Source organism: Sphingobacterium sp. SGG-5 (assembly GCF_011043525.1).
In the GTDB taxonomy this organism is placed as follows: domain Bacteria; phylum Bacteroidota; class Bacteroidia; order Sphingobacteriales; family Sphingobacteriaceae; genus Sphingobacterium.
This window is the reverse complement of record NZ_JAAKGO010000004.1, coordinates 403701-461371: the sequence shown is the minus strand read 5'-3', so window position 1 is coordinate 461371 and position 57671 is coordinate 403701. Positions and strand designations below refer to the sequence as shown.

At 44.8% G+C, this 57671-nt stretch carries 54 protein-coding genes (3 of these 54 running past the window's edge); 35 read left to right on the top strand and 19 right to left on the bottom strand.

Annotated elements, in window-relative coordinates:
* The 11 genes from G5B30_RS08455 to G5B30_RS08405 all read left to right on the top strand — a co-directional run.
* Positions 1-759, top strand: the 3' portion of a protein-coding gene (locus G5B30_RS08455) for a Gfo/Idh/MocA family oxidoreductase (RefSeq protein ID WP_165319536.1). 555 nt of this gene lie to the left of the window's left edge; only the last 759 of its 1314 coding nucleotides appear in the window; the start codon falls outside the window, past its left edge; it ends in the stop codon at positions 757-759.
* A gap of 2 nt (positions 760-761) precedes the next feature.
* Positions 762-1778 (top strand): FAD:protein FMN transferase, encoded by a 1017-nt coding sequence (locus G5B30_RS08450; RefSeq protein WP_165319535.1) that lies wholly within the window; start codon positions 762-764, stop codon positions 1776-1778.
* Entirely contained in the window at positions 1775-2686 is a 912-nt protein-coding gene (locus G5B30_RS08445) for a hydroxypyruvate isomerase family protein (protein WP_165319534.1), read from the top strand. Before G5B30_RS08450 ends, G5B30_RS08445 begins: the two co-directional genes overlap by 4 nt.
* Before the next feature lie 34 nt (positions 2687-2720).
* Positions 2721-3962, top strand: coding sequence for a nucleoside permease (locus tag G5B30_RS08440; protein ID WP_165319533.1), 1242 nt, complete (start codon positions 2721-2723; stop codon positions 3960-3962).
* A 31-nt stretch (positions 3963-3993) separates the two neighbouring features.
* On the top strand, positions 3994-5679 hold the full coding sequence (locus G5B30_RS08435) for a GMC oxidoreductase (protein ID WP_165319532.1): 1686 nt from the start codon (positions 3994-3996) through the stop codon (positions 5677-5679).
* A 12-nt stretch (positions 5680-5691) separates the two neighbouring features.
* Positions 5692-7125 (top strand): Gfo/Idh/MocA family protein, encoded by a 1434-nt coding sequence (locus tag G5B30_RS08430; RefSeq protein WP_165319531.1) that lies wholly within the window; start codon positions 5692-5694, stop codon positions 7123-7125.
* A 10-nt stretch (positions 7126-7135) separates the two neighbouring features.
* A complete protein-coding gene (locus tag G5B30_RS08425; RefSeq protein ID WP_165319530.1) occupies positions 7136-7798 on the top strand; it encodes a gluconate 2-dehydrogenase subunit 3 family protein in 663 nt (220 codons plus the stop codon).
* A gap of 72 nt (positions 7799-7870) precedes the next feature.
* Positions 7871-8326, top strand: a complete 456-nt coding sequence (locus tag G5B30_RS08420) for a GreA/GreB family elongation factor (RefSeq protein WP_165319529.1) — start codon at positions 7871-7873, stop codon at positions 8324-8326.
* Positions 8327-8341: 15 nt separating this feature from the next.
* A complete protein-coding gene (locus G5B30_RS08415; protein ID WP_165319528.1) occupies positions 8342-8818 on the top strand; it encodes a hypothetical protein in 477 nt (158 codons plus the stop codon).
* Positions 8819-8908: 90 nt separating this feature from the next.
* The gene (locus G5B30_RS08410) at positions 8909-10030 is read left to right on the top strand and encodes a vWA domain-containing protein (RefSeq protein ID WP_165319527.1); all 1122 of its coding nucleotides are present in this window, start codon (positions 8909-8911) and stop codon (positions 10028-10030) included.
* 26 nt (positions 10031-10056) lie between these two features.
* Complete coding sequence (locus G5B30_RS08405) at positions 10057-11523, top strand: magnesium chelatase (protein WP_165319526.1); 1467 nt, start codon at positions 10057-10059, stop codon at positions 11521-11523.
* Between the two features lies 1 nt (position 11524).
* Here G5B30_RS08405 and G5B30_RS08400 read toward each other — a convergent pair whose 3' ends face one another.
* Complete coding sequence (locus G5B30_RS08400) at positions 11525-12760, bottom strand: DEAD/DEAH box helicase (RefSeq protein WP_206367056.1); 1236 nt, start codon at positions 12758-12760, stop codon at positions 11525-11527.
* A 248-nt stretch (positions 12761-13008) separates the two neighbouring features.
* Between G5B30_RS08400 and G5B30_RS08395 the strand changes: the two genes are divergently transcribed.
* Both G5B30_RS08395 and G5B30_RS08390 read left to right on the top strand, forming a co-directional pair.
* Complete coding sequence (locus G5B30_RS08395) at positions 13009-13218, top strand: DUF2683 family protein (RefSeq protein WP_165319524.1); 210 nt, start codon at positions 13009-13011, stop codon at positions 13216-13218.
* A 4-nt stretch (positions 13219-13222) separates the two neighbouring features.
* Entirely contained in the window at positions 13223-13513 is a 291-nt protein-coding gene (locus G5B30_RS08390; protein ID WP_165319523.1) for a type II toxin-antitoxin system RelE/ParE family toxin, read from the top strand.
* Between the two features lie 272 nt (positions 13514-13785).
* Here G5B30_RS08390 and G5B30_RS08385 read toward each other — a convergent pair whose 3' ends face one another.
* Positions 13786-14115: a hypothetical protein gene (locus G5B30_RS08385; RefSeq protein WP_165319522.1), complete on the bottom strand. Its 330-nt coding sequence runs from the start codon at positions 14113-14115 to the stop codon at positions 13786-13788.
* A gap of 494 nt (positions 14116-14609) precedes the next feature.
* Here G5B30_RS08385 and G5B30_RS08380 point away from each other — a divergent pair, with 494 nt between their 5' ends.
* From G5B30_RS08380 to G5B30_RS08370, 3 genes are read left to right on the top strand one after another with little or no spacing between them, the layout of a single operon-like run.
* Positions 14610-15212, top strand: coding sequence for a TlpA family protein disulfide reductase (locus G5B30_RS08380; RefSeq protein ID WP_165319521.1), 603 nt, complete (start codon positions 14610-14612; stop codon positions 15210-15212).
* Positions 15213-15238: 26 nt separating this feature from the next.
* Positions 15239-18229, top strand: coding sequence for a SusC/RagA family TonB-linked outer membrane protein (locus tag G5B30_RS08375; protein ID WP_206367055.1), 2991 nt, complete (start codon positions 15239-15241; stop codon positions 18227-18229).
* Between the two features lie 3 nt (positions 18230-18232).
* Positions 18233-19609, top strand: a complete 1377-nt coding sequence (locus G5B30_RS08370) for a RagB/SusD family nutrient uptake outer membrane protein (RefSeq protein ID WP_165319519.1) — start codon at positions 18233-18235, stop codon at positions 19607-19609.
* A 70-nt stretch (positions 19610-19679) separates the two neighbouring features.
* Here the strand turns inward: G5B30_RS08370 and G5B30_RS08365 are convergent, their stop codons facing one another.
* Positions 19680-20054, bottom strand: a complete 375-nt coding sequence (locus G5B30_RS08365; protein WP_165319518.1) for a hypothetical protein — start codon at positions 20052-20054, stop codon at positions 19680-19682.
* 877 nt (positions 20055-20931) lie between these two features.
* Between G5B30_RS08365 and G5B30_RS08360 the strand changes: the two genes are divergently transcribed.
* Positions 20932-23145: an NADP-dependent isocitrate dehydrogenase gene (locus G5B30_RS08360; protein ID WP_165319517.1), complete on the top strand. Its 2214-nt coding sequence runs from the start codon at positions 20932-20934 to the stop codon at positions 23143-23145.
* Positions 23146-23236: 91 nt separating this feature from the next.
* Here the strand turns inward: G5B30_RS08360 and G5B30_RS08355 are convergent, their stop codons facing one another.
* Positions 23237-24046, bottom strand: a complete 810-nt coding sequence (locus G5B30_RS08355; protein ID WP_165319516.1) for a universal stress protein — start codon at positions 24044-24046, stop codon at positions 23237-23239.
* Between the two features lie 223 nt (positions 24047-24269).
* Here G5B30_RS08355 and G5B30_RS08350 point away from each other — a divergent pair, with 223 nt between their 5' ends.
* Together G5B30_RS08350 and G5B30_RS08345 are read left to right on the top strand one after the other, a co-directional pair.
* The gene (locus tag G5B30_RS08350; protein ID WP_165319515.1) at positions 24270-24881 is read left to right on the top strand and encodes an RNA polymerase sigma factor; all 612 of its coding nucleotides are present in this window, start codon (positions 24270-24272) and stop codon (positions 24879-24881) included.
* 12 nt (positions 24882-24893) lie between these two features.
* Positions 24894-26216 carry a hypothetical protein gene (locus tag G5B30_RS08345; RefSeq protein ID WP_165319514.1) on the top strand — a complete coding sequence of 441 codons (1323 nt, stop codon included), beginning with the start codon at positions 24894-24896 and terminating at the stop codon, positions 26214-26216.
* Here the strand turns inward: G5B30_RS08345 and G5B30_RS08340 are convergent.
* On the bottom strand, positions 26213-26827 hold the full coding sequence (locus G5B30_RS08340; protein ID WP_240903141.1) for an HAD family hydrolase: 615 nt from the start codon (positions 26825-26827) through the stop codon (positions 26213-26215). The two genes, G5B30_RS08345 and G5B30_RS08340, sit on opposite strands and share 4 nt — an antisense overlap.
* A gap of 25 nt (positions 26828-26852) precedes the next feature.
* Positions 26853-28049 (bottom strand): proline dehydrogenase family protein, encoded by a 1197-nt coding sequence (locus tag G5B30_RS08335; protein ID WP_165319513.1) that lies wholly within the window; start codon positions 28047-28049, stop codon positions 26853-26855.
* A 99-nt stretch (positions 28050-28148) separates the two neighbouring features.
* Between G5B30_RS08335 and G5B30_RS08330 the strand changes: the two genes are divergently transcribed.
* Together G5B30_RS08330 and aroB are read left to right on the top strand one after the other, a co-directional pair.
* The gene (locus G5B30_RS08330) at positions 28149-28355 is read left to right on the top strand and encodes an RNA-binding S4 domain-containing protein (RefSeq protein WP_165319578.1); all 207 of its coding nucleotides are present in this window, start codon (positions 28149-28151) and stop codon (positions 28353-28355) included.
* A 36-nt stretch (positions 28356-28391) separates the two neighbouring features.
* Complete coding sequence (gene aroB / locus G5B30_RS08325; RefSeq protein WP_165319577.1) at positions 28392-29456, top strand: 3-dehydroquinate synthase; 1065 nt, start codon at positions 28392-28394, stop codon at positions 29454-29456.
* Positions 29457-29490: 34 nt separating this feature from the next.
* Here the strand turns inward: aroB and G5B30_RS08320 are convergent, their stop codons facing one another.
* Positions 29491-30333 (bottom strand): ATP cone domain-containing protein, encoded by an 843-nt coding sequence (locus tag G5B30_RS08320; protein WP_165319512.1) that lies wholly within the window; start codon positions 30331-30333, stop codon positions 29491-29493.
* Between the two features lie 134 nt (positions 30334-30467).
* Here G5B30_RS08320 and G5B30_RS08315 point away from each other — a divergent pair, with 134 nt between their 5' ends.
* The 3 genes from G5B30_RS08315 (at position 30468) to G5B30_RS08305 (ending at position 32164) form a co-directional block, all read left to right on the top strand.
* Positions 30468-30764: a DUF2892 domain-containing protein gene (locus G5B30_RS08315; RefSeq protein ID WP_165319511.1), complete on the top strand. Its 297-nt coding sequence runs from the start codon at positions 30468-30470 to the stop codon at positions 30762-30764.
* Positions 30765-31082: 318 nt separating this feature from the next.
* The gene (locus G5B30_RS08310) at positions 31083-31781 is read left to right on the top strand and encodes a CDP-alcohol phosphatidyltransferase family protein (RefSeq protein ID WP_206367054.1); all 699 of its coding nucleotides are present in this window, start codon (positions 31083-31085) and stop codon (positions 31779-31781) included.
* A gap of 119 nt (positions 31782-31900) precedes the next feature.
* The gene (locus G5B30_RS08305) at positions 31901-32164 is read left to right on the top strand and encodes a hypothetical protein (protein WP_206367053.1); all 264 of its coding nucleotides are present in this window, start codon (positions 31901-31903) and stop codon (positions 32162-32164) included.
* Between the two features lie 17 nt (positions 32165-32181).
* On the opposite strand, the gene G5B30_RS08300 is transcribed toward G5B30_RS08305, so the two are convergent.
* Positions 32182-32571 (bottom strand): hypothetical protein, encoded by a 390-nt coding sequence (locus tag G5B30_RS08300; RefSeq protein ID WP_165319509.1) that lies wholly within the window; start codon positions 32569-32571, stop codon positions 32182-32184.
* A 987-nt stretch (positions 32572-33558) separates the two neighbouring features.
* Between G5B30_RS08300 and G5B30_RS08295 the strand changes: the two genes are divergently transcribed.
* The gene (locus tag G5B30_RS08295) at positions 33559-35823 is read left to right on the top strand and encodes an aconitate hydratase (protein ID WP_165319508.1); all 2265 of its coding nucleotides are present in this window, start codon (positions 33559-33561) and stop codon (positions 35821-35823) included.
* A gap of 88 nt (positions 35824-35911) precedes the next feature.
* On the opposite strand, the gene G5B30_RS08290 is transcribed toward G5B30_RS08295, so the two are convergent.
* Positions 35912-36319 (bottom strand): DUF5606 domain-containing protein, encoded by a 408-nt coding sequence (locus tag G5B30_RS08290; RefSeq protein ID WP_165319507.1) that lies wholly within the window; start codon positions 36317-36319, stop codon positions 35912-35914.
* Between the two features lie 13 nt (positions 36320-36332).
* Positions 36333-36791, bottom strand: coding sequence for a peptidylprolyl isomerase (locus tag G5B30_RS08285; protein ID WP_165319506.1), 459 nt, complete (start codon positions 36789-36791; stop codon positions 36333-36335).
* A gap of 141 nt (positions 36792-36932) precedes the next feature.
* Between G5B30_RS08285 and radC the strand changes: the two genes are divergently transcribed.
* Positions 36933-37625 (top strand): RadC family protein, encoded by a 693-nt coding sequence (gene radC, locus G5B30_RS08280; RefSeq protein ID WP_165319505.1) that lies wholly within the window; start codon positions 36933-36935, stop codon positions 37623-37625.
* A gap of 11 nt (positions 37626-37636) precedes the next feature.
* Here radC and smc read toward each other — a convergent pair whose 3' ends face one another.
* Together smc and G5B30_RS08270 are read right to left on the bottom strand one after the other, a co-directional pair.
* Positions 37637-41179 carry a chromosome segregation protein SMC gene (smc, locus tag G5B30_RS08275; RefSeq protein ID WP_165319504.1) on the bottom strand — a complete coding sequence of 1181 codons (3543 nt, stop codon included), beginning with the start codon at positions 41177-41179 and terminating at the stop codon, positions 37637-37639.
* 123 nt (positions 41180-41302) lie between these two features.
* Complete coding sequence (locus G5B30_RS08270) at positions 41303-41728, bottom strand: nuclear transport factor 2 family protein (RefSeq protein WP_240903140.1); 426 nt, start codon at positions 41726-41728, stop codon at positions 41303-41305.
* A gap of 127 nt (positions 41729-41855) precedes the next feature.
* Here G5B30_RS08270 and G5B30_RS08265 point away from each other — a divergent pair, with 127 nt between their 5' ends.
* Complete coding sequence (locus G5B30_RS08265) at positions 41856-43856, top strand: M13 family metallopeptidase (RefSeq protein ID WP_165319502.1); 2001 nt, start codon at positions 41856-41858, stop codon at positions 43854-43856.
* 9 nt (positions 43857-43865) lie between these two features.
* Here the strand turns inward: G5B30_RS08265 and G5B30_RS08260 are convergent, their stop codons facing one another.
* On the bottom strand, positions 43866-44729 hold the full coding sequence (locus G5B30_RS08260) for an AraC family transcriptional regulator (protein WP_165319501.1): 864 nt from the start codon (positions 44727-44729) through the stop codon (positions 43866-43868).
* A gap of 127 nt (positions 44730-44856) precedes the next feature.
* Here G5B30_RS08260 and fucP point away from each other — a divergent pair, with 127 nt between their 5' ends.
* From fucP to G5B30_RS08220, 8 genes are all read left to right on the top strand, one after another.
* Positions 44857-46119 carry an L-fucose:H+ symporter permease gene (gene fucP / locus G5B30_RS08255; protein WP_165319500.1) on the top strand — a complete coding sequence of 421 codons (1263 nt, stop codon included), beginning with the start codon at positions 44857-44859 and terminating at the stop codon, positions 46117-46119.
* Between the two features lie 2 nt (positions 46120-46121).
* Positions 46122-46451: an L-rhamnose mutarotase gene (locus G5B30_RS08250; protein ID WP_165319499.1), complete on the top strand. Its 330-nt coding sequence runs from the start codon at positions 46122-46124 to the stop codon at positions 46449-46451.
* A gap of 4 nt (positions 46452-46455) precedes the next feature.
* Entirely contained in the window at positions 46456-48120 is a 1665-nt protein-coding gene (locus tag G5B30_RS08245) for a UxaA family hydrolase (protein WP_165319575.1), read from the top strand.
* Between the two features lie 108 nt (positions 48121-48228).
* Positions 48229-49530, top strand: coding sequence for an alpha-L-fucosidase (locus G5B30_RS08240; protein WP_165319498.1), 1302 nt, complete (start codon positions 48229-48231; stop codon positions 49528-49530).
* A gap of 4 nt (positions 49531-49534) precedes the next feature.
* On the top strand, positions 49535-50299 hold the full coding sequence (locus G5B30_RS08235; RefSeq protein ID WP_165319497.1) for an SDR family NAD(P)-dependent oxidoreductase: 765 nt from the start codon (positions 49535-49537) through the stop codon (positions 50297-50299).
* A 178-nt stretch (positions 50300-50477) separates the two neighbouring features.
* Positions 50478-51329, top strand: a complete 852-nt coding sequence (locus tag G5B30_RS08230) for a fumarylacetoacetate hydrolase family protein (RefSeq protein WP_165319496.1) — start codon at positions 50478-50480, stop codon at positions 51327-51329.
* Between the two features lie 26 nt (positions 51330-51355).
* Entirely contained in the window at positions 51356-52186 is an 831-nt protein-coding gene (locus G5B30_RS08225) for an amidohydrolase family protein (protein ID WP_165319495.1), read from the top strand.
* A gap of 5 nt (positions 52187-52191) precedes the next feature.
* Positions 52192-52980: an SDR family oxidoreductase gene (locus tag G5B30_RS08220; RefSeq protein WP_165319494.1), complete on the top strand. Its 789-nt coding sequence runs from the start codon at positions 52192-52194 to the stop codon at positions 52978-52980.
* 25 nt (positions 52981-53005) lie between these two features.
* On the opposite strand, the gene G5B30_RS08215 is transcribed toward G5B30_RS08220, so the two are convergent.
* Positions 53006-54061: a patatin-like phospholipase family protein gene (locus G5B30_RS08215; protein WP_165319493.1), complete on the bottom strand. Its 1056-nt coding sequence runs from the start codon at positions 54059-54061 to the stop codon at positions 53006-53008.
* 79 nt (positions 54062-54140) lie between these two features.
* Positions 54141-54920 carry a murein L,D-transpeptidase catalytic domain family protein gene (locus G5B30_RS08210; protein WP_165319492.1) on the bottom strand — a complete coding sequence of 260 codons (780 nt, stop codon included), beginning with the start codon at positions 54918-54920 and terminating at the stop codon, positions 54141-54143.
* A gap of 84 nt (positions 54921-55004) precedes the next feature.
* Complete coding sequence (locus tag G5B30_RS08205; protein ID WP_165319491.1) at positions 55005-56036, bottom strand: L,D-transpeptidase; 1032 nt, start codon at positions 56034-56036, stop codon at positions 55005-55007.
* Positions 56037-56115: 79 nt separating this feature from the next.
* On the bottom strand, positions 56116-56604 hold the full coding sequence (locus tag G5B30_RS08200) for a GDYXXLXY domain-containing protein (RefSeq protein WP_165319490.1): 489 nt from the start codon (positions 56602-56604) through the stop codon (positions 56116-56118).
* A protein-coding gene (locus tag G5B30_RS08195; RefSeq protein WP_165319489.1) for a DUF4401 domain-containing protein crosses the window boundary here: on the bottom strand, positions 56591-57671 show its 3' portion. The gene runs 2 nt beyond the window's last position; only the last 1081 of its 1083 coding nucleotides appear in the window; only part of the start codon is in view: it crosses the right edge, with 1 base visible at position 57671; the stop codon is at positions 56591-56593. The genes G5B30_RS08200 and G5B30_RS08195 overlap by 14 nt, the downstream gene beginning before the upstream one ends.
* Positions 57663-57671 carry the 3' portion of a DUF2157 domain-containing protein gene (locus G5B30_RS08190; protein WP_240903139.1) on the bottom strand. It continues 948 nt past the right edge of the window, so the window shows 9 of its 957 coding nt (coding positions 949-957); its start codon lies beyond the right edge, outside the window — the gene reads right to left on this strand; it ends in the stop codon at positions 57663-57665. The genes G5B30_RS08195 and G5B30_RS08190 overlap by 11 nt, the downstream gene beginning before the upstream one ends.

The following is a 57671-nucleotide window of genomic DNA, read 5'->3' as shown; positions in this document are numbered from 1 at the left end:
CGTATCCATGACGGACAGATCGGTGACGTCGTGTCCGGTCAGGTCTATTGGGAAAGTGGCGGTGTGTGGGTCAGGCCAAGAACGCCTGCGCAGACCGAGATGGAATACCAGATGCGAAACTGGTACTACTTCAACTGGCTGTGTGGCGATCATATTGTCGAACAGCACGTACACAACATTGATGTGGCCAACTGGATCAAAGGTAAATACCCTGTAGTTATACAGGGAACAGGTTCCCGGGCACACCGTACAGGTAAAGAATATGGTGAGATCTATGATAATTTCGCGGTAGAACTCACGTATGACGACGGTTCGGTCGTGTATAGCCAATGCCGTCATTTTGAAGGAATCCATAATCGTGTCGATGAAACATTTCAGGCAACAAAAGGACGTACTTATCTTTCGGCAGGAAATCAAGCTGTTTTATGGGATGCCAACGGCAAGGAAATTTATCGCCATCAGCCGAAAGGTGATCCGAATCCATATGCACAAGAACATGTTGAATTATTTGATGCTATTGCGAAAGGAGAACACCGGTTTCAGGATATTGATTTTGCTGCATATAGTACCCTTACAGGTATCATTGGCCGTATAGCTTGTTATACCGGCAAGGTGATCAAATGGGAGGAAGCGATACCGTCCCCAATCACCTTGTCGCCAGATGTATATGCCTGGGATGCTAATCCGCCTTTGGTACCTGACGAGAATGGTTTGTATCCTGTGGCTAAACCCGGTATCAATACGCAGCTCTATATTTAGCCTTGAACGCATTCATCACCATAGGATTTTTATTTTTTCAGGCGCTCTCCCCAGCGCCGGATACCCCTATACACGAATGGTCTGTTAAAGGCCGGGCACAAGGAACCACCTATTCGTTGAAGTACTATTTTGATAAAGAGATACCGCAGAAGGAAATAGATAGTGTGCTGCATATCATAGACTTGTCTATGTCTGTATATCAGAATAATTCATTGATCAGCAGATTTAACAATGGCTCTGGTTTGGCTATCGATATGGATCCTCATATGAAGAATGTGGTGACCAAGAGTTTTGAGGTGAATAAGTTGTCCAAAGGCTATTTTGATATCACGGTTTTTCCTTTGGTGAGTCTTTGGGGGTTCGGTCCGCACGGTTTTTCAAAAGTTCCTTCACAACAGGCAGTTGATAGCGTATTGCAGTTTGTAGGTATGGACAAGTTATATATGCAGGGTAATACCTTGTATAAGACAGATCCACGGGTACAAATTGATGTAAATGGTATTGCGCAGGGTTATACGGTGGATTGCCTGGCTCAATTTTTATCCAATAAAGGAGTACAAAACTACCTGGTCGAATTAGGCGGCGAGATTCGGGTCAAAGGACGCAAGCCGGATGGATACTTTCAGGTCATGGTTGATGAGCAAAACGATGTGGACAAAGCTTATACTTATCCTATTCTATCCATAGAGAACCGAGCTGTGACGACATCGAGCGTGCGTGAAAAGCAATATAAAGCGGAAGGTAAGATGGTGTCGCACCACATCAACCCCGTTTCGGGCCGACCGATAACAAGCCCTACGATCAGTGTTACAGTTATCGCCGATAACGCCATGCTGGCGGATGCTTTAGATAATTATTTTATGTCTTTAGCGCCTGCGGAAGCCATTCGCATCGCCGAAAAGATGCCGTCGGTCGAACTCTGTCTATATTATGTCGAAAACGAACAAAGAAAAGTTCTGCACACTTCAGGATTTAATAATTATATTTATGGAAAATCAAATAAACCTTACACGGAATGAAGAGATCGGATTTTATTAGGAATACCGGAATGCTCGTCGGCGGCTCTATAGTATCTGCAAATAATTTACCATCGTTGAGTCGTGTGAAAGAAAAGACTTTTAATCTGGATTATGCACCCCATCAAGGTATGTTTAAAGCTTCTGCAGGGGCTAATTTTTTAGATGAAATCCAGTATATGTATGACCTCGGATTCCGCAGTATCGAAGATAATGGAATGCCAGGCAGGGATGTACAAGAACAACAGAAGATCGGCGAGCTTTTAGCCAAATTAGGTATGCGTATGGGGGTATTTGTCGTGCCGAAGGGGGGAAATGGAGCGAATACATTGGCGGCAGGCAAACAAGAACATGTTGACATTTTTTTAAAAGGCTGTAGGGAGTCCGTTGAAATTGCGAAAAGGGTGAATGCCAAGTGGGTGACTGTGGTGCCGGGAGATTATGAGCGGAAGCTACCCATAGGCGTGCAGACCGCAAACGTTATAGAGGGCCTGAAAAGAGGAGCGGAGATCTTTGAACCACATGGTATTAGCATGGTATTAGAACCTTTAAGCGATACGCCAAATCTATTCCTACGGTACAGTGATCAGGCCTATGAAATTTGTAAAGCTGTAAATAGTCCGTCCTGTAAAATTCTATATGATGCTTATCATCAGCAGAAAAACGAAGGTAACCTCATCAATCTGATGAATCAATGTTGGAGCGAGATCGCTTATATTCAGGTAGGCGATAATCCGGGCAGAAAAGAACCTACTACAGGTGAAGTAAATTTTAAAAATATCTTCAAATGGTTATATAACAAAGGCTACAAAGGCGTAGTAGGCATGGAACACGGTATGTCAAAATCCGGGAAAGAAGGTGAACAGGCTCTGGTCAATGCCTATAGGGAAGTTGACAGTTTTTTGAAATAATTTAAATGCTAATCAAATTTTAAACAAAATAAACATGACACCGTCAATCAGATTTAAACTATCGTTTATGATGTTCCTCGAATTTTTTATTTGGGGAGCTTGGTTCGTGACATTAGGAACTTACCTCATTCAGAACCTTCAGGCAGAACCGTTGCAGATTTCGAATGTGTTCTCCACGCAGTCCTTAGGTGCTATCATTGCACCATTTATCATCGGGATGATCGCCGATCGGTATTTCAATGCGGAACGGATTTTAGGGATATTGCATTTAATTGGTGCGTTTCTGATGTTTCAGATGTATAATGCAGCCGATATTTCGGTATTTTACCCCTATGTTTTGGTGTATATGATTCTGTATATGCCGACACTGGCTTTAGTCAATTCGGTGTCTTTCCGGCAGATGACCAATCCGGAAAAGCAGTTTTCCAGTATCCGGATATGGGGTACTATAGGATGGATCGTAGCCGGACTTTCTATCAGCTATCTGTTTAAATGGGATTCTCCAGAAGGAGCAGCAGAGGGTATGTTGAAAAATACGTTTTTGATGACCTCCATTGCTTCCTTGGTGTTGGGCCTATTTTCTTTTATACTTCCTAAAACACCACCGGTCAAATTAAATGCAGAAGAAAAGCCTTCTTTTGCTTCCATTGTCGGTTTGGACGCGGTCAAATTATTGAAAGATAGAAACTTTTTGATATTCTTTATTTCCTCTATACTGATTTGTATTCCTTTGGCGTTTTATTACCAAAATGCGAATCCGTTCCTTACGGAGATTGGACTCAAAGATCCGACGGGAAAGATGACGATAGGACAGATGTCGGAAGTTTTCTTCCTTTTGTTGTTGCCGGTTTTCTTTACAAGATTCGGATTTAAGAAAACGATCCTCGTCGGTATGTTGGCTTGGTGTGTACGGTATCTGTTGTTTGCCTACGGAGATGCAGGAGAGTTGTCTTTTATGTTGATTTTAGGAATCGCCTTACACGGAATTTGTTATGACTTCTTCTTTGTGTCCGGACAGATTTATACGGATAGCAAAGCGGGCGTAAAATATAAAAGTGCTGCCCAAGGTTTGATTACATTAGCAACTTATGGTGTCGGACAGCTTATTGGCTTCTGGGTCGCTGGGTTTATTGGTGAAAAATATTCGGAGATTCATAGTACCAATGTGGCCGATTTCTGGCAACATATCTGGATTGTTCCAGCAGGCATTGCACTCGTAGTAATGTTGATCTTTATGATATTCTTTAAGGATGAAAAAGTATCAAGTGTAAAATAAAAATTGTCTATTATATTAAATAAACTAAAAAATGAGCGAAAATAATGTGTATGATGCAATTGTGATAGGTTCAGGAATCAGTGGCGGATGGGCTGCTAAGGAACTTACGCAAAAGGGGTTGAAAACAATTATGCTCGAAAGAGGGCGAAATGTAGAGCATATCAAGGATTATCATGCGAATGAGAATCTGTGGGATTACCCGCATCGGGGGGGGAGAACAAAACAGATGGAAGAAGATTATCCTGTTTTAAAGAGAGACTACCCCTTGAACGAGAAAAATCTTGACTTTTGGGTGAATGAAAAAGAGAGCCCTTATACCGAAGTTAAACGTTTTGACTGGTATCGGGGTTATCAGGTGGGTGGCCGTTCGTTAATGTGGGGGAGGCAGAGTTATCGCTTTTCCGATCTGGATTTTGAAGCGAACCTGAAGGACGGGCATGGTACTGATTGGCCGATCCGGTATAAAGATATTGCACCATGGTACAGTTATGCTGAAAAGTTTGCCGGAATTCAGGGCCATCGTGACGGATTAGATGTTCTGCCCGATGGGGATTTTATGCCGGCCATTCCGATGAACGTTGTCGAGAAAGATTATGCAGCACGTCTAAAACAGAAGTACGGCGGCCATCGACATATCATTAATTCACGGACGGCAAACATTACGGTACCACATGAGGGCCGTATAAATTGTCAGTTCCAGAACCAATGTTGGTTGGGCTGTAACTTCGGAGCTTACTTCAGTACACAATCCGCTACATTGCCTGCGGCGATGAAAACCGGAAACCTAACATTACGTCCCTTTTCTATCGTCACCCGTATTCTTTACGATAAAGATACGAAGCGTGCAACGGGCGTCGAGGTACTGGATGCAGAAACGAATCAAACGTATGAGTACTATGCAAAGATTATCTTCTTAAACGCCTCCGCTTTTAATTCAACATGGGTACTGATGAATTCAGCTACAGATGTTTGGGAAGGCGGTTTGGGTAGCAGTAGCGGCGAACTGGGTCATAACGCAATGGATCACCATTTCAGATTGGGAGCCGGTGGTCGAGTAGAAGGTTATGAAGATAAATACATTTTCGGCAGACGCCCAGGGGGTGTGTATGTACCTCGGTTTGTGAATATTCCGGGAGACGATAAAAAGCGTGATTACGTTCGTGGATTTGGTTATCAAGGTGGCGCGAGCCGTGGACGTTGGTCGGGATCCGTCGAAGAGATGAGCGTAGGTGGAGACTGGAAAGATGCCATGTTGGAACCAGGCGATTGGCGGATCAGCTTCGGCGCATTCGGTGAGACCCTTCCATACCATGAGAATCGTATATTCCTCGACAAAGACAAAAAAGATAAGTGGGGATTACCCGTTTTGGCGATGGATATGGAAATTAAAGAAAATGAGTGGGCCATGCGACCGGATATGATGAATGAGATGAAGGAAATGCTGGAGAGTATCGGTGTTAAGGATGTTAAAACGTATGACAGAGGTTATGGTTTTGGACAGGGAATTCATGAGATGGGAACTGCCCGTATGGGTACCGATCCGAAGAATTCCGTGTTGAATAAGCATAACCAGGTATGGGACGCTTTGAACGTGTTCGTCACAGACGGTGCATGTATGACTTCTGCATCCTGCGTCAACCCTTCATTGACCTATATGGCGCTTACGGCACGAGCAGTAGATTTTGCTGTAGATGAGCTCAAGAAAGGTAATTTATAATATCCACGTATCATGGAAGAAAACAGTAAAGAAAATAGAAGAGATTTTATAAAAAAGACAGCCGTATTAGCGGCCGGTGTTAGTATAGTTCCGCGACATGTTTTAGGTGGCGCAGGATACCGTGCACCTAGTGATATGTTGCAGGTTGCTTCGATCGGTGTGGGAGGAATGGGTAAATCCGATGTAAACAATTTCCATAAAAGTGGTAAAGCCCATATCGCATACCTGTGTGATGTCGACCGCGCAAGGGCAAAAGACAGTGTCGAGAAATTTCCTAAAGCCAAGTTTTACACTGACTTTAGGGAAATGCTGGACAAAGAGCATAAACATATTGATGCTGTATCGGTTTCGACCCCCGATCACAATCATGCCATACAGGCATTGGCTGCCATGGAGTTAGGTAAACATGTATATGTTCAGAAACCACTCGCCCATGATGTCTGGGAAGCGCGGGCGCTTACACATGCTGCCAAAAAATATAAAGTCGTCACCCAGATGGGGAATCAGGGTGCATCCGGCGACGGAGTAAGACAAATGCGGGAATGGGTAGATGCGGGTCTGATAGGCGACTTGCTTGAGGTGTATGCCTGGACCGATAGGCCGGTATGGCCGCAAGGGATTGCCTGGCCGGCGAAAAAAGCAACTGTACCGTCAACGTTGGACTGGGACAAATGGTTAGGCACCGCCCCATATACGGATTATATCGATAAGCTCGTTCCTTTTAACTGGCGTGGGTGGTGGCCTTACGGTACGGGAGCTTTGGGCGATATGGGATGCCACAATTTAGAAGCGCCTTTTAGTATCTATGGTCTGCAATATGTTAAAGATGTGCAGGCAAGTGTCGGAACGGTCTATGTGGATGAATTCAAGCGCGGTTATTTTCCAGAATCATGCCCGCCATCAAGCTCGGTTACGCTGACTTTTCCCAAAACAGCGAAGACCAAAGGCGATGTCAAGATCCATTGGATGGACGGTGGTATTCAGCCCCCTCGTCCGGATGAACTGGAGCCCGACGAAAAATTCGGAAACGGAGGAAACGGTATTCTGCTTATCGGTAAAAAGGGCAAAATTTTAGCCGACACCTATGCCGCTAATCCCAGATTGTTGCCTACGTCCAAACGTTATAAGGACGTCAAGGAAAAATATGCGCGCGTTCCGGGAGGTGCGTCGGGGCACTGGGCACAGTGGGTTGAAGGATGTCTTGCAGGATATGGTAAGATGGAAATGTCGGCTCCTTTCGAAATATCAGGACCCCTGACAGAAGCCTTATTGATGGCTAATTTAGCTATTAGGGGAGCCGATTTACGTATCGACAATAAATATCCCGGCAGAAGTTTAAAATTGTTGTGGGATAATAACAATATGCGTGTGACCAACTTTGAGGAGGTCAACCAATTTGTGAAGCGGACATACCGTCCGGGTTGGGAAATAGATTATAAATTTTAAAGTAAGTACAATGAACAGAAGAGAAGCTATACAACGGGTTGCCTTTATATTGGGAGGCTCGGTAATTGGAGCAAATCTATTTTTAGAAGGCTGTACACGGCCGGCTTCAAAAAATGTAGAATCTTTATTTGAAAAAAGCAATATTGATTTTTTGAATGAAATAGCAGAAGCGATCCTACCTAAAACAAGTACACCGGGCGCTAAGGATGCTGACGTCGGTTCTTTTATTCCCGTGATGATCCGGGATTGCTATTCTCCGGCAGATCAGAAAGCATTTGTCGAGGGTCTGAATGGTGTGGACGAACGTGCACAAAAGGATTTCGGTAAAAACTTTGTCGAGCTTTCCGCTGAGGAGAAGCTTCAATTTGTGAACACACAGGATAAAGAAGCCAAAGAATTCCAAAAAGAACGTAACAAAGAGCTCAAAAGCATCAAGGAGGAGATAAAAGAAAAAGAGGGCGCAGAGATGACCGATTTCGAATTGGATAATAAGCTGGCGGCCGTGAAAGATGAAAAGCCTAATCATTTCTTCACCATGATGAAGCAGCTCACGCTCACCGGCTTCTTTACTTCCGAAGTAGGCATGACCAAGGCATTACGCTACGTGAAGATTCCCGGTAAATACGATGGTGACTATCCATATAAAAAAGGAGACAGAGCTTTCGCGCTGTAAAAAGACCTCTTTAGTGGAGATTGAAAAAAGCAGGGAGATGAAGTCTTCCTGCTTTTTGTATCTTTACCTCCTATGTCATTTAAATTATCCAAAGAGAAAATACACGATGCCTGTGTCCAATATGTGCGTGAGCGAATGCAAACCGCTTTGCTGGCAATCGCGTCTGCGCAGGCTGCAGGTGAAGAAGACACAAAGAGTAGTGCCGGAGATAAGTATGAGACAGGTCGGGAAATGATGAAACAGGAAATTGAGCGACATCAGCAATTGTTAACACAGGCACAGCAGATGGAGCAGATACTACAGAAGCTCAGTCCCGACCCGCAGAAAACAGTTGGCCTCGGAAGCTTGGTACAAACGGACGGCGGCTTATTTTATCTGTCCATTGGTGTAGGAAAATTGGCGGTAGAAGGGGAGGATGTATTCGTGTTGTCCCCCTCAGCACCTGTCGGCAAATTGCTCATCGGCAAGTGTATAGGAGAAGCTTTCTCATTTCAGACGCGAACGTATAAGATATTAGAAATTTGGTAAAAAGAACGCGCTATTATGAAAAGTTCTACCGTCTCACAACTTAAGAAAGAACTCGGCCAATACTCCACCGATGAACTGATCGCTTTCTGTCTGCGCCTCGCAAAATTCAAAAAAGAAAATAAGGAGTTGCTCACCTATTTACTGTTCGAGGCGGATGACGAAAATGCTTATATAGAAGGCGTCAAACGAGAGATGATCATCCAGTTTGAAACAATCAATAACAAGAATTACTATTGGATGCGAAAAAGCATTCGGAAAATATTAAAAGAGGTAAAGAAGTATATCCGCTATTCACAAAAAAAGGAAACCGAGGTGGAGCTCCTGCTCGCTTTTTGCCTGCAACTTCATACACTGTCACCGTCGATCCGTCGCGATAAAACGCTACAGAACTTGTTGGATAGACAGCTGGCCATGGTTCGTAAAACCATTAACGCGCTACACGAGGACTTACAGTTTGATTTCAATCAACAACTGGAAGCGTTGACCAAGTAATCCTTCCGTTTTCCATTTAAATACACAATCATGATATTGTTGTGATATTTAGGACTGAAAATAACAATTATTATATCGTAATTTTAGCGTATGAACAAGACGGATAGGAATAAAGGATTTGTCTTTAAACAGTACGAGGAACCTTTTCAGACACCTTTTGAAAAATTGTTTGAGATATTCAAGGAGCTTATTACTTATACGTCAGGGGATTTTGATGAAGCTATCGATTGGCTACGACAATTGGACAAAGAGTTTAGATTGACCACTCCAACATATACGGTTGACGATTTTATAGCAGATTTGAAAAACAAGGGCTACATTGTCGAACGTATCGATTTTAACGGAAATGGAGGAGTAGGTCTTAGTTCGAAGATGGAAAAAGCGCTGCGGCAAAATGCGTTGGATCAAATCTTCGGAAAGATGCGCAAAGGCACATCCGGCAATCATAAAACCAAGTATAGCGGCCAGAGTGACGAGAACACCGGAGATTTTAGAAGCTATCAATACGGTGATAGCCTCGACAAGATTTCCGTCACCGAAAGTTTAAAAAATGCACAGGTCAACCATGGAATAGGTGATTTCAGCCTGTCGGAGCATGACCTGGTCGTAGAGGACACGCAATTTAAGTCGCAGATGAGTACGGTGCTGATGATTGATATCAGCCATAGTATGATCTTGTATGGCGAAGACCGTATTACGCCGGCGAAGAAAGTGGCGATGGCATTGTCTGAACTGATACTCACACGGTATCCAAAAGATTCCTTAGACATTATCGTCTTTGGAAACGATGCGTGGACAATTTCAATCAGCGATTTACCTTACCTGCAGGTGGGGCCATTTCATACAAATACTGTTGCGGGCCTGCAGTTAGGTCTGGATATCCTACGGCGAAAACGCCACGCAAATAAGCAGATATTTATGATTACGGATGGTAAGCCAAGCTGCTTGAATATGCCGGACGGCACATATTACAAGAACCCCATGGGTTTAGATCCGCTCATTACCGCTAAATGCTACAGTATGGCGGCACAAGCTCGAAAGTTAGGTATACCGATCACCACATTTATGATCACGTCAGATCCCTATCTTCAGGAGTTTGTCGATGAGTTCACTGCTTCCAATAGGGGCAAAGCTTACTACACCGGATTGGGTAACTTAAGTGAAATGATTTTTGCAGATTACGAGAACAACCGAAAAAAGAGAATTCGATAAACCACAGGTTTAACAAATAACAATACATGGATTACACGACGATCAAAACATTTGGAGAGTTAAAAGGAGCAGGTTATAGTCCGAAAAGTATAAAGGAAGAACTGCGTCAGAATCTGATTCATAAAATACAGCGTGGCGAAACCGCTTTTGAAGGTGTACACGGCTATGAAGATACCGTTATTCCCGAACTCGAAAGGGCCATTCTTTCCAAACATAACATCAATCTGTTGGGGCTTCGTGGCCAGGCAAAGACCCGATTAGCGCGGCTGATGGTCAATCTGTTGGATGAATATATTCCTATAGTCGAGGGGTCAGAAATCAATGACGACCCCTATCAACCTATTTCCCGTTATGCCTTGGAGCTTATAAAAGAAAAAGGCGATAGCACACCGATCAGCTGGCTGCATAGAAACGAACGGTTTGCCGAGAAATTGGCGACACCCGATGTGACCGTGGCGGATCTTATCGGTGATGTAGACCCTATAAAAGCAGCGAACTTAAGATTGAGTTACGCGGATGACCGCGTCATCCATTTCGGAATGATCCCGCGTGCCAACCGCTCTATATTTGTGATCAACGAACTGCCCGACTTACAGGCTAGAATCCAAGTTGCTCTTTTCAATATTCTGCAGGAGGGTGACATACAGATCCGTGGATTTAAACTCCGATTGCCTTTGGATCTCCAGTTTGTCTTTACGGCCAATCCCGAAGATTATACAAACAGAGGAAGTATCGTGACACCGTTGAAGGACCGTATAGGCTCGCAAATTCTCACACATTATCCTACTTCCGTCGCAGTGGCCAAAATAATCACCGAACAGGAAGCTGACCTGGAAGTCGTACAAAAGGAGCAGATTTATGTACCCGAACTGGCGCGCGATATATTGGAACAGATCAGTTTCGAAGCCCGGGATAGCGAATACATCGATGTAAAAAGCGGCGTCAGCGCAAGAATGGGGATTACGGCATTTCAGAATTTACTAAGCACTGCCGAACTACGCATGCTAAAAAATGGAGGTTCGGCCACTGCGGTGCGATTAGGTGATTTTATGGGAATCATTCCGGCGATCACGGGAAAAGTTGAGTTGCTATATGAAGGTGAGCAGGAAGGGGCCGCCGCTGTAGCTATGCAGCTTATAGAAGATGCGATAAAGACCCTATTTCCAACCTTGTTTCCCAAGATAGAAAAACTGGAGAAGGAAAATGAACAATATCCCTACGACGAAATTGTGCAGTGGTTCTTGAGTTCGGACGGTATCCAACTGTCGGACGACTTGGGGGATACAGATTATCAACAGGTATTGGAACAAGTAAATCCCGTCCGGCACTTGATAGCGAAATACCAGCCAGACACCAAAAAAGAAGACATATATTTCCTCAGTGAGTTCGTGTTGTGGGGATTAACCCTGTACAATAAGTTGAGCAAGTACAGGCTCGATAGCGGATTACAGTTTCAGGATAACTTTCAGGGATACTTACGGAATAATATATAGTCTATCGTTTCTTATTCTTCATCGTCATTTTAGCTTTCGTCCCAGCGCCAATGTTGTAGGTTTTGCTATTGCTTGGTTTCTTTTTATGAAAAGCCCCACCTTGGGATTCGTCCACTTCGTTTTTTTCTTTCGGAGTATTGGAGGGACGATAGATGATAAGATCATCCGGAAGAGGTATGACGTGAACTTTCTGCCCCAACGAATGTTCTATTTTTTTGAATTCGGGAAGTTCAATATCCGTCGCAAATGTGATTGCAATAACCTCTTCCGCTGAAGTTTTTACGATACGTTGTAAAAAATCAGTCCTATTTTCCGGGATTTCGAAATGAAAAATAAATGGAATTCCACTTAAGTCAATATCATTCGTGGTGCCTTCATTCGCGACGATGAGTATACGACATTCGGGAATCTGCTTGAAATCGTCGATATCATCAATACCCCATTCGTCATCATGGAATAATGGATGTAATACCGCTACTTCGCCTTTTTTAGTGTGTAGGCTTTGGCCAAGCTTCTGTGCCGTAAGCCGACTATTCACAAATACAACCACCTTCTCAAATACCTCTTCATCACGCATCAACGCGTTTAGCAAATTGATTTTCGTCGTAAAATTCGGAACCTGATACAGCATGAGCTCGTGTGTTTCAGCCCTTTGCTCAGCGAACTCTTCCACCTCAACAACCGTAGCGAAAGGCATAAAATCCTCGATCATGATATGCAACTTTTCATGTTCGACTGTGCTAAACGCCAAATATTGAACCTTCCCACAGCTTTGTGCCAGCTCCCGAACTGTAGTTTGCACGCCCTGCTTCACGATCTCTTCCGCGTCATCGATGATGAACATCTGAATACGATTTAAATTAAGGCCCAATTTGAGGTACACAGCACGAGCACGGTTGGGCGTTGCCACGACGATATCTACCCCACGCACCAGACCTTCGATCTCTTCTTCCATACTTCCGCTGGCTTTCAGCCCCATAATATGGAGGTCCTTATTCTTGCTAATGGTCAGAAATCGGTCCACTATTTCGGCAATTTTCTCTTCATTAGGTGCCAAAACCAGGACTTTGGGAGCCTCATCCAGCGTATATTTAAGCCGCATCAGTACACCGAGAACATAAGTCGTGGTTTTTCCAGCTCCTTCAGGTGCAATGCCAATAATATTATGCCCGCCGATTATCCGGGAAAGTGATTTTAACTGGATTTCTTTTGCCGTAAAATAACCCAATTCTTTCATGGACGCATGAAGACGTTTACTGAGCTTTAATTTATCTAAGGACACTGCGAATGATTAAATGAATACCAAGCTGCGAAGTTAGGCAAAATATATTTTAAAGTGGTGGCCACCACGATTCGACACCATATAACTTAGCTAAGTCGCTATACAACATGAATATAACCCTATAAACCAGGAAGTGAGATGTTCTGTAGTTTTGTAATTATTATTGGAAAATCGTATCTTAGTATTTAATAGATTGTATAAGGATGACGACGTTGACAATACATTTAGACAATGAGAGGTCCGAGCAGGCAATAAAAGCTGTTTTGGATGCCTTAGGGGTGAAGTACGACGAGGTTAATGAGCGGAGTACATTCCCTCCCCATGTTATAGCAGGTGTACGTAAGGCGCAAGAAGATTTGAATTTAGGACGTGTAAAAGATTACAAAGGACTGAACGCTATTTTAGATCGGTAATATTGTGGGGTTGAAAGTTCAATATACCGATACCTTTGAATATACATTCAAGGTTTTAATTGGGTTCATACGAAACAATTGGGGAGATAAAGTAACGGACGATTTTATTAAGGAGACAGACAAGACCATCCTGTTAATCTCAGCCTTTCCGAATATGTACAAGCCAAGTTCTTTTGATGAAAATGTTCGAGTCGCCCAAGTCAAAAAGCTAAGTTCACTTTTTTATGCAGTGAGCAACGATAAACTCACCCTGCTATATATTGTTGATAGCCGTCAAGAGCCATTTTGGCTGTGATCCCTAACCCCTTCATGATATAAATCACTTTGCAACAAGTTTCCCTTATTCCAGAAATTTCTTGTCTAATACAGAAAGTTCTAGTTGATGTAAAAGGAGTGTAATGATGGACACGGGGTGGATGTTGTCATCAATGTTTTACAACAATTGATTGAATGGTCTATACCTGAGGTGCCAAAGAGTTCTAAACAGTTTTGGATAACAACAAGGGGATTGGTTTCTGACATTATTAGATTGATTCACTTTTGCGGGGCATCCTGTTATGGAAAACCTTACTTTTTACCCTCTAAAAGGGTGTTGTACTTCTCTAAAAGCTCGTAATATTTGTTTTTCCAATATTCAACACTACTTATATCATTAGAAATATTTGGATTTCTATTTTTGAAATATTCTTTCATATCTGGAATATCTATACTGAAATCATAATTCAAAGCTTTTCCGTATTTTTCTAAAATATCGAAACTAAGATCGACTTTGTCAATATGTGTGTAATAAGTAGGTCTTTGGTATCCGGCTCTATTTGTTATTACCTTTACAGATATCCCAGATTTGGATACCTTTTCTTGAAGCAACTTTCCTCTATCAATGTTCCGTTTTGACATAATAATATAAAGGACGGTAGAATTGAATAATAAAATAATAACGAAAAAGTATAAAAAATATACAATTTTGTTTGTTATTATATTTTTTTATGTATGTTTGTGTATCATATCAGTTTGCTAAATAAACATATGTGACATATTTATGTCTAATGATTAGACATGATTTTCTTGAAATATTTACAGAGATTATGAACCACAAAAAACAACTTTTTAAAAATCTCATCAGCGCTCCCGAGTAGCTCGGCATGCGTCCCTGTCGGTAAATGCTTCACGACCATATTTTAACCTTAGTATAACACGTATTTTCAGTATTCCGACGACCAATTCGACAATTAATTTGATTAGACCAAAGTCCCGGCATCGGGCTTGACAGGAGGGTTGGTAGCCTACCTAAAGCGTTGCCGGGATCGGAGGTCATACATGCATTAAACCTATAAACCGAGTGAAACGAGCTCTTTCATTCCGTTGAAAAGGTTAATCAAAACCATGAAAAAATGATAAATTTTAACAAGGATGGGACGCCTATGTCCCTCATCGTCCTGATATTTTTTGTTTTCTTGTTGTTTGTTTTGTTTGATGTCCGGGCGCAGTCCCGACAAGAGGTCGGGACTGCCGAAGGGCAGACCCCGCCCCAAGCCCTTATGGTCGGCCAGAAAGTCCCCGAGGAATTCTGGACACACGAACACCTGTTCTACATCAACGGCGATACGGTACGCCGTACGCTGCAGGAGCACCGGGGCAAGATACTCGTGCTGGACTTCTGGATGTCGGGCTGCATGCCCTGCCTGCTGCACCAGAGGGAGATCAACCATTTCAAGTCGGCCTATCCCGACAGGCTGGCGGTGGTCATGGTCAACAGCCGCAGGACGCGGGAAGACTACGGAAAGATAGACCGTTTTGCCCGCAGTGAGCGTTATACGTCGCTGGGACTGGGAGGTCTGGTCTCGGTCATCGAGGACGGATACCTGGAGATGCTGTTTCCCTACGGCAGCTACCCGAGCTACTTCTGGATCAATCGGAGGGGCATCCTGCAGACACACACGTTCCGGAACCTGCTGGACCGGAACTATTCCGCACCTTTTATGGAGAAGAAATGATGAGGATATTTCTATTTATATGCTGCATGTTGGCCGGAGCCACCGTGCAGGCACAGGTAACGGTGAAGGGCATCACCCGGAAACCCGAAAACCGTTCCACCGATACCGTTAAGACCCTGATCATGGAAGAGGTGGAGGTCATCAATACGGGCTACCAGCGTATCCCCAGGAGCAGGGCGACGGGCAGTTTCGAGCATATCGACAGCACGATGCTGTCCCGGAGGATGTCCTCCAACGTGCTGGACCGGCTGGAAAACACGGTGCCGGGGCTACAGTTCGACAGGAGGGACGGCAACGCCACCATCAATGTCCGGGGGCTGAATTCGCTGTCCACGCCCATGCACGGCCCTTTGATCGTCGTGGACAACTTTCCCTTCGACGGTGATATCAATATGATCAATCCCAATGACGTGGAGTCGGTGACCGTGCTCAAGGATGCCGCCGCGGCGAGTATCTGGGGCGCAAGGGCTGGCAATGGCGTGATCGTCATCACGACCAGGACGGGAAAGGAAAACCGGCCGTTGGAACTGGGCTTCAGCTCCAACCATACGCTGACCGATAAGCCCGATATCAAATACGTACCGCGGATGTCGGCCTCGGATTTTATCGATGTGGAGATGATGCTCTACGAAAAAGGTTTTTACGACGGTACACTGGGGAGCGCCAATCTCTGGAATTACGTGACCTCGCCCGTGGTCGATCTGCTGGACGACCACGACAAAGGGCTGATATCGGAAACGGACATGCATGCCGCGATCGACGGCTGGAGGGACCACGACTACCGGGACGAGCTGCTCAGATACCGTTACCGGAAGGCCTACCGCATGCAGAACAGTTTCTCGCTCTCGGGCGGCGGAAAGCGCAGCTCGTATTATTTCGCACTGGGACAGGACAGGGGACTGGGAGACCAGACCGGCAACACCGAGGAGCGCTATACCGTGCGCAGCAACAGTACGTTCAGGCTGCGCAAGGGCCTGGAACTGCGGGCGCAGCTCAGCTATGGGCTCTCGCGCAGGAATGGGCGCCACCTTCCCGGGGAGATCAATCCCTCCGGGGGGAAGACGGCGCTGTACCCCTATGCACAGCTGGTGGACGGACAGGGCGGTTATCCTGCGATCCCCTACGTCTACAACCTCAGGGCGATGGCCGGTCTGCTCGACGACCGCCTGCTGGACTGGACCTACAATCCGCTGAAGGATGCCCAAACCGGAGAGTCCATAAGCCGGACAGGGCATCTACAGGCGGAACTGGGCCTCAGATGGAACCTCTGGAAGGATATCGTGCAGCTGCAGGGTACCTACAGCTATACGGACCAGCGGTCCGACCGGGACACCGAAGACGATATCGACACCTACTCGACCCGCAGCCTGATCAACCGTTATACGATAATCGGGCCGGGCGGGCCGGAATACGGCGTGCCGCCGGGAAGCGTGAAGAGTACCACGCTGCAGCGCACGTCCGGCCACCGGGGCCGGCTGCAGGCGGACTACCGGCAGTCCTGGGGCAGGCACCGTGCGGACCTGCTGGCAGGCTCGGAGATATCCGACAGACAGAGCCTTTCGGACGCCTACCGCCTGTATGGTTTTGACCCGAGGACCTGGGTGCATAAGCCCGTGAACACGGTGGACAGGCTGCCCACCTACGACAATATGTTCAGCAGCCAGATACTGCCGGACTATGGGGGCAAGGACCGTCAGGTAAGGCGCTTCGTGTCCTTCTACCTAAACGGGAGCTACAGTTTTGCCGATCGGTATACGGTTACCTATTCAGCCAGGAAGGATGCCTCCAATGCCTTTGGTGTAAAGGCCAACGACAGGTGGAACCCCCTATGGTCGGCCGGGCTCGCCTGGCACCTGTCGAAGGAAGCCTTTCTGGGGGATATCTCCTGGCTGGATGACCTCAGGCTGCGCCTCACCACCGGACACGGAGGGAATTCCGGCGGGCTGGCCAACAGCCTGCCGCTGATCATCGTACGGAACAGTACGGTGACCTATTCCAACCTGCCCTATGCCATGATCACGGCGCTGCCCAACCCGATGCTGAAATGGGAGGACGTACGTATGGACAACCTCGGCATTGACTTTTCACTCCTGCGCCGCAGGCTGGGCGGCAGCGTGGAATTCTACCGGAAGAAAAGTACGGACCTGATCGCCAGGGATCCCATCGATCCGACCACGGGCGCGCATGATGTAGGGCGCAACGTGGCGGAGCTATCGGGGAAAGGAGTGGATATCAAGCTGCACGGGAACTTTAACATAGGGGCAGTGCAGGTTGCCCTACGGGGAGGCTACAGCCGGAGCACCAACAGGGTGGAGAAGTTTTACGGGACTCTGGCCGCTACCGATACGTACACGGACGACGGGGGAAAGAGCCTGACGCCGATGCAGGACAGATCGCTGTACCCGGTGTTCTCCTACCGCTTTGCAGGGCTGTCGGGCGATGCGGGCAATCCGATGGGTTATCTGGACGGCGAGGTGTCGGACGATTACAGCAGGCTCATCAAGGATTCCCTGCAGCATACGGTGTACCACGGCACGGGGCTGGCACCCACCTACGGTTTCTTTATGCCGGAGGTCCGGTGGAAGGGGTTCAGCATGACGGCTAACCTGACCTATAAGGCCGGGGCCCATTTCCTGAAGGAGACGATCGGTTACCAGGATCTTTTCAACAGCTGGCGGACGCACGGAGATTTCGGCAAGCGGTGGCAGCAACCGGGTGACGAAAGTAGGACGACGGTACCCTCGATGGTATACCCGGCCAACAACGTGCGCGATATGTTTTATGCGCGGTCGGAGGCCAACGTGCGGCGTGCGGACCTGCTCCGGCTGAACGATATCCGTCTGGCTTACAGCTTTGACATCGGACGCGGGGGAAATGTCGGCTGTCAGGTATACGTGACGGTCAACAACGTGGCATTGCTCTGGACGGCCAACAAGGATGGCATCGATCCCGATTACAGCAATATGCCCCCTGCACGGAACTATAACTTAGGCGTTAAACTGAATCTGAAACAATAGGATATGGACACATTAAAAAGAATTTTTGCGATACTATGTATGCTGACCGGTACAGGGATGATGGGCGCCTGTTCGGATTTTCTGGAGGAAAAGCCGGAGATATCGACGAGTATCCCCGAGACCCTTAACGACCTGCGGCTGCTGCTGGACGATGCCACGCACATCAACCAGGCAGCCCCGGGGCTGATCGAGCTGGGCTCGGACGACTACGAGGTGGACTATACGGTGATGACCTCGCGCCCGCTGTTCGAACAGCAGGTGCACCTGTGGGACCCGGCACCTGCGTTCCAGCTGCCAGATGTAACGCTGCATTGGGTCAATCCATACCAGACGGTCCTCATTGCCCACGTGGTGCTGGAAGGCCTCGGGCGGATAAGGGAAGGGACTCCGCAGGAGCGGGACCAGATGCGCGGCGAGGCGCTGTTCATCCGGGCATTTGCCTACTTTATGCTGGCACAGATCTACTGCGACCCCTATGTACCGGGCGGGGAGAATACGGCGCCCGGTATTTTTATCCGGCCAAGCTCGGACTTCAACGAGCCTTCCTTCCGCCCGAGCGTGGCGGAGGTCTACCGGCTGATATCGGATGACCTGAAAGCAGCATATGACCTGCTGCCGGAAACGGTTGTGTATAAGACACGGCCGGGCAGGCAGGCTGCGGCGGCATTACTGGCACGTGTATATCTGGCCATGGAAGCCTACGGGGAGGCGCTGGACTATGCGGAGCTGGCGCTGGGGTATGATAGCGATCTGGTTGATTTTAATACGTTGCCGGTCACCACGTCGAATCCTTTCGCCCCGATGAGCAGGGAGGTGATCTACCACGCCATCTGCGCGAGTGCTTCGCTGATCACGGCAAGCCGCTCGCAGGTCCCTGTGGATCTGTACGATAGCTACATCGAGGGCGATTTGCGGAAGACCGTGTACTTCAAACAGAAGTCGAACGGCAGGCATGTCTTTAAAGGCGGTTATTCCGGGAATACGGTCATCATATTTACGGGATTGGCGATCGACGAACTGTATTTCATCCAAGCGGAATGTCAGGCTCGGCTGGACCGTCCGGGGGATGCCTGTAGTACCATTAATCACCTTTTACGGCTGAGGTGGGAAGATGATACGTACGTTGATTTTTCATCGGAAGATAAACTGGAGGTCTTGGACTTCGTTCTGAAGGAACGTAGAAAAGGGCTGCTGTTCCGGGGACTCCGCTGGTCGGATCTTAGACGGCTGAACCGGGATGCCCGTTTCCGGACCACGTTGGTCCGCCGGTTTGACGACAGTGATGTAACGAGTGAACTGAAGCCGAATGACCCCCGGTATACCTACCTGATCCCGGAGGATATTATCCGGATCACGGGACTGGAGCAGAATAAGCGGTAACTGTCCGCATAATGCAGGAGAGCGGGATATTTTCCCGCTCTCTCAATACAACACGCCTAGGGTTACCCGTCTACTCTTCGCGCAGCGATAGCACTGTTTCGTTGGTATGGGGATTCGCTGCTGCGGCAGCGATCTGCTCACCTACGGTCTGGGAGGGTGAGGTACCCGGAACCGCGGCCGACATCTGCGGTTTCCCCAATGAGTCCGGAGCGGTTATCTGGCAGATGGTCTCTTCGAACGCTCCGCAGGGCTTGTCCTCAACAGGTTCGTCCGAGTAACTGTCCGGATCTTCGGGATTGCCCCCCTGGAAATACCAGGTGCCTTCAGCGGCCACCTTTTTTACGGCCTCGGGTCTGTTCTTGGCCTCGGCATACAGGAACACGCCTGCCGCCAAGGCGATCACGGCTATAAAAGCCACCATTTTATTAAAATTTATCTTTTTCATTTTCTGATTTTTAAAAAGTTATGTATTCTGTTTCGTTCAGGCCATAGCCTACGGCTTGTGCTCGATGGGCCATGGCCACTGTGCCTTGAAATGTGGGCCCACCAGTCCCGGCATAGTCGGGAGGGTATGGCCTCACCCGTGAATACCGCGAATTTGCGGCAGAACCATTTTTGAAACGACATGAAGACGATAATAGTCAAGAGAAAAGCTTTATGATGACCTACTGGATTGCTTCTCCGCCAATCGGCGAATGATTTGATATAGGATGGAATCCTTATAAAGCACGAAAGACACCGCCTTGGCAGGATACGAATGACGTAGCGGGTGATATATCTTTTTATGTTGTTCATAATGGGTTTATTTTACTATACAAAGCTAAAGCAGAATTCAATGGACATACTGATAAAATAGCTACTTGTCTACTGACTGTTTAGCTACCTCATTCCTTGTCTGTTCGCTGGATAAATGTCGAATACCATCGATCAAGGACGACATTCTACACAAAGCTACCACAGGTTATACATAGCGACCTGACAGTTTCCGATCTGCTGATCTAACAGTTTCCGATTTGCTGACCTGATAGTTTCTGCGCAAGGTGATCAAATCATATCCGTTAATTATGTTAAACTGTTTTTTCATAAAATGAGAATTAAAAATTCATACTCCAAAGGAAATAGGATTAGATGTTATTTGACGAAATTAGAGGCGTCTTTTTTCCCAATGTATGCAAATTCGTATCCCAACGTAGTACGGATTGTGGAAAACTTTAAGTTTTATTTTGATTTTCTTATCTTTATGCGGATTTTGAAAATAGGCTACTTTCATTGTCGACATTTGTTTTTTTACACGAAAAATTAAATATATTCAATAGTACACTATGTCATCTAAGATTATTTACACCAAAACAGATGAAGCGCCATTACTGGCAACCTATTCATTCTTACCTGTTGTTCAGGCATTCGCAAAAACTGCGGATATCGATGTGGAATTGAGGGATATCTCATTGGCAGGCCGTATTCTTGCGGTGCTGAATGACTATCTTCCTGCTGAACAAAAGACGAATGATGCCTTGGCCGAGCTTGGACAATTGGCGACAACACCGGATGCAAATATCATTAAGCTACCGAATATTTCTGCTTCTATTCCGCAGTTGAAAGCAGCAATCAGTGAGCTGCAAAAAGCGGGTTACCAAATCCCTAATTATCCGGATGCGCCTGCAAATGCGGAAGAGGAGAAGATCAAGGCGACATATGCCAAAGTATTGGGATCGGCAGTAAACCCGGTATTGCGGGAAGGAAACTCCGATCGTCGTGCGCCTAAGGCGGTGAAAAATTATGCTAAAGCCAATCCGCACCGTATGGGTGCCTGGTCAGCGGATAGCAAGACTGCTGTGACTTCTATGACAGCGGGTGATTTTTACGATACGGAGCAGTCGGTAACAGTAGAGAACGATACGCAATTTAAAATAGAATTCGTTGGTCAGGACGGAAAGGTAACCACGTTACGGGATCTGGCTAATTTAAAAGCAGGGGAGGTACTCGATTCTTCGGTGATGAGTATCGCTAAATTGAAGGCGTTCGTGGCCGAGGCTATTGCCGAAGCAAAGGCATCGGGTGTATTGTTGTCAGCGCACTTGAAGGCGACGATGATGAAGATCTCGGATCCGATCATCTTTGGAGCCATCGTGGAAGTGTATTTTAAAGATGTGTTTGCGAAATATGGCGAACTGTTTGCCGAACTGGGAATCAATAAAAATAACGGTCTTGGTGAGGTCTATGCAAAGATAGCCGGACATGCCCGTGAGGAAGAGGTGAAAGCGGCAATAGCGGCAACGATAGCTAATGGTCCGGACCTGGCGATGGTCAACTCGGATAAAGGGATTACTAACCTGCATGTGCCTTCGGATGTGATTGTGGATGCATCTATGCCGGCAATGATACGTATCGGTGGTAAGATGTGGGATAAGAACGGTGCGGAGCGAGATACGCTGGCGATCATTCCGGATCGCTCGTATGCGGGCGTGTATAGCGCTGTCGTCGCAGATTGTAAGGCAAACGGAGCTTTTGATCCCCGTACGATGGGCTCGGTGCCAAATGTCGGTCTAATGGCCCAGAAGGCAGAAGAATATGGATCGCACGACAAGACTTTCCAAGCGACGGCGGATGGTGTCATCCGCGCAGTGGACAACAATGGCCGTGTGTTCATGGAACAAAAGGTCGAAGCGGGCGATATTTTCCGCATGTGCCAGACGAAAGATGCACCTATTCAGGATTGGGTGAAACTGGCGGTCAACCGTGCGCGCCTATCCGATACACCGGCGGTATTCTGGCTGGATGAAAACCGGGCACATGACCGGGAGATTATCAAAAAAGTAAAGGCATATCTGCCGAACTATGATACAACGGGATTGGATATCCGTATCCTTTCGCCGATAGAGGCTACCAAGTTTTCGATCGAACGGATCCGCAAAGGGGAAGATACGATATCGGTCACCGGGAATGTACTGCGTGACTACTTAACGGATTTATTCCCGATATTGGAACTGGGTACCTCGGCAAAGATGTTGTCGATCGTTCCGTTGATGAATGGTGGTGGATTGTTTGAAACTGGTGCGGGAGGATCTGCACCCAAGCACGTCGAGCAGTTCCTGGAGGAGGGTTACCTGCGCTGGGATTCCTTGGGTGAGTTTTTGGCGTTGCAGGCTTCGTTGGAGCATTTGGCACAAACGCAACAGAATGATAAAGCGCAGGTATTGGCTGACGCATTGGATGAGGCAAATGCCCGTTTCTTGGCAAATGATAAATCGCCGGCACGTAAGGTCGGTCAGATCGATAACCGAGGATCGCATTTCTACTTGGCGCTGTACTGGGCAGAAGCTTTGGCAGCACAAACGAAAAATGCAGAATTGGCAGCCGTGTTCGCACCGTTAGCGAAGGCCTTAGCGGAGAATGAAGCGAAGATCAACGATGAGCTGATCGCTGCTCAGGGTAAGGCACAGCAGATCGGAGGGTATTACTTCCCGGACGGCAAGCTGGCCAGCGCGGCTATGCGGCCTTCTTCGACATGGAATGAAGCGCTTGCTTCGCTGTAAGCTAAATATAGCTATTAAAAAAAGCCCTCAACTTTTCTAAAGTTGAGGGCTTTTTTGCTATATAGGCGATCCCGTTAGCTGTTACGTACGGTTATTCTTCATGAAAAACGAGCACCGGTGTCGTGGTATGAAAGGCCAGTTTATGGCTTACACTCGAGCGGATAAGGCCCTCAAAGAAATTCCGGTTTCGCTTCACAACCGCCAATAAGTCGATTTGGTTTTCGGCGATGAATGCCTGTATTGTCTGCTCGACAGTGCCGGTCTTTTCCAGAAAAACAAAATTCAACGCTATATCATGAAAGGCCTTCCGCCATTCTTCACTATACTGCAGGATATCAGCGGGAGAGCTGCTGTCGTTCATAATATGGACGACATGGATTTTTGCCTGTACGTATGACGCCAACTGAATGATTTCCTGTAGGGCAGCTTTATCTTTTTCTCGGAACAGGGTGGTAAAGGCAACGCTTGTAATGGCGGTGAAAGAAGCCTCTTCGGGTACAACCAAAACAGGAACTTTTATATTATGTGCAATCTGAAAAGGATCGGCACCCATAACCACGAGGCGTACCTGCTCCCGTGCCACTACTTTTCGGAGTACATCGTGTAGCTTACCTTCTTCGAAGATGAAGGCAATATCGTCGTGCCGAAGCTGGTGATCCTCCGCAAGCTGGCGCAATGCGGGAACATGTTTCTTGAAGAAGTCGAATTTAGAAAGTGTTATTTGCTGATAGACATCTCCGAGTAGATCCGGTTGGCCGGCATGGGAAAAAGACAGAACCGGCGACTGGTAACAATGTAATACATACAAGGGTATATTCAGCTGATTGGCTATTTTCAAGCCATGCAAAAAAGCATTATGCGTGTTTTCCGAAAAATTTAACGGCACTAATATCGATTTCATCTGTTTGTTTTTTTATTAAACAATATCAGAAAAATAGATGGTAAAAACAAGACGATAAGTCAGATGTTAAAGTGATATATAGCACATTATTTGCCGGTCACTGTAGCACTTCTCCCGAAGTTGCGTTCTATTCGATATAGAATAAAAAAGTGCTATGAACGGCACCCCAGTATTAGCAGATAATTTACTATATTTAGATGAGCAAAAGTCTGAATATTCATATTTGAAGATTTTACCAAAATACCTGAAGCGTAGACCGTTGTCATTAAAGCAGGCATTGGACGAGTGTGTATTGTCAGGTAGTGAGCGCAGTTTGTCGTTTATTTATAAGAAATATTACGGGTATCTAATGGCTGTAGCTCTTCGGTATGTGAAGGAAGAAATGGAAGCCGAGGATGTGGTCAATGAGTCGTTCGTCAAGGTTTTTCGGAAGTTGTCGGAATTCAATTATGAAAGCGACGAAACGGTCATGGAGAAAACTTTTAAGGCTTGGATAGCGCGGATTGCCGTCAACACGTCGATAGATAAACTGCGGGCTCGGAAAGAGGTAGAGGCCTTAGACGATGTGTCGGCAAGCGATCTATCAGCACATGCGGTTATGGTATCCACGAGGCTGGAGGAACAGGACATTCTGAAGCTGTTGCATCAGTTGCCCGAAATACAGCGTTCGATATTCAACCTGTATGAGATTGAAGGTTATTCCCATCAGGAGATCAGTCAGATGCTGGATGTACCCGAAAGTACGTCGCGAACGTATCTAACGCGGGCCAAATCGAGATTAAGAAAACTTTATATGGATCAGTTTTGTGATTTACCGTCAATAAATCATTCTTAAAGAAGTAGTGGAATGAAAGATAAAGAATTAATAACGGTCATTGCCGAAAAGCTCAAAAACAGCAGTGGGCAGACGTATAGGGAGGGAGCCTGGGAGAAATTCAAGGCCGGAAATACTCCTGTACGCGCGACGACCGCTGCGATGCGAAAGATGTGGTATGCTGCCGCATCGGTCGTGTTTTTGATCGGATTAGGGGCTGTTTGGTTTACGTTGAAACAAGCAGGAGATCCGGCTGTTGACATCGTGCAGCAAGAGGCGGTGGTAAAGCCGATGGAGAGTCAGGCTCCCCGTACGATGAACGGTAGCGATCAAGCTCGCGTAAGTAGGGGAGAAAAAACGACTATAGACAAAATACAGTCTGTGGAAGCTGCCCAATCGGTACTGGCCTATCACCATCGTCCGCATCGAGAGAATTTGGCTTTATTGGTATCGGAAAACCATCTCCAGATGTCGGCAGAAGCGCATGCACCTAAAATGCTTCCTTTACCGGTGCCGAAATTGTCGGTGAATGACGTGACCCGAATGGAGAATGTAGCGCGCTTATCGCGTGATGCATTCGATAGCCATCTGGCATCGGGCACTGCCCTAGCTGGCACTACATTAGCCATGAAAGAGGTGGATCCACAGCCACAGAACAAGCTGGTGCTCTTGAGTAAACGTTTGGAACTGGGACTATTCGTATCGCCTTACGCAACAGAACAAAAGATGAATGTCGGCGGCGGCTTTCTGCTGGGTTTTAAACTGTCCAATCGTCTTACGGTACGCACAGGAGCTTCATACAATACCTATGAAGTCAACACGTTAAAAAATCCGTTAGAAGAAAATAGTACCGAGATGGCTGTGGCCGAGACACCGGCAGCGACGGAATCGATGCGTTTTACTGCGGCGAGTCCACAGAAGGTTGTTATTCCGAATATCAATGCGGTGAAAGGTTTTGTACGATCGGTTGATATTCCGTTGGAACTGAAGTTCCGCGCCACACGCTCATTTTATGCCGTTGCTGGTATGTCCTATTCCTCTATTCTGGATCAGGAACGGAATGCCTATTATATTGAGAATATTAACCAGGAAACGTTTGCCAAGGGGTATCCGGAGACGCAGGAGCAAGTCACCAATGCGGTTAAGCCAGTCACAAGATCGGTCGAATCAACCGAGAAAAATGTCAATACAAACAGCTTTGCTGGATTTGTCAACTTCGCTATCGGCAGAGAGATAAAGCTAAACAAAAATATAGGCGTGTCCGTAGAGCCCTATTTAAAAGTACCCGTAGGCGGATACCGTCGTGCAGATATGGACTATACCAATGGTGGAATTCGGATAATGACCACCTTTTAAAGCTGATCGATGCGCACCCAGCCCATACCGGCGCTTATAGCACCCTGAACACCGGGATCGCCGTCTTCAAACACGATGCAATCTTGGGGAGGGACATCCAACAGTTCGGCACACAATAAAAAAGGAGCAGGGGAAGGTTTTCCTTCGGGGGTATCGCCTGCACATACCAACACCTCATATTTATCGTGCACGTCGATGACCTGTAAGGTAATCTGTAATGTTGACCGGCTGCCACCCGAGACAATTCCTATTTTTTTCTTACCGACATTTTCCAGCAACAGCTCCCTTACAAAAGATATAGGTTGGGTATGCTGTATATGCTGTTCGATAAATATGGCCGATTTACGGGAAGCAAATTCAAGAGCATCCAATGGGGTGTGGTATCTTTTGGAGATTTCTTCGGCCACGGCTACCGTAGGCCATCCGGCCGTCTCATCAATCAGGTTGGCATCCAGATCGATGCCATATTCCTTTGCAGTAGCGACATAGGCGGCTTTATGCGCATGCATATTATCGGCCAAGGTGCCATCTACGTCAAACAAGAGCGCTTTATACGGTTTTACGATTTCTCTTAATTTAGCTAATTTATTTCTCTCACGGTCTGTCATCATGGCCGCAAAGATAGCATTACTTTGCCTACTTTGTCAAAGATGCCCGCCTTTTCTTCTCCTTCAGGATCAGGCTCAGTTCGCGCCCTGTCTGTCCGGCAGCAGAGGTGTTTTCCTGTGCCCGCCGAAAGAGGTAAGGCATGACGGCTTTGACCGGGCCATAGGGCATATACTTCGCCACATTGTATCCGGCCGTACTCAAATTGAAAGAAAGATTGTCCGACATGCCAAAAAGCTGGGCAAAGAACACATGCGGATGATCGCGCGCTATCTTTCGTTTACTCATTTCCTCCGCGAGCAACATACAGCTGTCGTCATTATGGGTGCCCGCCATAAAACCAATACGATCGATGTGGTCCAGACAATAGATTAAAGCCCGGTTATAATCGGTGTCACTGGCAGCTTTGGTGGGTTGTATGGGGGACGAATAACCTTTCTCCGCCGCTCGTTCCCGTTCGATTTCCATATAGGCGCCACGAACAATTTTAGCTCCCAGATAGAAACCCTGCACCTGCGCATAGGCCAGGTCCGCCTGTAGCGAGGCAAATTTGTCATGCCGGTACAACTGATAGGTGTTATAGATAAGAGGTTGCTCCTTATTGTATTTCTCCATCATCTGCCGGGCAATATCATCGATGGTATCCTGTATCCAGGAATGTTCGGCATCAATCAACACCTTCACGTTAGCATCGTAACCGGCTTTACAGATCCGATCGACGCGATCGATCACTCGTTGAAATTCTGCTTCTTCTGCCGAAGTAAAAGGCACGCCGGCATCCCTTTTGGTCAGGAGATCCATGCGTCCAAGACCGGTCGGTTTAAATACACAGAAAGAAAGGAGCGGGTTGATCCGGGCATAGGATACGGTGGATAATATCTCCTGACAGCAAGCGTCAAAACTGGCTTCCGAGTCCTCGCCTTCTACGGAATAATCGAGTATGGTTGTCACATTCTGCTTGCCTAAGCGTTCAATGGCAGCGGCACATTCCGGGATGGTCTCACCACCACAGAAATGTTTATAGATGGTCTTTTTTATTAGGCCTTGTATGGGTAAATCCAATTTCAGCGCCAGGTTGGTCAATGTCGTCCCGACTTGAATCAGCTTCGGGTTAGCAATAAGCTTGAATAGCCAACGTGCACGCTCCAGATCTTTATCCGACTGATAGCGGAAAGCAATCTCGGTATTATCAAAATTTAAAGGTCTTTTATTCTCCTGCGGTGACATTTTTTCGAACTTTCTCTACAAAATTACACAAATTATGAGGTACCTTTGGAGATCGATTTTGTTCATTAATAGACAGATTTTGTGAAATTAGCAGCGGATATGCAGACATTTGTATTGGAAGGTGAATTTATTCCTATGATTCAGTTATTAAAAGCTATGAATTGGGTGGAACATGGGGCGATGGCACAACATGTAGTCACAGAAGGTTTGGTCAAATATAATGGTGTGGTCGATTACCGGAAGCGACTAAAAGTAAGGCGAGGGGATATCGTGGAATTGGAGGATATGAAGGTTCAAGTGCTATAATTTTTCCTATCTTTACGGCTGATTTTGACAGACATGATGCAAGCAATAGAGAGTCTCGGCTACCAGGTATATTTTGAAGAAGATTTGACATCCCTATCGGGCTTAATCCGTGCAAAGGGTTATTCGCAGGTGCTAATTTTGGTGGATAGGAATACAAACGACCACTGTCTGCCGGTCTTACAGTCACTGCTGCCGGATCTGGTCGATTACGATATTATCGAGGTCGATCCGGGCGAGGAGAATAAAAACATTGATTACTGTATAGGTGTGTGGAAGACCATGCTGGATTTTGGTGTGGAACGCAAGGCACTGATGATTAACCTTGGCGGCGGCGTAGTGACGGATTTAGGCGGGTTTGCGGCCTCTACATTCAAGAGAGGAATCGATTTTATCCAGGTCCCGACGACGCTGCTTTCACAGGTAGACGCTTCGGTAGGTGGGAAGACGGGTATCGATTTGGATAATGTTAAAAATATTATCGGCACCTTTGCACAGCCTCAGGCGGTCTTTATCAGTAGTCGTTTTTTGGAGACCTTGGATGAAAGGCAACTGCGTTCGGGCTTCGCGGAAGTAATCAAACATGGCTTGATCCAGGACCGTGCCCTATATGAAGCGTGTAAAACCTTGTCGTACACAGCCGTACCGACTTCCATTATCTATCGTTCGGTACAGATCAAGAATCAGGTTATCAAAGAAGATCCTACGGAAAAGGGATTTCGTAAGATATTGAACTTTGGACATACTATCGGTCATGCCATTGAAGGCTATTCCCTGTATCACGATAAGCAGCCTCTATTGCATGGGGAAGCTATTGCCATCGGTATGATTTGCGAAGCCTATCTGTCGCATCGCTATTGCGATCTATCCGAGGCGGAATTGCAAGACATTACCGATTATTTTTCGTCGCTTTATCCGCGGTATACATATTCGGCAGCGCTGTATGATGAGTTTATGCAGTTGATGAAAAACGACAAAAAGAATGAAGCCAATAATATTGGCTTTGCCTTATTGAAGAGCATCGGTGATTGTCAATATAGTATTTTCGTCGATGAAAATGGTATAAAAGAGGCCCTGGATTACTATTTGGGCCTTCAAGAGTAAAGATGTCACCACATATCACTGTTGGTATATATGATTAGGCATGCTCCAATGGGCTGTCGATCAGCTCTTGTGCCTCCAGTAGTATTTTCCGTCTCTTCGGATCGCTGATAGGGAGATCCTGTAGGAATTTGGGAAACCGTACGATATCTTTTACCAGAATGCATTGCTGCTTGAGCAGTTGGGCTTTTTCAGAGGTGCTGAGTGACGTCAGACAGGTAATCGGATATTCACCATTATCATCTACCCGCAGCTTCAAGCTGTTTTCTTTCGGATAATCCCAGGACAGTAGGTTCATCTTATGATACTCCCCGAATTTGATGGAGTCGGACGTAAAATAGGCGTTGGTCACTAACCATCCTGCTGTTATCTTCCTCGTTTTATGGAAGAATGTGTAGGTTATATCCGAAATATCTTTCACCCGTGACATAAAATACATAGGGGTGGTGACCGATATTTTGGCATCAATATCATTTCTGAATTTGCATTCAATGGCCAGTAGTTCTTTTTCATTCATGGCGACCACATCGATTTCATGCGTCACCGCATGGCCCTGTATCGTCTGTCCGGTAATGGCTTCGTAACCGTTGGTCTGAAATAATTTCGCCACCCAGCGTTCGAAATAAAATCCCTCAGGTCCTAAATCCCGTAAAGCTTTCTTGAGGCTGTAGCGGGCGGCGTATACATTCCGGTGTTCTTTGAGGAGCCTAAAAGCCAGTTCGTAGAGCTCCCGGGTACTGATACCGTTGTAGAGTTTGTGCTGTATCTGTGTAAAAACCGTATTAACTTCTTTTGCATTAGCCCCCGAGCGGGATAAGGAATGCCTTAAACTGTCGGGATTGAAAGGTACGAGCTCTCCGGAATACTTTTTTACCTGCATATCTTTAGCAATGAATAATTTTTTGTGAATTTATCATTTATTGTAATTTAATCAAAGCATATGGGGCAAAAAACAGGGTATATAAAAACATCCGGTAGCGTTCTTTGTTATTATTCTATAAAAGAACAGTCATTATGAATACTATAGGCAATACACTACTAAACCGCATAAAATCGAAAATGGAGCAGGATCGCATGGATATGAATATTGGCGTCTCTGAACGGGCACTGTCGGTATTCTCAGGTGGCCTGATGGTCGGCATGAGTCTGAAGAGTCTTTTTAAACATCCGATTAAATCTTGTTTTGGTCTCGCGATAGGCGGTGTATTGGTCTACCGCGGCGTCACCGGCCACAGTGACATGAAGAAAGTCGTCGATAAGATGACAGAAGACGAGGTAACGGTGATTGAGCACCGGTATTTTGTGCGGTAATAGGGTGCCCACTAAAGGAAAGATAGCGAAATAAGATATTTCGAGGGAAAGTATGTTTGCTTATGTAGGGATATTTTGGCTATTTAAAGAAAATACCATAATTTTAGGATGAAAATGAAATATAACAATCAATAGGATTAGGTCTGATGGTGTTATTTTTGGACTTTCCTATCTGGGCACCGTAGAGCCACCTAGTGCGTGTGGGGCACGAGTTCCTGCAACATTATGATCTAAGTATAGAAGATTTGAAGTGTTTGGATTTTTAGTTATACTATCCATCAACCGAAGCAGTGCGCAATATGAAGATGTATCCGGTTTATGGGAATTGACTTAGTGATGGGATGTGCGCAGGTTCTCCGAATATATGGGGAGAACAGTTCTTTTGAAGGAAAAAATATACAGAATCAAATGGATATGAAAAAATATATTCCGATAGCTTTGATAATTTTCAGATTGATTCTTGCTCCAATAATATTGAGCCTTGTATATTTTTACGGTAAAGAAAGTCGGATCATCGTTATCGTCTTAATGTATCTGGGTTTATTCTCAGATATATTTGACGGAATAATAGCAAGAGAACTGAACGTATCTTCCCAGCGGCTCAGGAGATTCGACAGTCAAACGGATATGGTATTCTGGGTGTCAATAGGAATAAGCACATGGTTGCTTTATCCTACATTGATCGTTGATAACAGAATTCCAATTCTATCAATTTTTATATTAGAAGGGATGTGTTATTTGATAAGCATTGTAAAATTCGGTAAGGAAACCTGTACACACGCCTTCTTATCGAAATTGTGGGGAATAACATTAGTGATTGCTTTCACTTCGTTGATAGGATTCAATTACGCAGGACTTCCATTTTTTCTGGCAGTTGTTTTTGGAATTATTTCGCACATCGATAGAATTTTGATTACACTAATATTGCCCAAATGGACACATGATATTCCAAGTTTTTATCATGCTTATCTAATCAGAAAAGGAGTTGAATTTAAGAAAAATAAATTGTTAAATTGAGTGCCTGTTGACTTTTTTTAGATGTACTAATTATAAAACCATGAATAAATCAATTCTTTTCCTTATTTTATTTTTAGCCTCACAACTGGATACAGCGTACCTGTTCGCCAGAGATGAAAATGCGGGTATGGGGAGGAGGAATACCTTCTGTCAATGCTCATCAGAAATCAGCTTCTGCCTCTTCCTTTGTTTATCTGGTCGGAGCAGATTTCCGGTATTTCTTCAACCGTACGCTTGGATTAGTATTCTCTGCTGACTTTAACAGCTCTGCACCCCAATTTGATAATGTCACAGGTTCGATAGCAGGCACAATGTTCGATGAGGAAAGTGAACAAGTGATATCGACGGTAGATATTGGATTGGGGCTGGTTTTTGCTTTTTAACACGACGTTTTCCTATATTAATACACAAATCTGCGTATCACATCACTATAGGTTACCGTCGGATCCGCCCCCAGGTAGGCCACCCGAAACTCATAATCCTGCCGCCGGTCCAAATTAGCCAGAATACATTTTGACCCGCTGGACAACACTATCTGCCACGGTGCATCCGACTCCAGCTTCCGGTATTCAAAGCGATAGAAACGTGCCAGCCGCCATGCCTTTACACGCAGGTGCACCTGACATCCCCCGGTTTCGGTAAGCATAACCCTAAAGTTCTTGGGAAACGGAGGCACCATCGATGGATCACGTTCCTTTGTCGGAATAAAGCCTCCAGCCAGGATAATTGCCCGGTCACCTTTGGCTATCTTATCCACATACAGCGCAAGATCATAAAGCATCCGCTTCATCTTGGTATGCCGCTGCTTTCGCAGCTCGACCTGTCGGGTATCTCGGAATGCCGCGTCTGCAACTGTCTTCCGATAAAGGACGAGCGCTGCTTCCAGATCAGTTAATGTCGGATCCGGGAATGGGAAAAGCGTCGTCGTTGCTCAAAACGGGAAAAAGGTGGAGAATCACGCCAGAATTTTAGCTTAGGAAGAATAATTCTGGCGTGATTTGACTCCTCCTATACGGACTTTTAACAAAAAAGGGCGATTGGGGGCTTTTCCATGTAGTTTTACAAAATTCCTACACAGAAAAAATAAATTCCTACACAAGAAATGAAGAATCGTGCATACGAAATTGAAAACTACACACGAAGCTGATGAAATGTTACACGGAAGAAAGGTGGGGTCATTGCAGTTTGATATAGGATAATTCAGATGTTAAACAGGATAATATAAGACCGCGCTGATAAATTTAAAACGCGATATGGGATTTTTGAAGATGTACACGAGATGTGTTTTTTAATGCAGACACGACTGAATAGGAAGGAGTGGCGTATTTATGCTTACCAAACAAATACACACTCTTTTTATACACCAAATATAATTTTGTTGTATATTTTAAATCACTATATTTCAATATATTATATTTATATATGTATATATTTCATTTAAATACCAGAGAGATAATACAATCACTGCGATGTGACACACAGAATAAAATTTTGCATTCTCTTATTTTAAATTATATACAAGTGATAATCAGTATATTATATGTATAATTATAAAGTGATATTGATATAAAGTTAAGCTTTGGTGTGTCTTGAATGGTGATCAATCTCACAACGTAATTCATGATGAGATTTCGAAGGATCGTTCTACGGAAATGAATGCTCGACCCCTTAGTTTAGAACTGTTCCAAATTATTTTAAGATATTGTTTGTTTTACGATATACGCCTATATTTTTGTATTTTTGTGCTTTCAAATAAAACAATAAACACTTTATATAAATGGCTTTTGATATAGACATGATCAAGAAGGTTTATTCCCAATATGAGGAGCGTATTGCTGCTGCTCGTAAAGTGGTTAATAAACCGTTGACACTCGCAGAAAAAATTTTATATACCCACTTGTGGGACGGTAATGCTACGGAGTCTTACGAGCGTGGTGAGTCTTATGTAGACTTCGCTCCGGACCGTGTCGCGATGCAGGATGCTACGGCGCAGATGGCGCTCCTTCAGTTTATGCAAGCAGGTCGTCCGAAGGTGGCTGTACCTTCTACAGTACATTGTGATCACTTGATCCAGGCACGTGATGGTGCAGAACAGGATTTGTCGCGTGCCAAGCAAGAAAGCTCTGAAGTATTTAATTTTTTGAGTTCGGTCTCTAATAAATATGGTATTGGCTTCTGGAAACCGGGTGCTGGTATTATTCACCAGGTGGTATTGGAAAACTATGCCTTCCCGGGCGGTATGATGATCGGTACCGACTCCCATACGGTGAATGCCGGTGGATTGGGTATGGTGGCTATTGGTGTCGGCGGTGCAGACGCTTGTGATGTGATGGCGGGTCTTCCTTGGGAACTGAAATTTCCAAAACTTATCGGTGTTAAATTGACAGGTAAGTTATCCGGTTGGGCAGCTCCGAAAGATGTGATCTTAAAAGTTGCAGGTATACTTACCGTAAAGGGTGGTACAGGCGCGATCGTTGAATATTTCGGTGAGGGTGCGGAAGCTTTGTCCTGTACGGGTAAAGGAACCATCTGTAACATGGGAGCGGAAATCGGTGCAACGACATCTACCTTTGGGTATGATGAGTCGATGGAACGCTATCTACGGGCTACCGGCCGTGCCGATGTTGCTGAGGCAGCAAATGCGATCAAAGCACACCTTACGGCGGATGCCGAAGTATATGCTAATCCAGAGCAGTATTTTGATCAACTTATTGAAATCAATTTGTCCGAGTTGGAGCCTTCTTTGAATGGTCCTTTTACACCGGATTTATATACGCCGATATCACGCATGCGTGAAGAGGCGGAAAAGAATGGCTGGCCGACTCAAGTGGAGTGGGGGCTTATCGGTTCGTGTACAAACTCTTCGTACGAAGACTTATCCCGTGCGGCATCTATTGCTCGCCAAGCGGTAGAAAAAGGATTGGTCACAAAAGCGGAGTTTGGTATTAATCCGGGTTCTGAGCAAGTGCGTTATACGGCAGACCGTGATGGTTTGTTAAAGACTTTTGAAGACCTGAATGCAACGATATTCACCAACGCTTGTGGACCATGTATTGGTATGTGGGATCGTGCAGGAGCGGATATGCAGGAGAAGAATACGATTGTCCACTCGTTCAACCGGAACTTTGCGAAACGTGCGGATGGTAATCCAAATACCTATGCTTTCGTGACTTCGCCGGAAATGGTAGCGGCTATTGCGATCTCTGGACATTTGGGCTTTAACCCGCTAACGGATACGTTGACGAATAGAAATGGTGAGCAGGTAAAATTAGATCCACCTACTGGCGATGAATTGCCAAGCAAAGGATTTGATGTGGAGGATCCGGGCTATCAGGCTCCGGCTGCCGATGGATCATCTGTTGTGGTGGAAGTGTCACCATCTTCGGATCGTCTTCAGTTGTTGGCGCCGTTTGCTCCATGGGAGGGTACGGATCTGAAGGGCTTGAAATTATTGATTAAGGCAAAGGGTAAGTGTACAACCGACCATATTTCTATGGCGGGTCCATGGTTGAAATACCGTGGTCACCTGGACAATATATCGAACAATCTGCTGATCGGAGCTGTCAACTTCTTTAATGATAAGACGGATCACGTGAAAAATCAGTTGACAGGCGAGTATGGTGCTGTTCCGGCAACGCAACGGGCTTATAAGGCTGTGGGTATCGGTTCGATCGTCGTCGGCGATGAAAACTACGGTGAGGGTTCGTCACGTGAACATGCGGCGATGGAACCGCGTCATTTGGGCGTACGTGCGGTATTGGTGAAATCTTTTGCCCGTATCCACGAAACAAACCTGAAGAAGCAAGGTATGCTGGGCCTAACGTTTGCGAACAAGGATGACTACGATAAGATCCTCGAAGATGATATCATTGATATCATTGGCTTGACAAATTTTGCGCCGAATACACCATTAACGATAGTTCTTCACCACAGTAACGGTACACAGGATCAGATCATTGTTAATCATACCTACAATGCACAACAGATCGAGTGGTTCAAAGCCGGAGGTGCATTGAATATTATTCGTAATCAAATTTCGTAACCAAATAGGTTTTTTTCATAAAAATGAAAGGTATCTGAATTTTCAGATACCTTTTTTATTGTGCCGCTATAGGACGCTCTGCGAAGGATTAGTTATTTAATGGTTCTGGCGCTTCCTCTTCAAATAAAGGAAGTTCTTTAATGATGGTATACCATGAAACAATTTTCTTGATGTCCGAGGTATAGACTCTTTCTTCGTCATGACCCGGAGCCACTTCCCGAAAGAATGTCCGAAGTGTATTCCCCTCGGATTTTGGATCAGGTGTATTCCCACCATTGTCTTTTATATTCCGAAATATATCGATTAAACGGATTTCTTCTTCCAGACCATAGATCGTGATGTCTTCCAGCGTAGCCATTTTTGTGGTATTTAGGTTGACAACAGATTTTATTTTGGCGTCATCTAACGTTTCTAAAACAAAACCTCCTTTATTCTGGCCGATTAATTTAAATAATCCCGGTTTTCCGGTCACCGATACTAATGCTCTTAAATTCATATGATTTCTTTGGTTAGTCTTCTATAACTTCGATAGCTAAAATTCGATCGCCTTGACGGATGTCATCCACTATATCCACATTTTCGGTTACTTTACCAAAACAGGTATGATTGCGGTCGAGATGCGCTGTATTATTACGGCTATGACAGATGAAAAACTGGGAACCACCTGTATTACGACCAGCATGTGCCATCGATAATACACCTCTATCGTGGTATTGGTTCTCACCGGTCAGCTCACAATCTATTTTGTAGCCGGGGCCACCCGTACCGGGTACACCCGCTGCACCTTCCCGTGAGTTCGGACATCCACCCTGAATAACGAAGTCAGGAATAACGCGGTGAAAGGTCAGACCATCATAAAAACCGGATTTAGCTAATTTAATAAAGTTTGCTACAGTGTTAGGGGCGTCCTGTGTATAGAATTCAACAGTCATGTCGCCTTTTTCTGTCTTAATTATTGCTTTACTCATCTTCTAAAGAAACTTATGTGAAGAGCAAAGATACATTTTTTTGCTAAAAATTGAACGTATCAATCACTTTACATAAGTTAATTGATATTAACCTTTGATTTATTTTGTATATTTAAACATATTTATTTTTAATCAAATCGTATGGGTATACACAAATTAGTCATTCCACAATGGGCAGAGGCGGACAGACCGCGTGAAAAGCTGATGGAACAGGGTAGAAGAGCACTTACCGATGCGGAGCTATTGGCTATTCTGATCGGATCGGGGTCTCGGCAAGAAACTTCGGTGGCCTTATGTAGGCGCATACTCAAGGACCAGGGTAATGATCTCCACAAAATATCGCAAATGGACATCAAGGAACTTGCTGTCTACAAGGGAATAGGGCAGGCAAAGGCTATTGCGATTGTGGCAGCACTGGAACTGGGCAGAAGACGGAGAGAAGGGGAAGTCGTGGAAAAGCCGGTTCTTAATAGTAGTAAGCGGGTGTATGAATACTTTAAGGCACAGATGATGGATCTGCCGCATGAGGAGTTTTGGGTACTTTACATGAATACGGCCTGTCGGGTGCTCGATAGCCAGCTTATCGGGAGAGGTGGGAATGATTTCACGCCAGTGGATGTACGTATTATTTTACGCTATGCATTAAGCAGCAAAGCGCATGCTATGATTTTGATCCACAACCATCCCTCAGGGACGCGCTCACCCAGTCAGGCGGATAAACTCTTGACGAAGAAGATAAGCGATGCGGCTCATATCATGGATATCCGGGTTAACGACCACCTTATATTCACCGACAGTGGGTATTTTAGTTTTCGGGACGAAGACCTCTTGTAGGTCTTCGTTTATCAGGCGACATCTCGAAGATCGACAGGCACTACACGTGAGATACCCTGCTCAACCATCGTCACGCCGTATACAATATCTGTGCTTGCAATCGTACGCTTGTTGTGCGACACCACAATGAACTGAGATTGTCCCGAGAACTCCCGGATAATGTTGTTGAACTTGTCAATATTGGTGTCGTCCAAAGGTGCATCGACCTCGTCGAAGATACAGAATGGGGCGGGCTTCAATAAATACAACGAAAACAACAAGGCTGTCGAAGTGAGGGTTTTTTCACCCCCTGAAAGTTGATTGATAGAGAGCGGCCGCTTACCTTTCGGCCGGGCCACGATCTCAATATCCGAATCCAATGGATTGTCGGGATTGCTTAGAATAAGATCGCAACTGTCTTCGGCGTTGAATAACGACCGAAATACCTTGACGAAGTTTTCCCTGACGGCAGTAAATGCGGCCATGAACTTCTCATTGGCACTATCGTCGATCTCCTGGATCGTTGTCAACAGCGTAGTCTTGGCTTCTATCAGGTCATTTTTCTCCTTGGCAATGAAGTTGTAACGTTCGGTAATCTCATCGTACGCCTCCTTCGCCATGGGATTGATGGTACCGAAGTCGTCGAGCTGCTTTTTCAGCTGTATATACCGTGCTTCAAGTGCTTCTTCGCTTTGTTCGATTTCGGGCATTTCATCTGTTAGCAGATCTTTGATATCGATGTTAAACTCCACCGAAAGCCGTTCCTTCAGGCTATTCAGATCGAGCTGCAAGGTGGTCTTTTTGTCTTTAATATCGTTGGTCAGCAGGTCCAGCTGATCTTTTGATTTACGGAGGGTAGTAACTTCCTCCTCCAGATCGTTTAGGACTTTGCGGGAAGCATAAAAACTTTCTTCCATCTCCTGCAAAGCTGTTTCGAGTAATTCTTTTTGTTCGTAGAGCTTTTTTAGATCCTCATCGTCGCTATCGGTCATGGTAGAAGCTCCTTTCATATCGCTTTTTACCTTTTCGATATCTGCGGTGTTTTTGGTGATGCGGATTTCGAGTGCTTCTTTTTGGCTTTCCCGGTATTCCAGATCTTTTTGAATGCCCGAGACTTTATTTTGCTGCTGATGCAGGCGAATATTCTCTTGATTGAAAGTGTTTGTTTTTTCGCTCAGCACCTCATTCAGGTCTTGAAAAGACAATTGCAGGTCGTGTCCTAGCTTTTGACATTCTTCGCTCTCCGCTTTCAGGATCTTTAGGCCAGGCTCTGCTAGAAGCAGTTCTGCATCAATCGTCTGCAGCTTTTGTTCGATATCCTGTTTTCTATGCTGACTGGAGGAGATAAAAGCCTGATACTGCTCTTGTTTGGTTTTTACGGATGTCCATTCATTCTGTATGCGGTTCAATTGCATACGGAGTTCATCAATAACCTCTCGTTTTGATTGGGATTTTAGGGAGCTTAAAAGTTGCGTTTGGTCACTTTCCGTTTGCTGCAGGTCGGTAATGCGCTGATTGATGGCTTTGATTTCCTTGGCTAAGTTTTCCAGATTTTTGGCACGTCCGATACGTTTTCCTTCAAAAAGTCCTACAGAACCTCCGCTCAATCCCAGCTTATGCTTGGCGAACTTACCTTCCCGATGCAATACCACCATATTGTCTTGGGGCAGGTCGATTGTTATAGCCTGCGAATCGTTGGAATCCAACAAATACACGTTTCTTAACAGCTCTAGACAGAGATTTTTATATTTATCCTCCACCTGAATGACTTGCATAGCCGGGATGAGGTTGTCTTGTACAAGATTTACTTCTTTATCGTCGGATTTGTTTACCTGCTCCAATACAAAGAAGTTGGCACGTCCTCTTGAAGCATCACTTAACAGATTGATCGCTTGTATCGCATCCTGCTGGGTGTCCACCACATAGTGGTTCATGATGGCCTCCAGGTAGTTTTCGATAGCAACCCGATACTCTTCCTTACAAAAGAGGATATCTGAGAATAGTGGATATGATTTTTGCCAACCTGCGTTCTTCCGTAAAAATTTGATCGATTCGGGAAAGCCCTCCAGATTATCTACAAGTGATTTGGTGAGGTTATATTCATTTTGCTTCGCATCGACAAGCCGCAATTCCTTATTGAGATTTTGTTGAACCTGACTTAAACGGCTTTCGGCAGCTCCTATCCGGCTATTTAATTCATTTTCTGCGGAAACAGCTTCCTGGTAAATAGCTTCTTGATTGTTGAGCTGTTCCTGTAGTTCTTCTACAATACCGTTGAATTGTGTCAACTCTTCGACCTTGGAAGACGTATCGTGAATGTTCCGTTGGGATTCGTTCTCTAATGCTTCTTTTTGGATATGAAGGACAGCGATATCTTTTTCAGCTTTGTAAATCTTACTTTGAATGGCACTGCTATCCTGATTGGCCTTATCGACGCTATCTTTGGCCTGCTGCTGCTGTGCACGTAAAGTTTCTACTTCGGTTTTGTATTTCTCAATATCTGATTGGTATATAGCAAGTTTAGCCTGTTCTTCATAAAGATCCTCATGAAGTCGCTTTGAGGTGGATTCGACATGAATCAATTGTTGGCTATCCAGATTCAGTTCGGCGGTGATCCGTGTCTCGCGTTCTTGCAGATGATGCAGACGTTCATTTTTAATTTTCTTCTCTGATTCGTAAGCCCGCACCTTATTGCTGTATTCGTGGGTAGCTTTTTGTTGAGCGCCTAAGTTTTTTTCTTTGACCAGAATATCTTCCCGACCCTCGCGTAGCCGTTGTTCTTTATCATCGATCTGGCGTAACGTTTCAGCCATCTTTTTCTGCAGATCCTTTTCTTTCTCGCCAAGCGACTGTAGATCCTGACTGAAATTGTTGATCCGGTAATAAGCTAACCCCACGTTGACCTTTTTGTATTCTTCTTTGAGTAAAAAATACTTATCGGCCTTCTTGGCCTGTCCTTCTAATGTTTTCAGGTTTTTTGTGATCTCATAAAGCAGGTCATCGACACGTTCCAGATCGCTTTCTGTATCTTTCAGCTTACTTAAAGTCTGCTTTTTCCGAACTTTATATTTGGAGATGCCGGAGGCTTCTTCGAACAGGTTCCGTCTGGAATTGTCCTTATTCGCAATGATTTCATCGATCATCTTGAGTTCGATGATGGAGTAACTATCGGTTCCGATACCGGTATCCAAGAAGAGGTCTGTAATATCTTTTAGTCGACATTTGACGTCATTCAGACGATATTCGCTGTCACCATTCCGATAGAGTTTGCGGGTGATCGTAATCGTGGTAAACTCGGTGGGAAGGATATCTTTGTTGTTATTGAAAGTGAGTGAAACTTCCGCTAAGTTTGCCGGCTTGCGGGTTTTTGTTCCATTGAAAATAATATTTTCCATTTTTTCGGAACGTAACATCTTCGTGCTCTGCTCGCCCAGTACCCAACGAATGGCATCAACTACATTTGACTTCCCACAGCCATTTGGGCCAACAATTGCCGTAACCCCCTCATTAAAGTTTATTGTGATTTTCTCACCAAAACTCTTAAACCCTTTGATTTCAAGTTTAGTTAGCTCCATGCAGATATTCGTATTCTATGCGTACGAAAATACGTATAATAATAAAGAATGGAAATCTGGGTTTTGCACATTTAAGGAGATTTCCACATCATAAATCACGGCCGATAATCGACGCGGGCTGATTTAGGGTAGCTTAAATGCCTGTCTGGCCAAGAGCTTCCAGCTGCCATCCGCTTTCGTCCATACCAATACGATCCCTATTTTGAGTGCCGCAGGCCCTTTGCCCGGATCATTTGTCCTGCCCGTCAGTGTATGTCGCACGATCGCCGTGTTATGATCGATATCAATGCTTTGATTCTCTATTTGTAGTTGTTCAAAAACCGAAGCTCCGGAAGCGATAGTTTCGACAAACTCCTTTTTATTTTCCACTTTTCCACTGGAGTGTCCGTAAGAAAGTTTATCCGAAGCCAGATCGCTCAAGGCATTTCTATTTGCCGTAAGCATAGCATTTGTTAGCTTATCCACAGCCTTCTCAACGGAAATTTGTTCCGTATGTTGTGCTTTTGTTTCCTGGTTTCCAAAGGCGATAGCCAATATAATCATACTCATTACTACTTTTTTTGTGCTCATAATATATGGATTGAGATGCTAAAATTAATGATTATTCGGCATAAATTTGTTACTTAACCTTAATCACAGGAATTAATACCTTTGTAAGGTATTTATAGCAATAGCGATGAAAAAGATGTTTGTGTTAGCATGTGTTTTGAGTGGGATGCAGATCCTTCATGCTCAAAATCAGGTTGTTAATTTAGAATTTATGGATAAGAGCGTACGGCCACAGAATGATTTTTACAACTATGTCAACGGTACCTGGATGAAAACGGTACAGATTCCGGCGGATAAGGCCCGATGGGGCTCGTTTGATGAATTACGGGAGAGTACCGATATCGCCGCTTTAGCAATATTGCAGGAGTCGCTGACAAAGTCATTTCGGAAAGGAGAGGATGGGCAGAAAATCGGAGATCTTTATAAATCTTTTGTCGATTTTGATACACGTAATACATTGGGGCTGGCTCCTATACAAGGGCAATTGACAGATCTGGAGCAGGTTCATAACCTAGCAGAACTATATGATTACTTTATAAAATATGGAAAGGAGGGAGGGAATCCCTTTTTTGGCGGATATGTCTATGCCCACATGAAAAATAGCAGCATGAATGCTGTGTACCTTGGCGGTGGAAATTTGGGATTAGGTCGTTCCTATTATCAAAAGGAAGATGAAAAGAACAGGCAGACGCTGACCGACTATACGGCATATGTCAATACCTTATACAGTAAGACCGGCCAGATCACCAAGGATCTCAAAGGCCCCAAAGTTATCGCATTTGAGAAAGAAATTGCTTCCTACCTTAAAACGGTCGAAGAATCAAGAGACGCACAAAAGCGCTATAATCCGGTAGCGGTGAAGTACCTGAGCACACTGGTGAAAAACGTAGATATAGCTCGTTATCTGAAAAGCATGGGTTTCCATCCGGATACGGTTATTATCAGCGAACTGAAGTATTATCAAAATCTGGACAAGTTGCTCAACGCGGAGAACCTTCCGGTTATCAAAGATTACTTACGTTTTCATCTTATAAACGGCGCTACGGGATATCTGACGAAGGAGCTCGATGAATTGTCTTTTGAGTTTTATGGCCGGAAGCTGAAAGGACAGCGCGAACAAAGAGCGTTGGATAAAAGAGGGTTGGAGTTTGTGAACAATACGGTAGGTGAACTGTTGGGCAAGCTATATGTCAAGGAGCATTTTCCGCAGGAAGCCAAAGATGCCTGCGAGGAAATGGTACAATACCTTATCCGGTCGTTTGATATACATATCCGAAACTTGGCATGGATGTCGCCTGAGACGAAGGAAAAAGCGTTGGAAAAATTAGCGAAATTTACGGTAAAGATCGGGTATCCGGACAAATGGAAAGACTATTCGGGACTGGATATCGGCAATTCTCTCTATGAAAATGTGCGGAATATCCGTTTGTGGTCTTTTGAGGAAAATCTCGCCAAACAAGATAAACCGGTAGACAAATCGGAATGGGGGATGACACCACAGACGGTAAATGCGTATTACCATCCGCTTCACAATGAAATTGTATTTCCCGCAGCGATATTACAGCCGCCGTTTTATGATTACAAAGCGGATGCAGCGGTAAATTTTGGCGGGATAGGGGCAGTGATCGGTCATGAGATATCCCACGGCTTCGACGATGCTGGGTCACAGTATGATGGCAATGGTAATCTCAACAATTGGTGGACGGAAGAAGATCGAGAGAAGTTTGAGGCTGCCGCAGATGCTTTGGTCAAACAATTCGAATCCTATGAGCCTGTTCCGGGCGTGTTTGTAAATGGACGCTTTACACTGGGTGAAAATATCGGTGACTTAGGTGGATCTTCTGTCGCTTTTGATGCGCTCCAGCTTTATCTGAAAGACAAAGGAAATCCTGGGATGATCGACGGCTTTACGCAAAATCAGCGCTTCTTTTTGTCGTGGGCTACCATCTGGCGTACGAAGACGACCGATGAATTTGTCGTCAATCAGGTTAAAACGGACCCACACTCACCGGCGCAATATAGGGCATTTGGGCCTATTGTCAATCTGGATGGCTTTCATGAGGCCTGGAATACGCAGGAAGGGGATAAAATGTACGTGCCGAAAGAAAAGCGGATAGTGATTTGGTGACCCGTACGTTTATTTTGCACGCAGACTATGACGGTATTGGACTGGTGTCATGCCTGTAATGCTTTTAAATACTTTGTGAAAACTCACAGCATTATTGAATCCCGAGTCGTAGCAGATCTCTTTTAATGCATAATCCGGATTGTTCAGCAGTTTACAGGCGTTGGAGATGCGCAGCTCAAAAATCAACTGCATCGGTGTCTTGCCTGTTTTCTGTTTGAAGTAGCGGCTGAAGGAATTCTTGGTCATCTGTGCCAATTGCGCCAGTTGTCCTAATTCGATTTTATGGGTAAAGTTCTTGCGTATATATTCCATGACGATATTCATCCGCTTCATATCATCAGAATGGTTTATAATGACATAGCTGTCGCTTATTAAAGAATTGGGCGAACTGTTTTTAAAAAACCATAGCGTTTCTAAGAGTGCTGTTATTTTCAACATCCCTTCGGCTGTCATCATCTTTTGAAAAAGAGCGAAAAGTTCATGTACCGGCGTCAGCTGTATATGTAATGCACGCTGTGCTGCCATGGTAAGTTCGCGCAGGCTCCCAGCTTCAGGTAGGTGCATAAATTCATTACCGAGGCAATTTTGCCGGAAGTGAACCACGATACAATCTATCAACCCTTCTTCACCTTCCCGCTGATATTCGGGATCGAAAAGCCAATAGTGTGGAATGTTGGCACCTATAAGTATGACGTCACCGGCAACAAACTCCTGAATACAATCGCCCACAAACAGCTTTCCTGCACCCTGTATAACGAGGATAAATTCCAACTCTTCGTGATAATGCCATATATTGTGGTTTTTAGGCACACTATCACGACGGATGTTGAAACTCTGGAAAGTAGTCGACTGTAGATTGAGCTGTTTAATCATTTATTCTTATCGTTTTATAAAAACGTTATAAAGATGGTAATATTATTTATAACATGGGTAAAATAGTTCATATTATCGCCAAAAATAATAGCGTATTTAGCGGAACAATTATAATCTGTTAATACGTATGTCACAGACAAAGAAGTACACATTTGCAATTGTATTGATTACGTCCTTATTCTTTTTTTGGGGATTCATTCATAATCTTGACCCCATCCTTATCAAACATTTACAGAGTGCCTTTAGCTTGAGTCATTTTCAAGCTTCGCTGGTGGACTCTGCGGTATTTGTTGCCTATTTCTTTATGGCTATACCTGCTGGCTTAATTATGAAACGCTACGGTTATAAAACAGGGATATTAGTAGGGCTGAGCTTATTTTCTTTGGGCTGTTTCCTCTTTATTCCGGCGGCCAATACGATTAGCTACCCTTTCTTCTTGGGTGCATTATTCGTATTGTCCTGCGGTTTGACCATATTAGAAACTGCTGCTAATCCCTATATCACCGTGTTGGGCGATCCGGCCAAAGCTGCACAACGGCTTAATTTCGCACAGTCCTTCAATGGATTGGCGGCATCGGTCGCTCCCATAGTAGGCGGAATTTTTATCCTTGCGGAAGAACCAAAGTCGGCTTCTGAGATCGCGACAATGACCGAAGATGCCCGCAACCTTTACATTCAGGCCGAGACCTCTTTAGTAAAAGGCCCTTATTTCGTTTTAGGACTATTGATACTACTCGTTGCAGCTTTGTTCTTTTTTACGAAACTGCCGAATATCAAAGAAGAAGACGACGCGAAAGCGTCAAAAGGATTTTTTGGTGCTTTTCGGCATAAGAACGTACGGTGGGGTGTGCTTGCGCAATTCTTCTATGTCGGTGCACAGATTTATATCATCAGCTTCTTACTGGTGTTTGCAAAAGATGCTTTGGGCATGAGCGGGCAGGAGGGTAAATACTACGCAGGTCTGGCGGGCTTCTTATTTATGATCGGGCGGTTTATCGGTACATTCTTTATGCGATTCTTGGCACCCTATAAGTTATTGATTGTCTATAGTATTATTTCCTGCCTGTTGTGTCTCTTTGTCATTTACGGAACGGGAATAATGACACTTTATGCCTTGGTGGCTATCACGTTTTTTATGTCGATTATGTTCCCCACGATATTTGCCTTGGGTATTGAAGGCACCGGAGCTGACACAAAATCGGCCTCCAGCCTGATTATCATGTCGATCGTCGGGGGAGCGATCATCCCACCCTTGGCCAGTAAAATAACGGATATATCGGGCAATATACACTTGTCCTATTATGTCACGTTGTTATGTTTTATTATCGTCCTGTTATTTGCATGGAATAATAGAAAAACACCCAATACGGAAAACTCAACGAAAGGATAACGATGAAAAGATACGCGCTTGCATTGGATCTGCATAACGACCCTTCTTTAATAACGGCATACGAAGATCACCACAAAAATGTGTGGCCCGAAATCAAAGCGTCTATTCGGGAAGCAGGGATTACGAATATGGAGATCTATCGGTTTGGTAATCGGCTCTTTATGATAATGGAAGTTGATGACAATTTCAGTTTTGGCAAAAAAGCAGAGATGGATGCTGCAAACCCCAAAGTGCAGGAATGGGAGGAGTTGATGTGGAAGTATCAGCAAGCGCTACCCGGAGCGAAGCGGGGTGAAAAATGGGTCGTGATGGACAAAATATTTCAATTATAAGATGATGGAGAGCGAGAAACGAGCATTTCTGCAAATTCACCCGAAGGATAATGTGCTGGTCGCCCTACGTGACCTGCAAGAGGGTACTGAAATCTCATTCAATGGCGTAACACTGGTATTACATCAAGATGTGGCGGCGAAACATAAATTTACAATAAACGCTATCCCAAAAGATGGCGAGGTCTACATGTATGGCGTATTGGTAGGGAGAGTGAATCGGGATCTGCTGCCCGGCGAGCGGCTTGATGTGGATAATTTAAGACATGCCGCTGAAGCATTTCGGTTGGGCGAGCGAAAGCTGGACTGGCATAAGCCGGATAGCAGCAAAATTGCGGGTAAGACTTTCAAAGGCTATCACCGCAGTAATGGTACTGTAGGTACAGCTAATCACTGGTTGGTGATACCGATGGTCTTTTGTGAAAATCGGAATGTGTTGACCTTGAAAGCGGCATTAGAGGAAAAGCTCGGCTATCGGGTAGAAAGTAAAGACTATTCAGATGAAGTCGATGGGCTTATCGCGAGATATCAATCTGGTGCTTCCGTAGATGAGCTGTTAGCTACCGATTTGTCTTCGGTAAAGTCCAATACAGGTAGCAAGCGTCTTTTTCCGAATGTCGATGGTATCAAGTTTCTCAACCATGACATGGGATGTGGTGGCACACGCTTAGACTCGGATGCTTTATGCGGGCTATTGGCCGGATATATTGTACATCCTAATGTGGCGGGTGCGACAGTATTGAGTCTGGGCTGCCAACATGCACAAGCCTCGATTTTGAGTGAAGAGATTTTTAAACGTGATCCGCATTTTGGCAAACCCCTGTATATATTCGAACAACAGCTTGAAGGTACAGAGCAGACTTTAATGGAGAAAGCGCTCAAAGCGACGTTTGCAGGTTTAGTAGAAGCTAACCGGCAGACACGGTTACCGGCGGGCCTCGATAAACTGTGTATAGGTTTAGAGTGCGGCGGGTCGGATGGCTTTTCCGGTATATCGGCTAATCCGGCTTTGGGCTATTTGTCCGATATGTTGGTCAGTGTGGGTGGGTCGGTTATCTTATCGGAGTTTCCGGAGCTGTGCGGCGTCGAGCAGGAACTCAGCGATCGCTGCATAGATGAGGCTACTGCGGAGAAATTTATGCACCTCATGCGGACTTACAATGCCAAGGCAGAAGCGGATGGTTCGGGATTTTATATGAATCCTTCTCCGGGTAATATCCGGGATGGATTGATTACCGATGCGATAAAATCTGCCGGAGCAGCGAAAAAAGGAGGGACATCTCCAGTTACAAATGTGGTGGATTATCCCGGGCTGGCTAATAAGCCTGGTCTAAACTTGTTGTGTACACCGGGTAATGATGTGGAAAGTACGACAGCAGAAGTGGCTGCGGGGGCCAACGTAGTACTGTTTACGACGGGGTTGGGTACACCTACCGGCAATCCGGTAACGCCGGTTGTCAAGGTGTCCACGAATACAAAAACCTATGAAAAGATGCCCGATATCATTGATATCAATTGTGGGACCATCATTGATGGGGAAGAAACCATTGAGGAAGCCGCACATCGCCTTCTGGATTATGTGCTGGCCGTGGCGAGTGGTGAGGTGACATCTAAAGCGGTATTGCTGGGCCAAGATGATTTTATCCCTTGGCGGCGGGGCGTATCATTATAAACACGTATAAAATAATTGAATTATGAAACCATCATGATTTATTCAATCACACAGAGGAATGAATAAATCTGATAGCTTCATCACCGCTAAAAAACAAATTATATACAGATGAAAAAGCTTATTATTCTACTCGTTGCATGTAGTGTATTCAGCAGTTTACATGCACAAAAGTATCAACCCACGTCCGAAAACCTGGCGAATAGGCAATGGTTCGAAGATGCAAAATTCGGTGTTTTCATTCACTGGGGCGTATATAGTATCTTAGGAGATGGCGAGTGGGTTATGAATCAACAGAAATTTGCATTGCATGAGTATGAGCTTCTTCCTAAGTTTTTTAATCCCATCGATTTCGATGCGAAAGAATGGGCACGTCTGTTCAAGTCTGCTGGTGCACACTATGTCACATTTACCAGTCGTCACCATGACGGTTTCTCGATGTGGGACTCGAATGCTTCAGCTTACAACATTGTTCAAGCGACACCGTTTAAACGCGACATCGTTAAGGAACTGGCAGAAGCATGCCGGGTGGAGGGTCTGAAGATCATGTTTTATTATTCGTTATTGGACTGGCACCGGGACGATTATCTTCCTGCTGGCAGGACCGGAAGAGAGATTGCCGACCGGGACAGTACGAAAGGTAATTGGAATAGCTATATCCGGTTTATGAAGGCGCAGCTAACGGAGCTACTGACCAACTATGGACGCATCGACGGTATTTGGTTTGACGGGGATTGGGACAAACCCAAAGCAGACTGGAGATATGAAGAAATTTATAGTCTGATCCATCGCTTGCAGCCGCAATGTCTTGTCGGCAATAACCATCATAAAGCACCCATAGACGGTGAAGATTTCCAGATGTTTGAACGCGATTTGCCGGGACATAATACGACCGGCTTTGGTACTAAAGCTGAAGATGTGGGCAAACTACCGAAAGAAGTCTGCGGCACCATTGGCGGTTCGTGGGGCTTCAATATCAAGGATAGAAAGCAAAAGTCGTTTCAAGAAGTATTGGCGTATCTCGTGAAAGCATCAGGCTATGGTGCGAATTTATTGCTGAATGTCGGACCGATGCCGAATGGTGAAATCCAGGATTATCAGCAAGATCGACTGCGTGAGCTGGGGCAATGGCTGACAAAATATGGGGATGCGATCTATGGAACGGAAGGAGGATTTATACCACCTAATGATGATTATGCATTAACGAAAAAAGGAAAGGAAATCTATCTTCATATCTTAAACACAAGTAATACGGAGATTGAAGTAGATAATTTTGACGTTCCTATCCAATCGATCACAACCTTTGGAACAAAAGATAAGGTCTCTTATACACGGAAAGACAGTGTGCTGAAGGTGAATTTACCAAAAAGCGGTGCAGAAATAGAACCTTACGTATTAACAATAAAAATATAAAACTATGTCGAAACTAACGGGAAAGGTCGCTGTCGTGACTGGTGGCGGATCCGGAATAGGCGAGGCAATTGTAGAGCTTTTTGCAAAAGAAGGGGCTGTTGTCCATATCATAGACCGCAATGAGGAAGGATCGCAACTGGTTGTCGATTCGGTACACAAAGCGGGTGGACGGGCTATTGCGCATATCTGTGACGTTACGAATCAGCATGACATCCAATCTACCGTGGACGCCATCGGACGGGTCGATATTCTGGTCAACAACGCGGGGATAGCGCATGTGGGTAATCTTGAGAATTGCACAGAAGCCGATTTTGATCGGGTGTTTCAGGTCAATGTGAAAGGGGCATACAATGCGTTATATGCGGTAATCCCAACGATGAAAACTTATCGAAGTGGTGCAATCTTAAATTTGGCCTCTATTGCAGCGGTAGTGGGGATTGCTGACCGCTTTGCATACTCGATGAGTAAAGGCGCGATTTATGCTATGAGCATGTCTGTCGCCCGCGACTATATGAAATATAATATTCGGAGCAACTCCATTTCGCCAGCTCGTGTACACACGCCTTTTGTGGATGGTTTTATTGCAAAGAATTATCCAGGTGAAGAGCGGGAAATGTTCGAAAAGCTGTCGCAATCTCAACCCATCGGACGTATGGCAAAGCCGACAGAAATTGCACAGTTGGCCTTATTTCTGTGTTCGGATGATGCCGGTTTCATTACGGGAAATGATTATCCGATTGACGGTGGGTTCATCAAATTGAACAATTGATAATGCAAAGCATTTTATCTAAGTTTGGTGTCCTATTGATCAATTAAACATAGATAATAAACAAAAAAATAAACAGATGAACCCGACATGATTGAAATAATTATTAAATACACAGAGAAATAATTATTTCAATCATCAAAGGCTCCATCTGACAGACAAAAAACAAAACAATAAACAGATGAAATTAATACGTTACGGCGAAGCCGGAAAAGAAAAAATTGGAGTACAGATAGCGGATAAGAATTATGATGTGTCTGCGTTTGGCGGAGATTATGACGAGCTTTTTTTTGAGGAAAATGGCTTGGCTCGCCTAGAGCAATTTGTGAAGGCAAATAATGGAAAATTGGACGAAATCCCCGCAGGAACCCGTCTTGGCCCCCCATTTGCACGGCCATCAAAAATCGTCTGTATCGGTTTGAATTATAGAGATCATGCCGAAGAGACCGGTGCTGCAATCCCAACAGAGCCTATCATATTTATGAAATCAACTACGGCGTTAGTGGGACCAGATGATCACGTCGTTATTCCGAAAAACTCCGTGAAAACAGATTGGGAAGTAGAATTTGGCATCGTGATCGGAACGAAAGCTACCTACGTAGAAGAGCATGACGCCTTAGATTATGTGGCGGGTTACGTCTTGCACAATGATGTATCGGAACGCGAATTCCAATTGGAACGGAGTGGTACTTGGGATAAAGGTAAAGGGTGTGATACTTTTGCTCCGATGGGCCCCGTGATGACCACGACGGATGAGATCCCGGATATCAACAACATACGTTTGTGGTTGAAAGTCAATGGTGAAATTTTCCAAGATGGAAATACCAAGAATTTGATTTTTTCCGTTCCCTATATTGTGTCCTATGTGTCGCAATTTATGACTTTACTTCCAGGGGATGTGATCTCCACAGGTACACCTGCCGGAGTAGGTCTTGGATTTAATCCACCTATTTATTTGAAAGAAGGTGACGTTATCGAACTCGGAGCAGAATATCTGGGTGAACAACGTCAGGAGGTGATCAACTGGCGGTAGTTTTTATCTTTATTCCCTAAAAAAGCATGCGCATTGATGCTCATCAACATTTTTGGCTATATAACCCCGTGCGGGACGCATGGATAGGTGATGATATGCAGACCATTCGGCGTAATTTTTTGCCCAATGATATCTCCCAGACCCTAAAAGACAATCAGATCGATGGTATTATCGCTGTACAGGCCGATCAATCCCACCACGAAACCCATTTTTTGGTAGAGCTGGCCCAGGTATACAAAGTCATCAAAGGTGTCGTAGGCTGGGTAGATCTGCGTGCTGAAAATATAGAGGAGCATCTGCAGGGTTTTTCGGAAATTCCTATTATAAAGGGCTTTCGTCATATTATCGAAGCTGAGGCCGATGCAGACTTTTTATCGCGTGCTCATTTCCAGCGTGGGATTGAAGCGTTGACAACTTATGGATACACGTATGATTTATTGATCGGATCTCAGCACTATAAGAGTACGTTAGCTTGCGTAGCTGCGAACCCACAGCAAAAGTTTATGTTGGATCATATGGCCAAGCCGCCGGTTAAATCGGGACAGTTTGATGAATGGGCAGTTTTTATCCGTGAGCTTGCCGCCTTCCCTGAGGTGTACTGTAAAATTTCAGGTCTGGTCACCGAAGCGGACTGGAAAAATTGGAAAGTTGGTGATTTTGAGAGCTGTATTGCGCATGCTGTCGATTGCTTTGGTACGGCGCGTATCTGTTTTGGATCAGACTGGCCGGTAAGCTTGTTGGCCGCGAGATATGAAGATTGCCTGCAGATCGCAGCAGCACATCTGACCGATTTTACGGCGCAAGAATTAAGAGGCTTCTGGGGTGAAAATGCGACAAGATTTTATGGTTTAAAATAGGGATTATGAACTTGAATTTGAAAGATAAAGTAGTTATTGTTACGGGAGGCGCTAAAGGTATAGGCAAGGCTATAGCGGTAGCTTTAGCAGAAGAGGGTGCTATTCCTGTCATTGTAGGGCGCAAGCAAGAAGACAACAACAAAGCAAAAGCTGAGATAGAACAGTTGGGGGGAAGGGCACTGTGTGTGGAAGCTGAACTTACAAATCCAGAAGCCAGTAAAAAGGCCGTGGAAGAAACTTTAGCCATCTTTGGTCGAATAGACGCGGTTGTCAATAACGCAGGGTACAACGATGGTGTCGGGTTGGAAGGTGGCGACTACGAAGGCTTTGTAAATTCACTTCATAAAAATGTGGTCCATTATTATCTGATGGTGCATCACGCTCTGGATGCTTTAAAAAAATCCAAAGGCAGCATATTGAATATCAGTTCAAAAACCGCTGTGACAGGGCAGGGAGGCACGTCGGGCTATGCAGCCTCAAATGGAGCTCGGAATGCACTGACGCGGGAATGGGCCGTTGAACTCCTTCCTTATAGTATTCGGGTAAATGCTATTATAGTGGCTGAATGTGCTACCCCCCAATACGACACATGGATACAGTCATTGGATAACCCCGAGGAAACATTGCGGAAGATAACAGATCGTATCCCTTTAGAACACCGGATGACGACAGCGGAAGAAATTGCGCATACCGCAGTATTTCTTCTCTCCGAGAAGTCAAGTCACACGACAGGTCAGTTGCTGTATGTGGATGGTGGATACGTTCACTTGGACCGTGCTTTAATCCGGGAATAGCGAATCCAGCAAAAGGTAGCGCTTGCTACCGGTATAAGAAGTTCCAGACCGACTTTTTTCGTTTTTCAACTTCCTTCTGATCTTCTATGAGATCTTGGGCAAGTGTGGTTAACACGTTTTCATTTTCGCTGATAACCTTGTCTGCTAAGGCTACTATTTTCTGAATATTAGACTTGCTGGCAGCATCCATTGCCGGGTTGATCGAAGAAAGGTTGTTCGGTTCGATACGGATATAATTTCCTAGCCGGTTGACCGAACGAAACAACTGGCGAAGGAAATAATCGTTACTTTCCGACGAGCTCGCCGTCATAATATCCACGAGAGCGGGACCGATAGAGATCGCCTTTTTCTTTTTAAAATCCTCGTAATTATAGGCGTTTTTTGTGATTCCAGTACCCAGTGAAAGTATATGGATGTCATTAATATTGAACGTATTGAACGTCTTTAGTACCTCCAAAAGAGCGGCTATGCTCGGATTGTGGGCAAACAATCCACCATCAATAAGCACATATCTTGTATTCGCCAGTGAAAAAATCTCTGCTACCGAGAAGAAGGTAGGAGCCGCAGAAGTGGCCCGACAGACGTCCCTTAAATAAAAATCACGTGACTCTCCATGTGTGATTGCTTTTTGTTGCCGAAATAAATGATTTTTACGCAGTTCAATATTATAGGCGGTTATAATGCAAGGTTTGACGAGCTGACTTAACTTGGTGTCACCAAAATAATCCAGCAAGATGTTTTCTATAATATCCGCGTCATAAAGCTCACTCAATAGTCCGAACTTATTCAGGAATCTACGCCAGTTGTGTGTCGAAAATATCTGTTCACCGTGATCGAGGTAGATATTAAGAGCCTCTCTCGCACTGTATTTTGGTTTTCTAGGGTCTTCATCAGAGGGATATAATAGTATCGCCGTTAAGATTCCACCTGTACTCGTTCCTGAAAAAAAATCAAAATAGTCGGAGATATGCGTACTGGGGTCGCCACTAAGTTCTTTTAATCTGTCTTCAAGTGCGGCAATGACCATCCCGGGTATGATACCCCGAATACCTCCACCGTCTATAGAGAGAATTCTTTTCATCTATTCGTATATCATGAGCTACGAATAAAATTAGGTATTTATCGCAAAAAAGAGAAATATACCGAATTAATATCTGTATTTAGTTCAATGTGGCCGAAGTCGGAGTGATATCCGGTAGTGGACGTTGAGCTGCTATAAGTGTCTCTGTATCCCTTACGAGTGTAGAATTCGCCATATACTCCACGTTGTCCGCGTAGATAAATAGCCCTGTACCATTCTTGATGGTATTGATAATCGGCTTTGTCAGCTCACGAGGTAATGCAGGACAGCCGTAACTTCTTCCCAGACGGCCCGTATTTTTGATGAAAGATGTACTGCAATAGTCTGCTCCGTGAATGACCACCGCACGCGCTTTTGCCTGATCGTTAATTCCTTTTTCTATCCCGTCGATCACAAGTGAGTAACCATTTCCGCCTACATAGGTTCCTTCGGTAATATAGAACCCCAGCGAACTTTGGAAGGAGCCATGTCTATTGGAAAATGATGTAGCGTACTTATCCCCACTGTTACGTCCATGGGAAACGATGGTGTGGAATAAAAGTTTTTTATTTTTGAGATCAATCACGTACATCCGTTTGTCGGTCGAAGGTAGACTGAAGTCTACGATGGTGATAATATCCTTATTGCGTAAAGACAAATTGTCAAAACCCAACATGGCCATTTCAAAAACCTCATATTTAAGCTTATCGGCTAAATCAATTTCCTGATACAGTATTTCAAGAGGGGAACGCTCGTCTATTATGGAATCTGTTTTTGTTGTTATTTTTGTTGAAGAAACTGGTTTGGAGATAGGTTGACTAAAAATGGTGTAAAATCCTGCAGCACAAATCAGCGCTAATAAAGACACAATATTTTTCATGGGCACACACTTTCTTTTTCCACATACAAAGGTCGTTATCAGTAGCTTACGAAAGTGTTAAATAATGTTAATTATAGGTTATTGTTAATCAATAACAATCACAAGGGAAGAAAAAGGCTTAATCCAATCGTATACAAATTTAGCGTGAGAAGAGGCATTTCGTACGCACATATGGGATCGGGGGGTAGTGCCTAGACTCCAACTATACTCCACAATTTTTCCTTTCGGGTTATTTACCGGGACGCCATGTATGTATGCACCATTCGTAAATCGACTCGCCCAAGGTGCAAAGCCTTCAATGGTCTTTGTCCCGTCTCCATAGTAAAACATTTTAGCTTTTTGTTCTTGCAGAACAAATATTCCGGTAGGTGTTTCCATCGCGTAAGGCGGTGCGTGCCTTCCTGTTGTCGCAGGGTTCATACTACGAATGATCCAACCTTTTTCCGCGTGTTCTAATGCACAGATATTTTGGTTTGTGACGTCCACAACGACGACATGTTTAAAGGTTGACGTGTCACCTATAGGCGTGACATATCGTCGAGGTATGTCCCAGACACCTTCAAAGTTTGTCAACCCTTTTATTGTAATCATTTTCAAAGTGTCGCTGGAAAGAAGCTTAACTAACGATCCATCGCGTGCATAGATGATCGGATGCTTTGTCTCACCTTCTTTATATAGCGGTGCGGATTGATAACGTTCCGTTCCCAAGGTATCCGACACACGTGTATATGCATTTCTTCTAAAATTGGACACAGTGGGCGCTTCGCCGTTTTTATTCCTATAATTGACGACTATTCCATAATCATTGTGCTCCCGCTGAAAATTTTCGATATACGCCAGACGTTCCTTGATCTTCTCCCACTGAAATACTCTAAACGTATCCTTATATTCGTATTTGTCCTCCAAGGTATATTTATCGTAGGCTAGTTCCTTTGATAGCACAATATCATCTGCCGTGCGGGGACGCCCCCGCTCTTTTTCTTCTTCTGCTTTTTTCGCTTTGGCAATACTATCCAGCTTTATTTTTTCCTTATCAACTGTTTTTTGTGTTGCCTGTTGGTTACAGGAACAGCATAGCGTAAGTGCACATACAAAAAATATAAATTGTTGTTTCATAACGGTTAATCTCATTTAATTAAAAATCGTATAGCAACGTCTGTACCAAAAATTAAATATTCCCAGTGGTCTGTCTCCATTATTTTATAAATTGGTGCCCCTGATCGTATAGTCCAATAAGGACACTATTCCCTTTCTGGTCTATTTTTATACCGCCATATTTTGCTTTTTCATACTTTTCAGCCTCCCCCTCTTGAAAGAAGTAGGATTCGGCACCAATATTTATCTTCCAGTCGTCCACCGCAGTATAGTTGATGGCGTATTCGTCATTACGAATGGGGGTTGGCAATTCCTGGAATCTTATTTTTTTACCTACTGCATTGGTGTCTATGTGGACAATGCAAAAACCTCGCTTGGGAATACTGTCTGCAGATATGTTTTCTGAAATACGGTATCGGAGTTGCATATAATCACCCTGTATCAGTGATCTGGGATCTACAGGCGCTAGCTCCAGGAGAATCAGTTTACCGTCCTTTATAATTTGTTCTTTTTTGGCTATCGAGGTGTTAAAGTATACCAATAGCAACAATAGATTGATGATAATCAGAATTGGTTTATAGTCTTTCATTAGGTATTAGCTTTTTATGAACGAGTGTATAAAGCAATAGAAATAACAGTCCTGTGCCAAATAAGAGCAAAGATTTGGTCAGAAGGCTGTAGTTCAAATCATAATAAAAACGAGAAATGAAATAGAGGAAAGCGATAATGCCAACAGCTAGGCCGGTTTTGTATTTTAGATGGAAACTCAGTAGTAATGTCAGGATACTGAATGATACAGCTGGATAATAATACGTAGGTAATAGTAGAAGCATGGCTACTATGCTGATTAATATGCGGTAAAGGGACTTATTAATTCGCAATAGTGGGGCGATTTTGAATGTAGTAAGTGCGATCAACAACAGGAATACAGTAGATGCAACCCAGCTGAATGTATCGTGCAGTTCAAAATTATAGATGTTATTATTGCCGATTATTAATAAGAACAGCAGAGAAAAAAGTAGGCCCGAACGGAGTGCATGATATGTCCGTATGGGAAGGATTACTCCTGTGGTCAAAATCTTAATTTCGTAGCCCATTATTAGCGTGAGTTTTATACTTAATAGCGCGACAAGGGGATAATATAAATCCTGTAGATTGTTATGAATGAGCATGGCCACCACATTGCCTGTGAGCAATAATACGGATAAAAAATTCAGCAGATAACTGCGGGATAGGTATAACGTGGCTATTTCTATAACTATAAACAGGGTGAGTGTAAGGTTCGTACTCCAGTCCAAACGGTCGCTGGCGAAAATAACGCAAGTGTACCCCATGAGATAAAATGAAGCACTGAAAGTATCCCATATGACCTTGGCTCCCCAACGGCCCAGGACTATCGCTGCGATGGTCATAACAATACCTACGGTAGTTAGTGCTACCGCGGATTCATAGAGTTCTGCTGCAAAGAGAAAGCCTGCGAAAGCGAGTGCTCCCAATATGCCTCCGGCTATGGACAGGATTTTGATCGCTAATGTTTGTTGGTCTTGGGTATCGTTTCGGATTTCGTCCAAGATCGCGTTGTGGTCAAATGTTAGTTCTCGTTCGCTGCTTTCTTTCAGATCAATTGTTAGCTGATGTATGTTGTCCTTATTGATC

Coding starts and splice junctions, on each gene's coding strand:
- G5B30_RS08250 (WP_165319499.1), top strand. CDS start 46,122: ATGAAAAGATACGCGCTTGCATTGGATCTGCATAACGACCCTTCTTTA.
- G5B30_RS08415 (WP_165319528.1), top strand. CDS start 8,342: ATGAAAAGTTCTACCGTCTCACAACTTAAGAAAGAACTCGGCCAATAC.
- G5B30_RS08420 (WP_165319529.1), top strand. CDS start 7,871: ATGTCATTTAAATTATCCAAAGAGAAAATACACGATGCCTGTGTCCAA.
- G5B30_RS08410 (WP_165319527.1), top strand. CDS start 8,909: ATGAACAAGACGGATAGGAATAAAGGATTTGTCTTTAAACAGTACGAG.
- G5B30_RS08425 (WP_165319530.1), top strand. CDS start 7,136: ATGAACAGAAGAGAAGCTATACAACGGGTTGCCTTTATATTGGGAGGC.
- G5B30_RS08310 (WP_206367054.1), top strand. CDS start 31,083: ATGGGAATTGACTTAGTGATGGGATGTGCGCAGGTTCTCCGAATATAT.
- G5B30_RS08445 (WP_165319534.1), top strand. CDS start 1,775: ATGAAGAGATCGGATTTTATTAGGAATACCGGAATGCTCGTCGGCGGC.
- G5B30_RS08340 (WP_240903141.1), bottom strand. CDS start 26,827: ATGATGACAGACCGTGAGAGAAATAAATTAGCTAAATTAAGAGAAATC.
- G5B30_RS08335 (WP_165319513.1), bottom strand. CDS start 28,049: ATGTCACCGCAGGAGAATAAAAGACCTTTAAATTTTGATAATACCGAG.
- G5B30_RS08220 (WP_165319494.1), top strand. CDS start 52,192: ATGAACTTGAATTTGAAAGATAAAGTAGTTATTGTTACGGGAGGCGCT.
- G5B30_RS08245 (WP_165319575.1), top strand. CDS start 46,456: ATGGAGAGCGAGAAACGAGCATTTCTGCAAATTCACCCGAAGGATAAT.
- G5B30_RS08200 (WP_165319490.1), bottom strand. CDS start 56,604: ATGAAAGACTATAAACCAATTCTGATTATCATCAATCTATTGTTGCTA.
- G5B30_RS08225 (WP_165319495.1), top strand. CDS start 51,356: ATGCGCATTGATGCTCATCAACATTTTTGGCTATATAACCCCGTGCGG.
- G5B30_RS08265 (WP_165319502.1), top strand. CDS start 41,856: ATGAAAAAGATGTTTGTGTTAGCATGTGTTTTGAGTGGGATGCAGATC.
- G5B30_RS08400 (WP_206367056.1), bottom strand. CDS start 12,760: ATGAAAGAATTGGGTTATTTTACGGCAAAAGAAATCCAGTTAAAATCA.
- G5B30_RS08260 (WP_165319501.1), bottom strand. CDS start 44,729: ATGATTAAACAGCTCAATCTACAGTCGACTACTTTCCAGAGTTTCAAC.
- G5B30_RS08395 (WP_165319524.1), top strand. CDS start 13,009: ATGACGACGTTGACAATACATTTAGACAATGAGAGGTCCGAGCAGGCA.
- G5B30_RS08365 (WP_165319518.1), bottom strand. CDS start 20,054: ATGAAAAAGATAAATTTTAATAAAATGGTGGCTTTTATAGCCGTGATC.
- G5B30_RS08240 (WP_165319498.1), top strand. CDS start 48,229: ATGAAAAAGCTTATTATTCTACTCGTTGCATGTAGTGTATTCAGCAGT.
- fucP (WP_165319500.1), top strand. CDS start 44,857: ATGTCACAGACAAAGAAGTACACATTTGCAATTGTATTGATTACGTCC.
- G5B30_RS08405 (WP_165319526.1), top strand. CDS start 10,057: ATGGATTACACGACGATCAAAACATTTGGAGAGTTAAAAGGAGCAGGT.
- G5B30_RS08380 (WP_165319521.1), top strand. CDS start 14,610: ATGATAAATTTTAACAAGGATGGGACGCCTATGTCCCTCATCGTCCTG.
- G5B30_RS08320 (WP_165319512.1), bottom strand. CDS start 30,333: ATGCAGGTAAAAAAGTATTCCGGAGAGCTCGTACCTTTCAATCCCGAC.
- G5B30_RS08355 (WP_165319516.1), bottom strand. CDS start 24,046: ATGAAATCGATATTAGTGCCGTTAAATTTTTCGGAAAACACGCATAAT.
- G5B30_RS08235 (WP_165319497.1), top strand. CDS start 49,535: ATGTCGAAACTAACGGGAAAGGTCGCTGTCGTGACTGGTGGCGGATCC.
- G5B30_RS08215 (WP_165319493.1), bottom strand. CDS start 54,061: ATGAAAAGAATTCTCTCTATAGACGGTGGAGGTATTCGGGGTATCATA.
- G5B30_RS08360 (WP_165319517.1), top strand. CDS start 20,932: ATGTCATCTAAGATTATTTACACCAAAACAGATGAAGCGCCATTACTG.
- G5B30_RS08300 (WP_165319509.1), bottom strand. CDS start 32,571: ATGAAGCGGATGCTTTATGATCTTGCGCTGTATGTGGATAAGATAGCC.
- G5B30_RS08305 (WP_206367053.1), top strand. CDS start 31,901: ATGCGGGTATGGGGAGGAGGAATACCTTCTGTCAATGCTCATCAGAAA.
- G5B30_RS08295 (WP_165319508.1), top strand. CDS start 33,559: ATGGCTTTTGATATAGACATGATCAAGAAGGTTTATTCCCAATATGAG.
- G5B30_RS08375 (WP_206367055.1), top strand. CDS start 15,239: ATGTTGGCCGGAGCCACCGTGCAGGCACAGGTAACGGTGAAGGGCATC.
- G5B30_RS08230 (WP_165319496.1), top strand. CDS start 50,478: ATGAAATTAATACGTTACGGCGAAGCCGGAAAAGAAAAAATTGGAGTA.
- G5B30_RS08435 (WP_165319532.1), top strand. CDS start 3,994: ATGAGCGAAAATAATGTGTATGATGCAATTGTGATAGGTTCAGGAATC.
- radC (WP_165319505.1), top strand. CDS start 36,933: ATGGGTATACACAAATTAGTCATTCCACAATGGGCAGAGGCGGACAGA.
- G5B30_RS08370 (WP_165319519.1), top strand. CDS start 18,233: ATGGACACATTAAAAAGAATTTTTGCGATACTATGTATGCTGACCGGT.
- G5B30_RS08345 (WP_165319514.1), top strand. CDS start 24,894: ATGAAAGATAAAGAATTAATAACGGTCATTGCCGAAAAGCTCAAAAAC.
- G5B30_RS08385 (WP_165319522.1), bottom strand. CDS start 14,115: ATGTCAAAACGGAACATTGATAGAGGAAAGTTGCTTCAAGAAAAGGTA.
- G5B30_RS08440 (WP_165319533.1), top strand. CDS start 2,721: ATGACACCGTCAATCAGATTTAAACTATCGTTTATGATGTTCCTCGAA.
- G5B30_RS08330 (WP_165319578.1), top strand. CDS start 28,149: ATGCAGACATTTGTATTGGAAGGTGAATTTATTCCTATGATTCAGTTA.
- G5B30_RS08205 (WP_165319491.1), bottom strand. CDS start 56,036: ATGAAACAACAATTTATATTTTTTGTATGTGCACTTACGCTATGCTGT.
- G5B30_RS08290 (WP_165319507.1), bottom strand. CDS start 36,319: ATGAATTTAAGAGCATTAGTATCGGTGACCGGAAAACCGGGATTATTT.
- aroB (WP_165319577.1), top strand. CDS start 28,392: ATGCAAGCAATAGAGAGTCTCGGCTACCAGGTATATTTTGAAGAAGAT.
- G5B30_RS08285 (WP_165319506.1), bottom strand. CDS start 36,791: ATGAGTAAAGCAATAATTAAGACAGAAAAAGGCGACATGACTGTTGAA.
- G5B30_RS08210 (WP_165319492.1), bottom strand. CDS start 54,920: ATGAAAAATATTGTGTCTTTATTAGCGCTGATTTGTGCTGCAGGATTT.
- G5B30_RS08270 (WP_240903140.1), bottom strand. CDS start 41,728: ATGAGTATGATTATATTGGCTATCGCCTTTGGAAACCAGGAAACAAAA.
- G5B30_RS08315 (WP_165319511.1), top strand. CDS start 30,468: ATGAATACTATAGGCAATACACTACTAAACCGCATAAAATCGAAAATG.
- G5B30_RS08430 (WP_165319531.1), top strand. CDS start 5,692: ATGGAAGAAAACAGTAAAGAAAATAGAAGAGATTTTATAAAAAAGACA.
- smc (WP_165319504.1), bottom strand. CDS start 41,179: ATGGAGCTAACTAAACTTGAAATCAAAGGGTTTAAGAGTTTTGGTGAG.